At 64.1% G+C, this 57,671-nt stretch carries 42 protein-coding genes and 1 pseudogene (1 of these 43 cut by a window edge); 19 read left to right on the top strand and 24 right to left on the bottom strand.

Annotated features, from left to right (window positions below):
• The first annotated feature begins 693 nt into the window (after window positions 1-693).
• The 5 genes from HQ394_RS12480 (at window position 694) to HQ394_RS12500 (ending at window position 6,149) form a co-directional block, all read left to right on the top strand.
• Entirely contained in the window at window positions 694-1,500 is an 807-nt protein-coding gene (locus HQ394_RS12480; RefSeq protein ID WP_190260536.1) for an RMD1 family protein, read from the top strand.
• 245 nt (window positions 1,501-1,745) lie between these two features.
• Window positions 1,746-2,774, top strand: coding sequence for an amino acid ABC transporter substrate-binding protein (locus HQ394_RS12485; RefSeq protein WP_190260537.1), 1,029 nt, complete (start codon window positions 1,746-1,748; stop codon window positions 2,772-2,774).
• A 121-nt stretch (window positions 2,775-2,895) separates the two neighbouring features.
• Window positions 2,896-4,029 carry an amino acid ABC transporter permease gene (locus HQ394_RS12490; protein WP_317628946.1) on the top strand — a complete coding sequence of 378 codons (1,134 nt, stop codon included), beginning with the start codon at window positions 2,896-2,898 and terminating at the stop codon, window positions 4,027-4,029.
• On the top strand, window positions 4,026-5,273 hold the full coding sequence (locus tag HQ394_RS12495) for an amino acid ABC transporter permease (RefSeq protein WP_223291557.1): 1,248 nt from the start codon (window positions 4,026-4,028) through the stop codon (window positions 5,271-5,273). Before HQ394_RS12490 ends, HQ394_RS12495 begins: the two co-directional genes overlap by 4 nt.
• 87 nt (window positions 5,274-5,360) lie before the next feature.
• Window positions 5,361-6,149, top strand: coding sequence for an amino acid ABC transporter ATP-binding protein (locus tag HQ394_RS12500; RefSeq protein WP_190260538.1), 789 nt, complete (start codon window positions 5,361-5,363; stop codon window positions 6,147-6,149).
• 928 nt (window positions 6,150-7,077) lie between these two features.
• Here the strand turns inward: HQ394_RS12500 and HQ394_RS12505 are convergent.
• From HQ394_RS12505 to HQ394_RS12550, 11 genes and pseudogenes are all read right to left on the bottom strand, one after another.
• Window positions 7,078-7,176 (bottom strand): annotated as a pseudogene (locus tag HQ394_RS12505) (transposase); the annotation flags it as partial.
• A 56-nt stretch (window positions 7,177-7,232) separates the two neighbouring features.
• Window positions 7,233-7,457: a hypothetical protein gene (locus HQ394_RS12510; RefSeq protein WP_190260539.1), complete on the bottom strand. Its 225-nt coding sequence runs from the start codon at window positions 7,455-7,457 to the stop codon at window positions 7,233-7,235.
• Complete coding sequence (locus tag HQ394_RS12515) at window positions 7,454-8,482, bottom strand: D-alanine--D-alanine ligase family protein (protein WP_223291558.1); 1,029 nt, start codon at window positions 8,480-8,482, stop codon at window positions 7,454-7,456. Before HQ394_RS12515 ends, HQ394_RS12510 begins: the two co-directional genes overlap by 4 nt.
• Window positions 8,483-8,819: 337 nt before the next feature.
• A complete protein-coding gene (locus HQ394_RS12520) occupies window positions 8,820-9,119 on the bottom strand; it encodes a hypothetical protein (protein WP_190260540.1) in 300 nt (99 codons plus the stop codon).
• 181 nt (window positions 9,120-9,300) lie between these two features.
• Window positions 9,301-10,293 (bottom strand): urease accessory protein UreD, encoded by a 993-nt coding sequence (locus HQ394_RS12525; RefSeq protein WP_456151423.1) that lies wholly within the window; start codon window positions 10,291-10,293, stop codon window positions 9,301-9,303.
• Entirely contained in the window at window positions 10,199-10,894 is a 696-nt protein-coding gene (gene urtE / locus HQ394_RS12530; RefSeq protein ID WP_190260542.1) for an urea ABC transporter ATP-binding subunit UrtE, read from the bottom strand. Before urtE ends, HQ394_RS12525 begins: the two co-directional genes overlap by 95 nt.
• 3 nt (window positions 10,895-10,897) lie before the next feature.
• Window positions 10,898-12,838, bottom strand: a complete 1,941-nt coding sequence (gene urtC, locus HQ394_RS21570; RefSeq protein ID WP_190260543.1) for an urea ABC transporter permease subunit UrtC — start codon at window positions 12,836-12,838, stop codon at window positions 10,898-10,900.
• The gene (gene urtB, locus HQ394_RS12540; RefSeq protein WP_190263292.1) at window positions 12,835-14,496 is read right to left on the bottom strand and encodes an urea ABC transporter permease subunit UrtB; all 1,662 of its coding nucleotides are present in this window, start codon (window positions 14,494-14,496) and stop codon (window positions 12,835-12,837) included. Before urtB ends, urtC begins: the two co-directional genes overlap by 4 nt.
• A 251-nt stretch (window positions 14,497-14,747) precedes the next feature.
• Window positions 14,748-14,864, bottom strand: a complete 117-nt coding sequence (locus tag HQ394_RS21200; protein ID WP_407644700.1) for a transporter substrate-binding protein — start codon at window positions 14,862-14,864, stop codon at window positions 14,748-14,750.
• Window positions 14,809-15,966, bottom strand: a complete 1,158-nt coding sequence (locus tag HQ394_RS12545) for an ABC transporter substrate-binding protein (protein WP_407644701.1) — start codon at window positions 15,964-15,966, stop codon at window positions 14,809-14,811. The genes HQ394_RS21200 and HQ394_RS12545 overlap by 56 nt, the downstream gene beginning before the upstream one ends.
• A 285-nt stretch (window positions 15,967-16,251) precedes the next feature.
• Window positions 16,252-17,784 (bottom strand): glycosyltransferase family 9 protein, encoded by a 1,533-nt coding sequence (locus HQ394_RS12550; RefSeq protein WP_456151424.1) that lies wholly within the window; start codon window positions 17,782-17,784, stop codon window positions 16,252-16,254.
• A 300-nt stretch (window positions 17,785-18,084) separates the two neighbouring features.
• Here HQ394_RS12550 and HQ394_RS12555 point away from each other — a divergent pair, with 300 nt between their 5' ends.
• Together HQ394_RS12555 and rfaE1 are read left to right on the top strand one after the other, a co-directional pair.
• The gene (locus HQ394_RS12555; RefSeq protein WP_190260545.1) at window positions 18,085-18,663 is read left to right on the top strand and encodes a D-sedoheptulose 7-phosphate isomerase; all 579 of its coding nucleotides are present in this window, start codon (window positions 18,085-18,087) and stop codon (window positions 18,661-18,663) included.
• Complete coding sequence (gene rfaE1 / locus HQ394_RS12560) at window positions 18,660-20,123, top strand: D-glycero-beta-D-manno-heptose-7-phosphate kinase (protein WP_190260546.1); 1,464 nt, start codon at window positions 18,660-18,662, stop codon at window positions 20,121-20,123. The genes HQ394_RS12555 and rfaE1 overlap by 4 nt, the downstream gene beginning before the upstream one ends.
• 44 nt (window positions 20,124-20,167) lie before the next feature.
• On the opposite strand, the gene HQ394_RS12565 is transcribed toward rfaE1, so the two are convergent.
• Both HQ394_RS12565 and putA read right to left on the bottom strand, forming a co-directional pair.
• Window positions 20,168-20,521 (bottom strand): hypothetical protein, encoded by a 354-nt coding sequence (locus tag HQ394_RS12565; RefSeq protein WP_190260547.1) that lies wholly within the window; start codon window positions 20,519-20,521, stop codon window positions 20,168-20,170.
• A gap of 141 nt (window positions 20,522-20,662) precedes the next feature.
• A complete protein-coding gene (gene putA, locus HQ394_RS12570; RefSeq protein ID WP_190260548.1) occupies window positions 20,663-23,809 on the bottom strand; it encodes a bifunctional proline dehydrogenase/L-glutamate gamma-semialdehyde dehydrogenase PutA in 3,147 nt (1,048 codons plus the stop codon).
• A 341-nt stretch (window positions 23,810-24,150) separates the two neighbouring features.
• Here putA and HQ394_RS12575 point away from each other — a divergent pair, with 341 nt between their 5' ends.
• Complete coding sequence (locus HQ394_RS12575; RefSeq protein ID WP_223291560.1) at window positions 24,151-24,582, top strand: hypothetical protein; 432 nt, start codon at window positions 24,151-24,153, stop codon at window positions 24,580-24,582.
• Window positions 24,583-24,639: 57 nt separating this feature from the next.
• Here HQ394_RS12575 and HQ394_RS12580 read toward each other — a convergent pair whose 3' ends face one another.
• From HQ394_RS12580 to HQ394_RS12595, 3 genes are all read right to left on the bottom strand, one after another.
• On the bottom strand, window positions 24,640-25,425 hold the full coding sequence (locus HQ394_RS12580; RefSeq protein WP_190260550.1) for a hypothetical protein: 786 nt from the start codon (window positions 25,423-25,425) through the stop codon (window positions 24,640-24,642).
• 2,750 nt (window positions 25,426-28,175) lie between these two features.
• Window positions 28,176-28,916, bottom strand: coding sequence for a fimbria/pilus periplasmic chaperone (locus HQ394_RS12590; protein ID WP_190260552.1), 741 nt, complete (start codon window positions 28,914-28,916; stop codon window positions 28,176-28,178).
• A gap of 170 nt (window positions 28,917-29,086) precedes the next feature.
• Window positions 29,087-29,461 carry a hypothetical protein gene (locus HQ394_RS12595; protein WP_190260553.1) on the bottom strand — a complete coding sequence of 125 codons (375 nt, stop codon included), beginning with the start codon at window positions 29,459-29,461 and terminating at the stop codon, window positions 29,087-29,089.
• A gap of 92 nt (window positions 29,462-29,553) precedes the next feature.
• Between HQ394_RS12595 and HQ394_RS12600 the strand changes: the two genes are divergently transcribed.
• Complete coding sequence (locus HQ394_RS12600) at window positions 29,554-29,799, top strand: hypothetical protein (protein ID WP_190260554.1); 246 nt, start codon at window positions 29,554-29,556, stop codon at window positions 29,797-29,799.
• Here HQ394_RS12600 and HQ394_RS12605 read toward each other — a convergent pair.
• Window positions 29,789-30,253 carry a hypothetical protein gene (locus tag HQ394_RS12605; protein WP_190260555.1) on the bottom strand — a complete coding sequence of 155 codons (465 nt, stop codon included), beginning with the start codon at window positions 30,251-30,253 and terminating at the stop codon, window positions 29,789-29,791. The genes HQ394_RS12600 and HQ394_RS12605 overlap by 11 nt on opposite strands.
• A gap of 354 nt (window positions 30,254-30,607) precedes the next feature.
• Here HQ394_RS12605 and guaB point away from each other — a divergent pair, with 354 nt between their 5' ends.
• From guaB to HQ394_RS12620, 3 genes are all read left to right on the top strand, one after another.
• Entirely contained in the window at window positions 30,608-32,083 is a 1,476-nt protein-coding gene (guaB, locus tag HQ394_RS12610; protein ID WP_190260556.1) for an IMP dehydrogenase, read from the top strand.
• A gap of 43 nt (window positions 32,084-32,126) precedes the next feature.
• Complete coding sequence (gene guaA / locus HQ394_RS12615; RefSeq protein WP_190260557.1) at window positions 32,127-33,677, top strand: glutamine-hydrolyzing GMP synthase; 1,551 nt, start codon at window positions 32,127-32,129, stop codon at window positions 33,675-33,677.
• 318 nt (window positions 33,678-33,995) lie between these two features.
• Complete coding sequence (locus HQ394_RS12620) at window positions 33,996-35,255, top strand: tyrosine-type recombinase/integrase (RefSeq protein ID WP_190260558.1); 1,260 nt, start codon at window positions 33,996-33,998, stop codon at window positions 35,253-35,255.
• Here HQ394_RS12620 and HQ394_RS12625 read toward each other — a convergent pair.
• Both HQ394_RS12625 and HQ394_RS12630 read right to left on the bottom strand, forming a co-directional pair.
• Window positions 35,233-35,517 (bottom strand): helix-turn-helix transcriptional regulator, encoded by a 285-nt coding sequence (locus HQ394_RS12625; RefSeq protein WP_190260559.1) that lies wholly within the window; start codon window positions 35,515-35,517, stop codon window positions 35,233-35,235. The two genes, HQ394_RS12620 and HQ394_RS12625, sit on opposite strands and share 23 nt — an antisense overlap.
• A 159-nt stretch (window positions 35,518-35,676) precedes the next feature.
• Entirely contained in the window at window positions 35,677-36,306 is a 630-nt protein-coding gene (locus HQ394_RS12630) for a Fic family protein (protein WP_190260560.1), read from the bottom strand.
• Window positions 36,307-36,424: 118 nt separating this feature from the next.
• Here HQ394_RS12630 and HQ394_RS12635 point away from each other — a divergent pair, with 118 nt between their 5' ends.
• The 3 genes from HQ394_RS12635 to HQ394_RS12645 are packed head-to-tail and all read left to right on the top strand — an operon-like array spanning window position 36,425 to window position 39,826.
• Window positions 36,425-37,993, top strand: a complete 1,569-nt coding sequence (locus HQ394_RS12635) for a recombinase family protein (protein ID WP_223291561.1) — start codon at window positions 36,425-36,427, stop codon at window positions 37,991-37,993.
• Window positions 37,993-38,898 (top strand): plasmid partitioning protein RepB C-terminal domain-containing protein, encoded by a 906-nt coding sequence (locus HQ394_RS12640; protein ID WP_190260561.1) that lies wholly within the window; start codon window positions 37,993-37,995, stop codon window positions 38,896-38,898. The genes HQ394_RS12635 and HQ394_RS12640 overlap by 1 nt, the downstream gene beginning before the upstream one ends.
• Entirely contained in the window at window positions 38,891-39,826 is a 936-nt protein-coding gene (locus HQ394_RS12645) for a plasmid partitioning protein RepB C-terminal domain-containing protein (RefSeq protein WP_190260562.1), read from the top strand. Before HQ394_RS12640 ends, HQ394_RS12645 begins: the two co-directional genes overlap by 8 nt.
• A gap of 244 nt (window positions 39,827-40,070) precedes the next feature.
• On the opposite strand, the gene HQ394_RS21205 is transcribed toward HQ394_RS12645, so the two are convergent.
• From HQ394_RS21205 to HQ394_RS12670, 5 genes are all read right to left on the bottom strand, one after another.
• Window positions 40,071-43,232 carry a helicase-related protein gene (locus tag HQ394_RS21205; RefSeq protein ID WP_456151425.1) on the bottom strand — a complete coding sequence of 1,054 codons (3,162 nt, stop codon included), beginning with the start codon at window positions 43,230-43,232 and terminating at the stop codon, window positions 40,071-40,073.
• Complete coding sequence (locus HQ394_RS12655; RefSeq protein ID WP_223291562.1) at window positions 43,213-44,937, bottom strand: phospholipase D family protein; 1,725 nt, start codon at window positions 44,935-44,937, stop codon at window positions 43,213-43,215. Before HQ394_RS12655 ends, HQ394_RS21205 begins: the two co-directional genes overlap by 20 nt.
• A 121-nt stretch (window positions 44,938-45,058) precedes the next feature.
• Window positions 45,059-46,237, bottom strand: coding sequence for a DUF6361 family protein (locus HQ394_RS12660; protein WP_190260565.1), 1,179 nt, complete (start codon window positions 46,235-46,237; stop codon window positions 45,059-45,061).
• A 4-nt stretch (window positions 46,238-46,241) separates the two neighbouring features.
• Window positions 46,242-49,643, bottom strand: coding sequence for a UvrD-helicase domain-containing protein (locus HQ394_RS12665; RefSeq protein ID WP_456151426.1), 3,402 nt, complete (start codon window positions 49,641-49,643; stop codon window positions 46,242-46,244).
• Window positions 49,640-52,294: a PD-(D/E)XK nuclease family protein gene (locus HQ394_RS12670; RefSeq protein WP_190260566.1), complete on the bottom strand. Its 2,655-nt coding sequence runs from the start codon at window positions 52,292-52,294 to the stop codon at window positions 49,640-49,642. Before HQ394_RS12670 ends, HQ394_RS12665 begins: the two co-directional genes overlap by 4 nt.
• A gap of 377 nt (window positions 52,295-52,671) precedes the next feature.
• Here HQ394_RS12670 and HQ394_RS12675 point away from each other — a divergent pair, with 377 nt between their 5' ends.
• The 4 genes from HQ394_RS12675 to HQ394_RS21210 form a co-directional block, all read left to right on the top strand.
• Window positions 52,672-53,379, top strand: coding sequence for a WYL domain-containing protein (locus HQ394_RS12675; RefSeq protein WP_456151604.1), 708 nt, complete (start codon window positions 52,672-52,674; stop codon window positions 53,377-53,379).
• Window positions 53,380-53,401: 22 nt separating this feature from the next.
• Window positions 53,402-56,905 carry a helicase-related protein gene (locus HQ394_RS12680; protein ID WP_190260568.1) on the top strand — a complete coding sequence of 1,168 codons (3,504 nt, stop codon included), beginning with the start codon at window positions 53,402-53,404 and terminating at the stop codon, window positions 56,903-56,905.
• An 8-nt stretch (window positions 56,906-56,913) separates the two neighbouring features.
• Window positions 56,914-57,405, top strand: coding sequence for a hypothetical protein (locus HQ394_RS12685; protein ID WP_012114970.1), 492 nt, complete (start codon window positions 56,914-56,916; stop codon window positions 57,403-57,405).
• Window positions 57,406-57,545: 140 nt separating this feature from the next.
• Window positions 57,546-57,671, top strand: the start of a protein-coding gene (locus tag HQ394_RS21210) for a sacsin N-terminal ATP-binding-like domain-containing protein (RefSeq protein WP_456151605.1). The gene runs 3,954 nt beyond the window's last position; only the first 126 of its 4,080 coding nucleotides appear in the window; the start codon lies at window positions 57,546-57,548; its stop codon lies beyond the right edge, outside the window.

Raw genomic sequence — 57,671 nt, forward strand, 5'->3', positions numbered from 1 at the left:
CTCATCGCGTCCCCCCGTATGCAAAGAAGCCGGCGGAGAAGGTGCGGCAATGCCAAGCGCACCTTGGGCCAGTTTTCGGCCGGTCAACTGATCGCCATCACCGAGCATCACCGTCAGACGCCAAAACAAAACACGGTGAGGCGAAGTTTCGCTTGCGGCCGATTCTTGAGCTCAGCATGCTGCACGGTTGTTTCGACGTTCTGGCTGACACCGCAGGTGAGAAGGGCTTTTGTGTTCGCAGGGCGATTGTCAACCGCCAATATTGCTGGGGCGCTTTGTAGAAACGCCTTTGGTTTCAACCCATTCTCTCATATAATTAGTACATATCAACACTGAGGTGCGCGATGGGACGGTCGGGGCGCGAGTTGGTGAGAATCTGGGCGGCGACCACGCAGCAATGGGTGCGGTGCGCCGTCGTCATCGCCGATTGTTATACGTCGGCCATGGATCCGCGTCCTGATCTCGCGATTCCGGCCAAGACCATCAAGGGCCCTTATTGCTGGTGGTGGTAGGGCAGGTCGTACCATCTGACCACGCCGCCACATTACCGCCGATGCCTGCGGCAGAGTCCAGGGCTGCCGCTGCAGGCGTGCCACCGCAGTTCGCGGTCATCCTTTGAGCTTTTCTTCCGCTTTCCCTCCTGGCGACAACGGTCAGCGTACGCCGTAGGTCGATGGTTCGCTGGTCAGCTCCATGCTCAATGACGTTGATTTCAGCGGGTGGCAGCGCGTTCGCGTCCATGCCCTGCTCGCAGGCAAGCGCATCGACCTAAAAGCGCTCAGCAACGACAGCCGTGCCGCAATGCCGTTGGCGATCCGCGCCGGTGCGGCAGGGATCGCCGTGTTGTTCCGTTACGGTGTCGTCGTCATGTTCAACCTGCAGCAAATCGAGGAGGCGGCGTTTATCAAGAGCCTGCAGGCGGTTGTCGACGAACCTCTGGCCAATCCTGAAACTGAGGAAACGGCGATCAGCGTCGATGCTGCGGCGGAGGAACGGGTCGGTGCCGACGGTATCGTTTACCTGCGGCTGCTGTCGGTTCCTCGCCTTCTCCTGCTCGCCGATGTGCTCGCCAAGAGTGTCATCCTCGCCTTTGACGAGAGCCGGGTGGCGCAAGTCTTCGAGCGCATCGAACCTGTTGCTGAATCGCTGCAGAAGACCGGCGGCCGGCGGCTTCCCGCCCGCCAGTTGCTGGAGCACATCGGCGACGTGCTGATCACCCAGCATCGGATGGTCGGCCGGGTGGAAGTGACGGAGAAGCCGGAACTGCTGTGGGATCGTCCGGAACTGGATCGCCTCTACCGACACCTGCAGAAGGAGTATGAACTGCCGGAGCGACACCGGGCGCTGAACCACAAGCTGGAACTTATTTCCCAGACGGCGACGACGGCTCTGGCACTGTTGGATGCGCGCCGCACGTTGCGGCTCGAGTGGTACGTCATCGGGCTGATCTTCATCGAAATCGTGCTGACGCTTTACCAGATGGCGGTGGGCCGCCACTAGGCGAAGCCCGCGGCCGCGTGGCTCTGCCGGTTGACCGGTCCTGCATCCCCCGGTTGGGAGCCGTCCTGCCCGGAATCCGGCCAAGGTTCGCCTCGGGGCAGTGAACGCAGGAGATGAATTCGCCGCCTCCGCTCGAAAGCCGCTGTGTGATCGTTAATCGCAGGTTATAAATACATCTTGGGGAGGTGCGCGCCACCGGCCGCACGAGCAACGCGAAACGACACCGAACCATCCTAGGAGGTACCATGAAGCACTCCATCCTCGCCTCTGCGGCGGCCCTGGTCGCCTTGGCGGCGGGCGCACCCGCGGCGCACGCAGGTGCCACGTTCGACGCTGTCAAGGCACGTGGCACTCTTGTCTGCGGCGTTCATACCGCCCTCTATGGTTTCGGTGCGCCGGACGACAAGGGCGTCTGGCGCGGTCTCGACGTGGATATGTGCNNCCGTGCCGTCGCCGCTGCCGTGTTCGGCGATGCCAGCAAGGTGAAATACGTTCCGCTGAGTGCCCAGGCGCGGCTGACCGCGCTGCAGTCGGGCGAAATCGACATGCTGTCGCGCAACACCACCTGGACGTTGACGCGGGCGACCGCCAATGGCCTCAGTTTTGCGCCGGTCAACTACTATGACGGTCAGGGCTTCATGGTGGCGAAGAAGCTGGGCGTCAGCAGCGCCAAGCAATTGAACGGTGCCACCATCTGCGTGCAGACGGGAACGACGACCGAACTCAACCTCGCCGACTTCTTCCGCGCGACCAAAATGGAAATGAAGCCGGTCACCATCGAGAAATACGAGGAAGTGACCTCCGCCTTCTTCGCCGGCCGCTGTGACGCGATCACCTCGGATGCTTCACAGCTAGCGGCGGTACGCGCCAACGACGCCCCCAATGCCGATGACTATATCATTCTGCCGGAGATGATCTCGAAGGAGCCGTTGGCTCCGGCGGTGCGCCAAGGCGACGACCAATGGCGCAACCTCGTCACATGGTCGATCTACGCCATGATCGAGGCGGAAGAGAAAGGCATCACCGCGGCCAATGTCGAGGAGATGACGAAAGCCGCCGACCCCAACGTTAAGCGTTTCCTCGGCGTGACGCCCGGCTTCGGCCAGGCCCTCGGCGTTGACGAAAAGTGGGCCTATAACATCATCAAGCAGGTGGGAAACTACGGCGAGAGCTTCGATCGTAACGTTGGCATGGGCTCAAAGCTCAAACTGGCCCGCGGATTGAATGCGCAATGGCTGAACGGTGGCCTGATGTATTCGCCGCCATTCCGTTAAGAGTCTTAAGCAACCCACCCGCTGCCCTTGCATCGGGGCGGCGGGTTTGTCCGGGCAATGTTGGCCATGTCGCAATCCCTGCCCGCCACCCCCGCTGCCGCACGAGTCGCCTGGTGGAACGATGCGCGCATCCGCGCCGTCATTGCCCAGGTGGCCGTCCTCGGCGGGGATCCTGCTTGTTGCCTATCTCGTCTCCAATACCCTCGCCAACCTGGAGACGCGCAACATTGCCACCGGCTTCGGGTTTCTGCAGCGGGAGGCCGGGTTCGGGATCAGTGAATCGGCCATTCCCTACAATCCCGCCAACACCTACTTCCGCGCCCTAGCGGTCGGCGTCTTCAACACGCTGAAGGTCGCTGTTGTCGGCATCATCCTCGCGACATTCATCGGCATTCTCGCCGGCGTTGCCCGGCTGTCGCGCAACTGGCTGGTGGCGCGCCTGGCCACCTGTTACGTGGAGGGACTGCGCAATATCCCGGTGCTGCTGCAGTTGTTCTTCTGGTATGCGCTGATCACCGAAGGCCTGCCCGGGCCGCGGCAGGCGCTTAACCCCCTCCCGGGGATCTTTCTTTCGGCGCGCGGCCTCAAGCTGCCCGAGCCGGTTTGGCAGACTACCCACGCAGTGATGCTGGTCGTCTTCCTCGTTGCCATTGCCGTTGCCTGGGCTATTGGCCGCTGGGCGAAGCTGCGCCAGGATCGCTCCGGACAGGTCTTCCCGACCCTGCCGGTTAGCCTGGGCTTGATTATCGGCCTGCCGTTCCTCGTCTGGCTGCTTGGCGGCGCGCCAATGGCGCTGGACGTACCGGCATTGCAGGGCTTCAATTTTGTCGGCGGGGTGACGATTACCCCCGAGTTTACTGCGCTCCTCGTCGGCCTCGTCCTCTACACCGCCACCTTTATCGCCGAGATCGTTCGTGGCGGCATCCTTGCGGTGGCGCACGGACAGACCGAGGCGGGGTTGGCGCTCGGGCTGTCGCGGGGCCAGGTGCTGCGGCTGGTCACCCTGCCGCAGGCGATGCGGGTGATCATCCCGCCGCTGACCAGTCAGTACCTCAATTTGACCAAGAACTCGTCGCTCGCCGTCGCCATCGGCTTTCCGGATCTGGTCAGCGTCGCCAACACCGCCATCAACCAGACCGGTCAGGCGGTGGAAGGGGTGGCGATCATCATGGCGGTCTACCTCACCGTCAGCCTCTCCATCTCCACTTTCATGAACTGGTACAACCGCCGCATCGCGGTAAAGGGCGGCCGATGAGCGAGCGACCAAAGGACGATCGCCCCAGAAACGACACCCCACCGGAACAGCCGGCACAGCCGATGTCTGGCGACCAGCCACAGCAGGAGCCACCCTTCGAGGAGACGCCGGACGAGATCTTTGCCCGTGAGGAAGAGCCGGTGGAGGCGATCGCCGCCCAGCCTTCCCCGCAGCAGCAAGCACCGGGCCTGCTGCGGGTGCTCACCGGCTGGGCGCGGGAGAACCTGTTCTCCAGCGCCGGCAACACCCTCCTCACCCTGCTGTGCCTGTGGTTGCTGTGGGTGGCGGTGCCGCCCTTCGTCCAGTGGGCGTTCACCGGTGCCATCTGGTCCACCGCCGATCCGGCGCTGTGCCGCACCGCGGAGGGCGCCTGTTGGGCGTTCATCCACGACAAATACCGTTTTATCTTCTTCGGCCTCTATCCCTACACCGAGCAATGGCGGCCGGTGCTGGCGATGGCGCTATTCATCGTGCTCATCGCCATCAGTTGCTATCCGCCCTTCTGGCGCTGGTGGTTGGCCCTCGCTTGGCCGCTGGTGCTGATCAGTTGCGCCGTGCTGATGTGGGGCGGTGTTCTTGGCCTTACCTTTGTCCCCACCGATGCCTGGGGCGGCCTGCCGCTGACGCTGATCCTCGCCGCTGTCGGTATGATCGGCTCGTTTCCGATGGCGATTCTGCTGGCGCTCGGCCGCCGCTCGGAGCTGCCGGCGATCCGCGCCGTCTGCGTCGGCTTCATCGAATTCGTCCGCGGCGTGCCGCTGATCAGCGTGCTGTTCATGGCCTCGGTCATGTTCCCGCTGTTCCTGCCGGAAGGGGTGACGGTCAACAAGCTGCTGCGCGCCCAGGTGGGTATCATCCTGTTTACCGCTGCCTACCTCGCCGAAGCGGTCCGCGGCGGCCTGCAGGCGGTGCCGCGCGGCCAGTACGAAGCGGCGGATGCGCTCGGCCTCGGCTACTGGCAGAAGACGGGCCTGATCGTCCTGCCGCAGGCGCTGAAGGTGGCGATCCCGCCGCTGGTCAACCAGTTCATCAGCATGTTCAAGGACACCTCGCTGGTCATCATCATCGGCCTGTTCGATCTGTTGACGACAGCGAAGACGGCGCTGGCCGACCCGCAGTGGCGGCCGTTTTTCATCGAGAGCTACGCCTTCGTGGCGCTGATCTACTGGTCCTTCTGCTTCTTTATGTCGCGCTACAGCCTGTTTATTGAGCGACGACTGGCCGTCGGCCACAAGCGGGCCTGAGGGCTGCGGATGTGAGGCGGCNNGGTTGAGCGGCTTGAACCTGCCGCGCTACCGGCGGACGCGTGAGACGATCAAGGAGGCAACACCGTGGCTACAGTTCCCAGTTCCCCCGCCGCCGCCCAGCCGCGGCTCGACGAGCCGCCGGTTATCGTCCTCGACGGTGTCCACNNATGGTGGTATGGCGCCTTTCACGTCCTGCAGGACGTGAGCCTGAACGTGGCGCGCGGCGAGCGGGTGGTGGTCTGCGGCCCATCCGGCTCCGGCAAGTCGACGATGATCCGCTGCATCAACGCGCTGGAGCGACACCAGCAGGGGCGCATCGCCGTCGATGGAGTGGAACTCACCAACGACGTCCGCTCGGTGGAGCGCATCCGCCAGGACGTCGGCATGGTTTTCCAGCAGTTCAACCTGTTCCCGCACTTAAGCGTCCTCGACAATCTGATCCTGGCACCGGTCTGGGTAAAGAAAACGCCGAAGAAGGAAGCCATCGCCACCGCCATGGAACTGCTGGCGCGGGTGCGGATCCCCGAGCAGGCGTCGAAGTACCCGGGCCAGCTCTCCGGCGGCCAGCAGCAACGGGTCGCCATCGCCCGGGCGCTATGCCTGAAGCCCTCGATCATGCTGTTCGACGAGCCCACCAGCGCCCTCGATCCGGAGATGATCAAGGANGTCCTCGACGTGATGGTGGAACTGGCCGAGGCGGGGATGACGATGATCTGCGTCACCCACGAAATGGGCTTCGCCCGCACCGTCGGCAACACGATGGTGTTCATGGACGGCGGCCAAATTATAGAGAAGGCGCCGCCAAGCGAATTCTTCACCAATCCAAGATCAGACCGGACGCAGAAGTTCTTGGGGCAGATCTTGAAGCATTAGTGACATCGTAGGCGGTTACTTTAAGCCCATGAGGTGTTTGCTGCTACGTGAGTTCCCGTATTTTACGGTCAACCATTCGTTCAAGGCGAAGTACTTGGCGAACAATGTGCTTTGACCCCAACGCCTTTGAAGAGCGACGTGCGTATGATGAAAAATTGCGCACACCCACCGGGTAGAACCCTCAGGAATCCCCTCATTTTGAGTTTTGATACGGATCAATGGGTTGCTACGGATGAGCTTTGCGGCGGCGGTCGGTTATGCAGGGTGAGAGGAAGGTTTCGAGGGTTGGGGTGGGGAAGTGAACGGGGTAGCGCGTCCTGAGTTTCGTTTGACCGACGTTCGTCGGTTTCTTGATGGGGTTTTCGCGGGGCATGTTCACGCCAAACGGATCGCGTCGCTGGCCAACGGCACGCTGGGGGTGATGACCGGTGCGTCGCTGGCGGTTTCGATGATCGGCCATGCGTTGGCGCAGGCGCGGGGATTGCTGACCAAGCATGCGGTCAAACAGGTCGACAGGCTGCTGAGCAACGCCGGCGTCTCCGTCTGGGAGATGTTCGGGCAATGGGTTCCGGAGGCGGTTGGCGGCCGCAAGGAAATCGTCGTCGCCATGGACTGGACCGATTTCGACGCCGACGGGCAGGCGACGCTGGCGCTCAATCTGGTGACCGGGCACGGCCGGGCGACGCCGCTGTTGTGGCTGACGATGCTGAAGGCGGAACTGGCGGGCCAGCGCAACGCCATCGAGGATGCGTGTCTCGGCCGCCTTGCCGGGGTGTTGCCGGCGGGGACGACGGCGACGATCCTCGCCGACCGCGGCTTCGGCGACCGCAAACTGTTCGATTATCTGACGAAATTGGGCTTCGCCTATGTCATCCGGTTCCGCGGCGACATCCGCGTCGACGCCGCCGACGGAGAAAGCCGGGCGGCGGCCGAGTGGGTCGGAAACCTCAGCTACCGGATACCCACGCTCGGTGATCTGGGCCACCGCATCACGCTTGAACTCATCACTGAAATTGGGCTTCCCCATCGTCGTCTCCTGTCCTCAAAATTAGGATAGAAGGCGTCCAGAAATCTAGGGGCTATTCACTTGAGCGGTGCACCGCCTTCGCCCCGGTAGACGGTCACCAGATCGGCAACTGCGTCGCGGACCCAGTGGCGGAGCGGCACTGGCACCGTTCCCAGCAGATCCCAGCCGCGTGCCCTGCCGCGCTCGATGCTGGCGTCGCCGAACGGCCCCAGGGCCGGCTCGATGCTGGAGGAAGGGGCGACATCGAGGACAAGACTCGAGCCGACGTTCATCACGTTCATTGCATTTCCTCCCGGCAGACGGCGCGTTGGCGGCGAAGGCTGAATTCGATCACGTGGCCGAGAACCTCGGCTTGTTCCAGGCCCCAACGGGAGGCAGCCAGGCAGATGGCGCCGCTGCGGCCGATGTGGCAGCAAAGGTTGAATTCCAGAAACACGCGCTGGCCGCTATTCGGATCGACGCGGTAATCCATGCGGAAATAGTCCATGGGGCCGGTCGCCGCCCACAGCGCGGCCACGTCGTCCTGCATCGCCGCTTCGCCCGGAGCGGCGTCGAGGAGTTCGTAGCCGAGGGGATCATCGCGCTTGAGATGCTCGGTGATGATGCTGCCCGGCTGGTCGGACCGCGGCCGAACCACCCCAAGGACGATCGGTTGCGTTCCCCCCAGTACCGGCACGGTCAGATCGACGCCGGGAGCGAAGGTCTCGACCAGCACCGGCCGGCCGCGCTCAAGCAGACTCGACGCCACTCGGGCACCGCCGCTCCAATCGTCCTGGATCGAGTCGGCGCTGATTCCTTCGGACGCGGCGCCGAACCGGCATTTGACGAAGTAAGGCCCGGGGAAGGAGGGGGGCACCGCCAGGTCATCCAGAACGGCATAGACTGCGCCAGCCGCCACCGGAATTCCGAGCGCCCGCGCCGTCAGCTTGGTCAGCCACTTGTCCTCGGCCAGGGCGCGGATGTTGGGAGGAGCGCCGACGCAAGGAAGACCCAGGAACGTGCACAAGGATGGAATGACGATCTCCGGATGCGCGACCGGCATGCGGTTGTAGAGGGAAAAGACCAGATCGGTTCCCCCGGCCATCCCCAGCAGGGCCAGGGGGTGATTGGCGGTGCGCACGGGATAGCCAAGGCCGGTCAGCACCTGCCACACCCGGTGGTAATAGGCAGGATAGCCGCCGTCGCCGGGAAACGATCGGCACAGATACGCCGGCTCCTCCGGCACATGGCGGGCCATGAACAGGATGCGCGTCGCCGGGCTTGCCGGCGGTCGCATCAGCAGATCGGAAACGGAGGGCGTGTCCATCTCGGGCGCTTTCCTGAACCACAGCCGTTGAACGGTAATGGCTCAGACGCAAGAGCGGTGCCAACCGTTTTGCGGCTTTCCTTTGGGTTTTCCGTCTGTTTTCGTACTGAATAGTACGAAGTACCGCTCTCGGTGATTATTTTGGTCCGATTTAATATCGAAGCCACATCACTTGGCCGTGCGGTAAGATTTCGGCGACGGCGTTTTGCGATGAGCGTGCTACGCAGCCGTTGCCGAACATCGGCCTCTGGAGGGAGCGCGGCGTGCATGACCGGTCGCCTCGCATCCCGGAGCACGCGCCATGGCAAACGGCGGGTCGTTCAATAGATCGCGGCGATCAGCGGAGGCGGGCGATGCGTTCCTCGATCTCGTCCAGCTCGCGCCGGGCAGCGCGGAAGTCGGCCAGGGAGACGCACTCGCCGGAGGCGAGCCGGCAGACCTCGTATAAGGCTTTGCGGCGCCGCTGCATCCGCGCCCGACGGAATTCGATTTCTTCTTCGATCGCGGCGATGTGCGTGCATGCCTGGGTATACCGCTCCTCGCGCCGGTTCATCGTCTCGGCCTGCAGGACGCGGTTCCGCCAGCGCTTCCACTCCGCCAGCGCCATCCGAAGCTCTTCCTCGTCGATCTCGTTCAAGCTCTCAGCCGTCATGTGGCTCGCCTTCCTTCACGCCAGACCCACAAACCGGACGACCCGCGCGCCAATTCGGCGCTCCCTCACATGGGGGTATAATGACCTCGTTGACCCTCTCGAAAAGATAGTCCTCTGTGTGTCGCTGACGCAAGACTTGCGCTGCGGGGAGCCCCGGTGCCGGTGCTTACACCAGCCAGACGCGCGGCAATTGCCGCGGCAGTCCGCCGACGAGCGCCCGCATGGCACTCCAGCAGCCGAGCACGGCCTGGCGCAATAGCCGTGCATCAGTGGCAAGGCCACGGATGACGAGCAGGCCGTTGACGCAGGAGAGACGGCGAGTCGCAATGACGATGCCGCCATCGCCGACGTCGCNCGAATCCTTGGTGTTGTCGGCGAGGTTGGCGACAATCGCTCGCACCGCTTCGAGATGGTTGGCGGCATCATCGGCGACATAAACCAGCGTTGCTGCGGCAACCGCCTTATCGAATGCCGCCGCGCGGTTGCGCAGGGCGGCGATATCGCCTTCGAGCCGAAGCGTGTCAGCCCAGGTCAGGCGCCCAGCGATGCGGATTTGCCAAGCATCGCGAAGATAGCCACGCGTCAGGCCCTCGCCGTGGGCGGTGCGACCGAAGACGACGACCTCGCCACCAAGGAATCGCGCTCCCGCATCGAGATCGACGATGGTACGCCGATCCAGTCGGCTGCCATCGAACAAAATCGTCTCTTGCGGCATCCACTCGAGCCAACCACCGTTGCCCACCCGCAAGACGACCGTGATGCGCGTATCGGCACCGGTGGAGCGATAGACTTTTTCCGCGGCCTGGGTGGTGACCATGGCGCAGGCGGCGTCCGCGGCATCGACCGCCACCTCGTAGACATCGCCGCCCACCATGCCGCCGCCGGTGGTAAGCAGCACCGCCTGCAGCACGCCGCAGGCCGGTTCTCGCGGGAACAGCAGCCGCAGCGGCGCCTTCTGCTCCAGGTCGATGAGACGGGTGGTTGCCCCGTAGCGGCCGGCGTCACCGACCAGGGTGAGCGAGGCGATACCGTGCACGCGCGATCTTTCCTGGTTGTGCCGCCGCTCAGACGGTGAGGTGGCGACGCACCTCTGTCTCGACCATCTCATCGCCGCGCCCGGAGGCGACGACTTCGCCCCGGTCCAGCACCACATACTCATCGGCGAGGTCGCGGGCAAACTCGAAGTACTGCTCAACCAGGAGGATCGCCATCGATCCGCGTTGCGCCAACTGGCGGATCACCCGTTCAATATCCTTAATGATCGACGGCTGAATGCCTTCCGTTGGCTCGTCGAGGACCAGCAGACGCGGCCGCGTTACCAAAGCGCGGGCGATCGCCAGCTGCTGCTGCTGGCCGCCGGAAAGATCGCCGCCGCGCCGGTACAGCATGTCACGCAGCACCGGGAACATCTCGAAGATCTCATCCGGGACGTGGCGGAGACTGCGGGCGACGGCGGCGAAGCCCGTCTGCAGGTTTTCCTCCACCGTCAGTAGTGGGAAGATCTCCCGTCCCTGCGGCACATAAGCGATGCCGCGCATCGCCCGCTTGTAGGGCGGCAGGCCGGTAATGTCTTCATTCTCCCAGCGGATGTGGCCGTTGCGGACTGGATGCTGGCCGACGATGGCGCGCAAGAGGCTGGTCTTGCCGACGCCGTTGCGGCCGAGCACGCAGGTGATCGCGTTGTCTTTCGCAGTAAGGTTTACCCGGCGGAGCGCTTGGCTCGCGCCGTAGTACAGGTCGATACCCTCGACGGTCAGCATGCTTCAGCGCCCCAGGTAGACTTCGATCACTTTTTGATTGGCCTGCACCTTGTCCAGCGAGCCTTCGGCAAGCACCGAGCCTTCGTGCAGGACGGTGACGTGCACGCCGAGGGCGCGGACGAAGACCATGTCGTGCTCGACGACGATGACCGTGTGCTTGCGGTTGATCTCCTTCAGCAGTTCCGCCGTTGCCGCGGTTTCGGCGTCGGTCATGCCTGCCGCCGGCTCGTCCACCAGGAGCACCTCGGGGTCCTGCATCAGCAGCATCCCCAGTTCGAGCCATTGTTTCTGACCGTGGGAGAGCGAGCCCGCCAGCGCCCAACGCTTCTCGAAGAGCGACACGGTCCGCAGCACCGATTCGATTCGGTCGCGCTGCTCGCTCGACAGCCGGAAGAACAAAGATTCGAACACACGGCGCTGGCCGGCAAGTGCCAGTTTGAGATTGTCGAAAACGCTCTGGCTCTCGAACACGGTCGGCTTCTGGAACTTGCGGCCGATGCCGAGGTTGGCGATCCGCGCTTCGTCCAGTTGCGTCAGGTCGATGTCGCCGTTGAAGTAGACATCGCCCGACTGCGGACGGGTCTTGCCGGTGATCACGTCCATCATCGTCGTCTTGCCGGCACCGTTGGGACCGATGATCGCCCGCATTTCGCCGGCGGTGATAAAGAGGCTGAGGCTGTTCAGCGCCTTGAAACCATCGAAGCTGACGGTCACACCGTTCAGGTAGAGCAGGGTGTCGCCGCGTTCCGGTGCCGCGTGCAGCGGCGGAATTGCCATGATCATTCTGCGGGCTCCCGGCTTGCGGTCACCGGCGTCTGCATGCGGCGCAGCCGCACNTTGGTTGCGGCCGATCCAGTCGTTGATGGTGCCGACCACGCCCTTCGGCAGGAACAAGGTGACGAAGATGAACAGTGCGCCCAAGCCAAACAGCCAGATTTCCGGGATCGCCCCGGTCAGGTATGTCTTGGCGTAGTTGACGAAGAAGGCGCCGAGGATCGCGCCATGCAGGGTGCCGCGGCCGCCGACCGCCACCCAGATGACGATTTCGATCGAATTGGCGGGAGCGAATTCGCCGGGGTTGATGATGCCAACCTGCGGGACGTAGAGCGCGCCGGCGATACCGGCGAGAACCGCAGAGACTACGAAAACCAGCAGCTTATAGTATTCCACCCGGTAGCCGAGGAAACGTGCCCGGCTTTCGGCGTCACGAATGGCGATCAGCACGTTGCCCAGACGCGAAGTGACAATCCAACGGCACAGCAGGTAGGCGAGTGCCAGCATCAGCGCCGAGGCGGCGAAAAGGGCGAGGCGGGTGCCGTCCGCCTGAATATCGAAGCCGAGAATATCCTTGAAATCGGTCAGTCCGTTGTTGCCGCCGAAGCCCATGTTGTTGCGGAAGAAGGCGAGCATCAGCGCGAAGGTCAGCGCTTGGCTGATGATGGAGAAATAAACGCCGGTCACGCGGGAGCGGAAGGCGAACCAGCCGAAAGCGAATGCCAGCAGCCCCGGCACCAGAACGACCATCAGGGCGGCAAACGCAAAGGAATCAAAGCCGTGCCAGTACCACGGCAGTTCCTTCCAATTGAGGAAGACCATGAAATCGGGGAGGATGGGATTACCGTAAACGCCCCGGTCGCCGATCTGGCGCATCAGGTACATCCCCATCGCATAGCCACCGAGGGCGAAGAAGGCGCCATGGCCGAGGCTGAGGATGCCGCAGAAGCCCCAGATCAAATCGATGCTGAGCGCCAGCAGCGCATAGCACAGGTACTTGCCCAGGAGAGTGACGAGATAAGTAGGCATATGCAGCGGCGAGTCTACCGGCAGCATGAGATTGAACAGCGGAATGGCGATAGCCGCAGCGAGGAGGAGCCCGACGGTGATGAAGGCTGTCCGTCGGCTGGTGCGAGCGAGCGAAAGACGCGTTGGTGCCGTGGGTTTCATTGTTCCACCGCCCGGCCTTTGGGGGCGAACAAACCCCGCGGGCGCTTCTGAATGAAAAGAATCAACGCCACGAGGACGAAGATCTTGCCGAGCACGGCGCCGGCGTAGGGCTCAAGCAGCTTGTTGACGAGACCGAGGCTGAACGCACCGATCAGCGTTCCCCACAGGTTGCCGACACCGCCGAAGACGACGACCATGAAGCTGTCGATGATGTAGCCCTGCCCCAGGTTGGGGCTGACGTTGTCGATTTGGCTCAGCGCCACCCCGGCGATGCCGGCGATACCGGAGCCGAGGCCGAAGGTCAGCGCATCGACGCGTCCGGTGGCGATACCCATGGAGGCGGCCATCCGCCGGTTCTGGGTGACGGCGCGCATTCTGAGGCCGAAGGAGGTCCCACGGATCAACGCCATCAGCAGACCGAAGACAAGCAGGCTGAAGACGATGATCCAGATACGGTTGTAGGTGAGGGTCAGCCCACCCACCAGTTCCAGATTGCCGCTCATCCACGAGGGATTGGCGACTTCCCGGTTGGTTGGCCCGAAAATCGAGCGCACCGCTTGCTGCAGGATCAGGCTGAGCCCCCAGGTGGCGAGCAGGGTCTCGAGCGGCCGGCCATACAGAAAGCGGATGATGCTGCGCTCGATGGCGATGCCGACGAGGCCGGTGACGACAAAGGCAAGCGGGATGGCAACGGCGATCGACCAGGGCAGCGCGCCCGGTGCATGGCTGCGAAACCACTCCTGGACGACAAAGGTGGTATAGGCGCCGATCATCACCAACTCGCCATGCGCCATGTTGATGACGCCCATGACGCCGAAGGTGATGGCGAGGCCGACCGCGGCCAGCAGCAGGACCGAGCCGAGACTGATGCCCTGGAACAGGTTGCTGACTGCCGACCAGACGGCGAGGCGTCCTTCGACGCTGGCGAGCGCCGTCGTTACCGCGGTTTGCACCGTCGGATCGGTCGTTTTCTCCGCCATGCTGGCGAGCAGTGAGCGCACGTCCGGATCTGCGAAGCCACCCAGCGTCTCGGCCGCGTTCACCCGTTCCGCGACGGGACCGTCGGCGTTGAGGGTGACTGCTGCCAGGGCGCGCTGAATGCGGGCCTTGGTGTCGGCGTTGGGTTCACGCTGCAAGGCCTGATGGAGCAGGGGAGNTTGCTGCGCATCAAGGGACTTGAAGATCGCATCCGCCGCCGCGGCGCGTTTGTCGGCGTCGGCGTTCAGCAGCATCAGTGAACCCAGTGCCGCGCGCAGCATGCCGCGCAGCCGATTATTGAGGATGACGGGATCGACCGATTGCCGCGGAACCTGGGTAATCTCCGCACCGGTGGTGGTGTCGTAGAGGATCAGGACCTGCCCACGCTCCTCGCCGATGGTTACCGTACGGTTATCGCCGTAGAGGTAGAGCCGGCCGTCCACCATCGCCTGCAGCACCGCTTCGGCACGCGGGTTACCGGACGCGGCGAGAACGCCCACCGCGTCGATCTTGTCCTGGAAGCTGCCCACGGCAAGACGCTGTACCTGAGCGGTGAAGTCGGATGATGGCGCCTCGGAGGCGCTGGCGCGCGCGTCGAGGCCGAGGAGCACGAGGCAGCTCACCAGAACGGCAAACGCCAGTCGTACGGTTGCGCGCGCCGTAGAAAGCGGCAGTCGCATCGTCGCACGAACCGGGGAGACTGAAAGGAGCGAGATCACACCCACCTGCCGTTTTGGCTGAACGTGGCTTAAGGGCGGCGCAAGCAGGCGAAAATCGTTCCGCTCACTNNTGCGCCGAATGCGAGGTAAAGATCTTAGGTAGAGATCACAATCCGGCAGGCGGACTGTTGCCAAACCGGGGCTTTTCACAGTTGCCGCAGACCCACGGGAAGGTCCAGTCGCAGGTCAGCTTGGCACTATCGGGAAGAAAATCAGACCAGGCGTCGCCCTTGNACCAGCTCTTTGGTCTTCCAGACCACCTGAAACTGGCCATCAGGAAGGATCTCGCCGATCAACACCGGCTTCGACAGGTGGTGATTGACGTTCATCACCGCGGTGCCGCCAGTGAGGTTGGGGGCTTTCTGGCCGATCATCGCCTGACGAACGGCATCGCTGTCGGTTGTCCCCGCCTGCTCGACTGCTTGCACCCACATGTTGAAGCCAATGAAATGCGCTTCCATGGGNGTCGTTGGTCACCCGCTTCGGGTTCTTGGTGAACTCGCGCCAATTCTTGATGAAAGCTTCATTGTCGGGAGTGTTGACGCTTTGGAAATAATTCCATGCCGCCAACTGGCCAACGAGAGGCTTGGTGTCGATGCCGGCCAACTCTTCTTCACCAACCGAGAAAGCGATGACAGGGATGTCTTCCGCTTTGATGCCCTGGTTGCCGAGTTCTTTATAGAAGGGGACGTTGGCATCACCGTTGATTGTCGAGATGACCGCCGTCTTCTTGCCTTGCGACGCGAACTTTTTCACATCGGCGACGATGGTTTGCCAATCGGACTGTCCGAAGGGCGTATAGTTCTCCATAATATCGGCGTCGGTGATCCCCTTGGTGTGCAAGTAGGAACGCAAAATCTTGTTGGTCGTGCGTGGATAGACATAGTCCGTACCAAGCAGGACAATGCGCTTNNTGCCACCGCCTTCCTCACTCAGCATGTAGTCGACCGCGGGAATCGCCTGCTGGTTCGGTGCCGCTCCGGTGTAAAAAATGTTCCTTGAACACTCTTCACCTTCATACTGAACCGGATAGAAGACGACGCCATTCAATTCTTCGACCACAGGCAGAACCGATTTACGTGAGACCGACGTCCAACAGCAGAAGACGACGTCCACCTTTTCTTTCTGCAACAGGTCACGCATCTTCTCGGCGAATAGCGGCCAGTTGGAGGCCGGATCGACGACCACGGGAACCAATTTCTTCCCAAGCAGGCCGCCCTTCCTGTTTTGTTCTTCAATCAGCATCAGCATCACGTCTTTAAGCGTGCTTTCGCTGATGGCCATGGTTCCCGACAGCGAATGCAGGATACCGACCTTGATCACGTCCTCCTTCTTCGCTTCGCTCTTCGTTTGCGCGTAGCTTGGCGCACCGATCGCCGTCGCAAACGCCAAGACGACGGCGAGTACGGCCGTTCCGAAAAGTCTCCGCATACGCTTCTCCCTCCAATCCGCGACCCGAACGTGTGTCGAGCGCAGTCGAAGCAAGAACAAGGCCAAACAGAGGCGGCGGTTTGCGGGCCCGGTGGCGCTAAATTCTCGCGCCTGGGCAACGATTCACTGGTGCCAGCGTGTGCGCATGATGCTGTCAAGCGATACATGCGCACACGCTAGTATGACTAAAAAATAATCAAGTGCCGCGATAGGCTGCAGCCCTGCCGCCGCTGATTTAGGCAAATGTCGCCTTCGTCTAAATCCTGCCGCGGGGCGCTGCGGCTTTCAGTCGGCGCCGTTGCACACGCTGCCGTGCGCTGGCATCACTTCGAAACCGGCGGTGCGCAGCAACTCCGTCGCCGCGTCGATGACGGCGGAGGCTTCGATTAGCGTCAGGCACTTCACCGCGTAGGGGCACAGTTCGGCGCGCTCCAGCCGGCAAGGGGCACAAGTAACGGGCACCCGCAGGACGGCGACCGCCGGGCCACTGACGTGCCAGATATCCACGTCGCTCACACCGCAGCAGATCTGGACGGTAGGCACGCCGAGGCGGGCGGCGAGATGCGTCGGGCCAGAGTCGTTGCCAATAAAGAGTGTGACCGCCTTCAGAACGTCGGGGAGTCTGAGCAACTCGATCTTGCCGGTGAGGTCGAGGCAGTGGTCGTGTGGCAGGCTCGCCGCGATCTGTTCGGCGTCGTTGCTGTCGCTGGCGCCGCCGATGACAACGATGGCGCAGCCGAGACGGTCAACCAGCGCCGCGCAGACGGCAGCGAGGCGATCGACCGGCCACTTGCGGATCGGCCGCCCGGCGCCCGGCGCAACGGCGACCACAGGGCGGCCGCCTAACTTGAAGTCGAAGGCGGAATCGGTCGCCAATACGTGCGCACTGGCAGTCGGCGGACGGGCAAACACGCCGCCAGCCGCGTCCACCAGGAGCATCAAGCGGCTGATTGCGTCAAGTGNCCGGCCAGACTTGCCCGGAGTCCTTGTTCGNNGTTCGCATGAGGGCAACGCCAGATCGAGGCAGGCGGTTTCGCCGTCGGCGACAAAGCCAATGCGGAAGCGGGTATCGATGAGTGGCAGCAAAAGCCTGGTATCGGGGTCATGGCGTAGATCGATCGCTATATCGAAGGCACCGAGATCGAGACTGAGGAAGTTCGTCATCCCCTGCGAGACGTCGCCGACCCAGTCCGCCGAGGTCGGTGGAAAGAATACGCATGGCACGACCACGTCAAAGTATCCCAGCCGTTCGGCCAGCGGCACGCCCCAAGGGCCGCACACCAATGTGATGTGGGCGGTCGGCCAATAGTGGCGTATTGCAGCAAAAGGCTCGATTGCCAGAATAAAATCGCCGATGTGATCCAGCTTCAGAACGAGAATGCGAGGCGACGCTGGTAGCGTGCTAGCCCGCTGCCGCAAACTATCGTATTTCAGTATCGGTTTGTCAGCACATTCCAGTATCGGTTTGTCAGCACATTCCAGTATTGGTTGGTCAGCAATGCTATTACAAAATTCTGGATTAATATAATTAGATTTACTCTCGATTTCTTTTATCAATTTATTTGCGAACAGGCCTCTGACTGTTCTCTTGCAGAATTTCCAGCCGCGGCGGAAGCGGGTAATCCGTCTCTTGCCACTTTCGCGCTCGCGATACAGTTGAAGCTGGCGTGTGAACAGGCCGGTTTGTTTGCGCAGTGTCGTGATCTCGGCGCAAGCGCGTGCGAGTTCGCTTTTTAGCCGCGCCAGTTCGGCGGGTGCGTTTTGGGGATTTTTTGAGGACCGGCGCAGCCAAGTCACGCAGGCTTCTACGTCAAACATTCCAAGGTCCCAGCGTTGGCCGCTATCCGACGAATGCTGTCGCGCAAGGGCTGATAAGGCCTTTAGGGTTGACCGGGCAGCGGGCAGGTTGTAGGGCTGTCGTATAGCGCTCGATCTAATGGTCGTCTAGACGTCGCGGTAGGGCCCGGAGCCGCGCTTTCGACTGCGGGTGTCTGAGTGCCAAGTGGCCAGCCGCACGCCGTTTGTCCCTGTAATGCCTAAGTTGATTGTGTTCGCAGGCCGAGTTGGTTCACAATTTCCATCTCATTCAGGGCTCATTCGGAGGGTAAATCGGATTTAATGGCCGAGATCGATCTGTTCAATTCAGAGTTTGACGATCACGCGGCCGTTGTGGCCGAGACGAGGCGGGTGCTACGTGACCCCTTCAGCCGCTTGCTGCAGCTCTGTATTCGCGCGGTTCAGGCGGAGGGTAAGATCGTTTTCTTTGGCAACGGTGGCAGCGCCGCCGATGCTCAGCACCTGGCCACCGAACTCTCCGTCCGTTACATCCGCGATCGCGCGCCGATTCCAGCCCTGGCACTGACCACCGATACCTCGGCGTTGACGGCGATCGGCAACGATCTTGGTTTCGATCAGCTGTTTTCGCGCCAGGTGGAGGCGATTTGCCGCGCCGGCGACGTCTGCATCGGCATTTCGACTTCGGGCAACAGCGAGAACGTCCTTGCCGGCTTGCGGGCGGCGCACAAGCGCGGCTGTATTGCCGCCGGGTTTGCCGGCCGGCAGGGAGGGCGCATGGTTGGCCTTGCCGATCCGCTACTTGTCGTGCCGTCCGTCACGACCGCACGCATCCAGGAGATGCATATCCTCCTCGGGCATATGCTGTGTGGCGCGCTTGAGACGGAATTGGGGCTGGTATGAGCGACTATACCCTGTTGGCCAATTACCTCGAATCGATGGACGGGGTAAGCATCACCTGTGTCGGCGATGTGATGCTTGACCGCTTTCTCTATGGCAGCATCGAGCGGATCTCGCCGGAAGCGCCGGTCCCGGTCATTCATGTCCAGCGGGAATCGATGATGCTGGGCGGTGCCGGCAACGTCGTCCGCAATCTCTCCGCCATGGGGGCCCGGGCGCGCTTTGTCGCCGCCGCGGGCGAGGACAGGGCGGCCGCCGAGATTGATCGACTGCTCGCCGCTGAACCGATGGTCCTCTACGACCTGATTATCGAGGCGGAGCGGCAGACCTCGGTCAAGTCGCGCTACATCGCCGGGAGTCAACAGGTGTTGCGCGCTGATCGGGAGACCGTTCGTTCGCTCTCCGCTGCCGGACGTGAAGCATTGCTGCAGGCGGCGCGGGCGGCGATGCGAGAATCGGCGATTCTGGTGTTGTCCGATTACAAGAANGGGGTCCTCGACGAAGGGATCGCCGGGGAACTGATCAGCATGGCCGACGCGGCGGGTAAGCCGGTCGTGGTGGACCCGAAAGGGCGTGACTACGAGCGCTACCGCGGCGCCGACGTGTTGACGCCGAACCGGAACGAGTTGAGCGAGGCCAGCGGCCTGCCGGTGATGTCGGCCGAGGACGCCATCGTCGCCGGGCGACGGCTGATCGAACGCCACGGTGTTGGCGCGGTGGTTGCCACACTGGGCGCCGACGGCATGGCGTACGTCACCAGCAGTGGCGACAGCAACCATCTGCCGGCCGCGGCGCTGGAGGTTTTCGACGTCTCCGGCGCTGGTGATACCGTCGTTGCCACATTGGCGGCGATGCTGGCGGCGGGAGCCGATCTGCCGCAAGCAGTGAAGATCGCCAACACCGCGGCCGGACTCGTCGTCGCCAAGGTCGGCACCGCGGTGACGACGGTGGACGAAATCCTCGAAGCGCTACGGCATTCGGATGTGCAGATCGCCGAGCACAAGGTGCGAACGCTGGAAGCGGCCTGCGCGCAGGTGGCGACCTGGCGACGCAAGGGGCTGAGCGTCGGTTTCACCAACGGCTGCTTCGATCTGGTTCACCCCGGCCACATTTCGCTTCTGCTGCAGGCCCGCCGGCATTGTGACCGGCTGGTGGTCGGGGTTAACAGCGACGATTCCGTTCGCCGGCTGAAAGGGCCCACCCGTCCGGTCCAGGTAGAAGCAGCGCGCGCGGTGGTGCTTGCATCGCTGGCCATGGTGGATCTGGTCCTCATCTTCGACGAAGACACGCCGCTGCGGCTGATCGAGGCACTCCGCCCGGATGTTCTGGTCAAGGGGGCCGATTATCAAATCGATCAGGTGGTTGGTGCCGACGTGGTCCAGACCTACGGCGGCAAGGTGGTGCTGGCCAAGCTTGAGGCCGGTTTCAGCACCACGTCGACGATCATGCAGATGTCGACTTAGCCGGCCCGCGGCGGTAAAATCGCTGGCTTCGCCGTCGCTGCGACTCAGTTGACGGGGACGTCGTCGCAGCGGTAGAGGGCTTCCTTCGGCGTCAGCAGCGGACAGCGCCCGAACTCACTGCCCACGGCGGTGGCGGTGCGGCCGATCTCCGCACACCTGGCGTTGGCGACCTGTTGGAGGTCCGCCTCGCTGGTGCCGCTTGCATAGCAAACCGAGACCACTTCACCTTCCTGCAGTGGCTTACCGAACCGCGGCGACTCACGATTGTTCTCATCGCTGCGCCAAGCGTAGGGTTGCGAGCAGGCGCCAATGCCTGAGGCAAGGGCAACCACGATGCCGATCGCATGAAGCGACGGTCGTCGCCGCTGGTTTACCAAGCCTCGTTTTGCCTTGCTCATCCGCAGCACAATTCTGATACCCGCTGGCCTGATACCTGTTGGCCCGATTACGGCATGCCGGGTACGGCAACCGCGGTCGACACGCCGAGACGACTAACAGCTTGCGGCGACTATCTCAACAGCGCTGCGTCGGTCTTCTGGTTAATCAGGCTCCCCATCGTCAAGAGCGAGCAGGTCGGCGTTGCCGCCGGCCGCCGTGGTGTTGACCGAGGTCACCCGTTCGGTCAGGAAGCGGTGCAGATACCAGGGCCCGCCTGCCTTTGGCCCGGTCCCCGACAGTCCTTCGCCACCAAAGGGCTGCGCCCCTACCACCGCGCCGATGATGCTGCGATTGACGTAAACATTGCCGACGCGCAGGCGGTGGCGGACGCGCTCAGTGAAGCTGTCAATCCTGCTATGGATACCCAGCGTCAAGCCGCAACCTGTGGCGTCGATGGCCGTGAAAACATCCTCGAGGCGGTCTTGTTCATAGGCAATCAAGTGCAGGATTGGCCCGAAGACCTCTTCGGTGAGTTGGTCCAGGCGGTCGATGGCGAAGGCGGCGGGGGCGACAAAGGTGCCATCGGTGCAGGCGGCGGGGAGGATGCAGCGATGGATCAGCCGCGCTTCCGCCGNCAGGCGGGCGTCGTGCGACCTCAGTACCGCGGCGGCTGCCTCGCTGATGACCGGGCCGACGTCCGTCGCGAGCAGGCGTGGATCGCCGATCACCAGTTCATCCATGGCACCTGCGAGGCTGCGTTCGATACGGGCGGCGATCTCCCGTTGTACGAATAGCACCCGCAGCGCCGAGCAGCGCTGGCCGGCACTACGAAAGGCAGAGGTGACCACGTCGGCGACGACCTGCTCGGTCAGGGCGGAGGAGTCGACGATCATCGCGTTCTGCCCACCGGTCTCGGCGACGAGCGGCACGATCGGCCCGGCGCGCGCGGCTAGGTGTGCGTTNNCGATCGCCTTCGCCGTGGCGAAGGAGCCGGTAAACGCCACCCCGGCGGTGGCGTCGGCAGCGACCAACCGCTCGCCGATGCTCCCGTCGCCCGGCAACAGCTGCAGGGCTGCCACCGGGACGCCGGCTTGGTGCAACAGCCGGGTGCAGCGTTCGGCGATCAGGCAGGTCTGCTCCGCCGGCTTGGCGATCACCGCATTACCGGTGACCAGCGCCGCGGCAACCTGGCCAAGGAAGATCGCCAAGGGAAAGTTCCAGGGGCTGATGCAGACGAAGACGCCGCGACCGCAGCGCGACAGGGTGTTCCGCTCGCCGGTTGGCCCCGGCAGCAGGATCGGTTGCGCCAGCTCACGGCGGGCGCTGGCGGCGTAGTAGCGGCAGAAGTCTACCGCCTCGCGCACTTCCGCCGCCGCGTCGGCGATCGTTTTGCCTGCTTCGAGCACACAGAGCGCCATGAACTCTGCTGTCCGGTCCTCGAGCAGATCGGCGGCGCGATCGAGACAGTGGGCGCGGGCATCAACTGCCGTGGCCTGCCACATGGGCACCGCGCGGGCAGCCGCCTGCATCGCCTGCTCCAGCTGCGCCGGTGTGGCATCAATCACCCAACCCACACTCTGGCGCCTGTCTCCGGGGAAGGTGACAGGCCGCCGGTTGCCGCTAGGATCGCTCGCGCCGGCTATCAACGGCGCCGCTGTCCAGGGGCCGGCGGCAGCAAGGGCTGCGGCCAGCTGCGCCAGGGTCGGTGGGTCGCTTAGATCGAGGCCGCGGGCATTGCGTCGCTCGCAGCCGAACAGATCGACCGGGCGGGGGATGTGCGGATGTCGTTTCGTCGGGTGAGCTGCGGCGCGCTGCAGCGGATCGGCGACGATCGAGGCGACCGGGCGGGCGGCATCGACGATGCGGTTGACGAAAGACGTGTTCGAGCCGTTCTCGAGCAGGCGGCGAACCAGGTAGGCAAGCAGCTCCTCGTGGCCGCCCACCGGCGCATAGATGCGACAGGCGAGGCCAGGGCAGTCAGCCAGCAGCTGATCGTAGAGCGGCTCACCCATGCCATGCAGACGCTGGAATTCGTAGTCGCTGCCCGGGGGTGAGAAGGCACGGATGGCGGCCAGGGTATGGGCGTTGTGGGTGGCGAAGGCGGGTCGGAAGGCATCGGGGGCGGCGAGGATCGCCCGGGCGCAGGCGAGGAAGGAGACATCCGTGTTCACCTTGCGGCTGAACACGGGATAGTCGTCCAGCCCCAGTTCCTGGGCGCGCTTGATTTCGGCGTCCCAGTAGGCGCCCTTCACCAGGCGGATCGCCAGCCGCCGTCGCCGGCCGCGTGCCAGCGCCGCCAGCCAGTCGAGCACCGGTCGTGCCCGCTTCTGGTAGGCCTGCACCGCGCAGCCTAATCCCTCCCAGCCGGCGAGGCCGTCGTCGGCAAACACCCGTTCGACGACATCGAGCGTCAGTTCCAGCCGGTCGGCTTCCTCGGCATCGATGCACAGGCCGATGTCGGCGGCGCGCGCCAGTCGCGCCAGCTCGCTGANCGCGGGGACCAGTTCGCGCAGAATCCGCTCCCGCTGCGCGTGGACGAAGCGCGGATGCAGCGCCGAAAGCTTGATCGACAGGCCGGGGCCAAGCCATGGTCCGCGGTGCCTGGCCGCCGTCCCCACCGCCTCGATTGCCCNCGCATAGGCATCGAAGTGGCGTCTGGCATCGCTGGCGTCGCAAGCGGCCTCACCCAGCATGTCGTAGGAATGGGAATAGCCGCGCGCTTCCGTTTCGCGGCCGCGGTCGATTGCTTCGCTTATCGTTCGTCCGAGAACGAACTGCCGGCCGATGATCCGCATCGCCTGGATCATCGCCTGGCGGATCATCGCCTCGCCGCTGCGCGCCACCAGTCGCTTCAGCAGCGACCGCGGCGCGCCATCGCCCTCATCGCCGAAGCGGACGACGCGACCGGTCAACATCAAGGCCCAGGTGGAGGCGTTGACGAAGACCGAACCTCGGCCGAGGCGGCGATCCCAGCTGGCACCACCAATCTTCTCGGCGATCAGCCGATCGGCAGTGGCGGCATCGGGAATGCGCAGCAGCGCCTCGGCGAGGCACATCAACAGCACGCCCTCGCGACTGGACAGGTCGTAGACGCTGAGAAAGGCGTCGAGGCCGCTGCCACTGGCGCTGCGCCGGCGAACCGCCTCCACCAGCTGCGCGGCTTCGGTTTCGATCTGCGACCGCGTCGTCGCGTCGACCTGGAGTTCATCCAGCAGCGCTTCGACGCAGGTGGCCTCGTCGGCAGCGACGAAGGATTGAATGGTGCTGCGGAGCGGATCCGACGGGGCGATAGGGCCGATAAAGGTCATCTTGCAGGCTCATGCTCGCGGCGGCGGCGCGAAAGGACTTTCCCCTTGCACATGGCTTGCCGCGCCCGGGTCACAAGTGAGGCCAAAGCGGCAAGATGGCGATGGAGGTGGCTTCGGGCGCCAACAGCAGTGGACGGCAATACTAATATAAGGCCTAAAATCTGCAGAAGTAGCTCATATGGGGAAAAGAAAAATAAATTATACTAAATTAATTTGGGAATATGTGTTAGTAATATATAAGCTTATATAAACACTGTATTAACAGGAACCAGCGGCGTTAACCATCTGTTAAGCTATATTGCTGTATTAACCTTCTGTTCATTGTCGTGCGGAAGGTCGATATGGATGCAAAAACCGGGATTTTTGCCCTTTTCGGCACGCTTATCGGCCTTGCGGCACTAATTGCGTCCGGCCATGCGAGTGCCAGAGGCGACCATGTGTTAACGTTCCGGCTTGGTCTTAACGTACCGACAATCTGTCGGATCGACCTCGACAACGCCTTGCCGGCATCGGCGAACGCAGCGGTAACGGCGGAGGAGTTCTGCAATGCCCCCGCCGGCTACCGGGTGATCGCTCTCCATCCGGCGCCATCTGCCGGCACTTCGCTCTGGTTCGAGTATGGCGGTCGCCGGGTGCAGGCGAGTGCCAGCGGCATGACCACCCTCGCCGAGGAGCCGACGGCGGCGCATCGCTTCCGGCCGTTGGCGATCATCACCCCGCAGCAGGGCCAACTCGCGGTGTCAAACATCACGCTGCAGATCGTGCCGCGGTAACGGGTAATCTGGCGCGATGGTGGAGGATGCCGCGGACTTGGGACCTGCCGCCGCGCGTCAGGCAGCTGGCGCAATGGTGATGGTGATCTCGTCGCGATAGACGCCCGCCCGCTTATTGCTGACGTCGCCGATGGTGACACGGAACGGCATCGACAGGCCGTTGACGGTGGTCGAATCGAAGGGGCCGATGCTGTCGGGAAAGTGCAGGGTCCGTTCGCCGAGGCTGGCCGTGTAGTCCACCCACCAGGAGTCGAAGGGAGGTGCCTGGCGCATTCTGCCGCCATGGGTCGACACCACATCAAGGCGAAAGCGCTGGTTGCTGCGCACCTGCACCTGCACCGACTTCGATTCACCGGTTTCGAGCGTACCGAAATTCATCGTGTGGGTGTGCGGGGAGGACACTTCGGCGCCGGCCAGATTGATGCTGACATTGGCGATGACGTTGGCGGTCAGGCGGAGCGCGCGCGTATCGAGCAACGTATTGGTGCCGGCTTCAAACAGTCGCAGATCGATGGTATCCGCCGGGGCTCCGGCCGCAACCACCTGGCCGCGGAGGATCGTCCACTGGTATTCTACCCGATCACTCTGCCCGCCGCGCACCTTGCCGGTGGCGAGAAAGCGTTCGGGGGCGACGGTCGGTGGCCGGTCGCTGAGAAGCGTGCCGCCACCCGCGTCGCGCACCTCGTAGACGATGCGATCGGCCAGCCGGGCCGGTGCGGCTGGATTGCGATAGAAGGCGAGCCAGTAGGCGCAGTCGTCGCTGCCGGTGTTGTCGATGCGGATATCCTTGATCGCGGAGGCATCGAGCGGCGCGAAACCGTCATAGGCAAGGGTGGCAGCCAAATCTGTGCTGCGGATCCGCCCCGAGCAAGCGGCGCCTGGCGCGACCCGGCGCTGCCAGCATCAGCAACCCCAGCGTGAGCAATGTCGGCATGACCGACGCCGGCATGACCAACAGCGGCGCATGGAGCCAGCAAAGCTCGCCGGGGAATCGTCGCTTCATTGATCGCCTCCGTTGCCGCGGCTCGATCCTGTTGCTCCCATCGGTCGCAACTCGCCGGCGCGGAAGAGTCCGACACTGTCCATCGAGATGACCATCTCGAATTCGAGTGGCGGCGTCGTGTCCAGGCGCAGGCGCCAGCGGCCAGGACCAACGCCCTGGGCGACAAAGCGACCGCTCCGGTTGGTGAAGACGCTGACCGTGTGCTTGCCGGTGCCACCTACCTCGTCCGCTTCGCCGACGCTGAGCGCCACGGCTTCGCCGCGCACGTCGAGTAGTGTCCCCACCACGGTGATGTTATAGGTGGAGCCGACGGTGAGATCATAGCCGGACTTGTACGGCGGGTTGAGTTCGAACGCCCCGGCACCGAGGTCGTAGCCCACCGGCAACTGATCGACATCGAAGTTAAGACGGCGCGGTGAGTAGGGCGACAGGTCCCAGACCGTGGCCGGCATCAGCCAGTCCGACCGCGCGTCCTCCTCCTGTCGGCTGGCGCCGACGGTTACGATGCGGCCGTCCAGGTTCGCCGCCGTCCCCACAAGGGCAAAGGAATTGAGGATCGGCCGCCCCATGGCCACCCGTCCGCCGGCGTAGGCCAAGCTCAGCGCCGGCCGCAACGAAGTCCGGTTCTCCATCGTGTCGCCGTCCAGGTTGGTGGCATTGGCAACGTGCGCCAGGCCGATTTCGCCTCGGTTGCCGTAGTAGGTGACGTTGCCGTTCAGCGACGCGTCTTCGTTGGTGCGCTCCAGTTGCGCATCGACGCTGTAGCTGTTGTTGCTCTGCCCGCCATAGCGGGAATAGCTGAGCGACGTTCGATTGTCGCNGGTGTCGTAGGTGGCACGCGCCCGGCTGCGCAGATCGATGGCGTAGGACACACTGACAAAGGCGCTGACGCCGTTGCCGAGGAAGCTGCTGTCGCTGCTGACGCTGTTGCCGCTGTGATTGTAGCCGAGGGTGGCGCTCAGCACCCATTCAGGTCCGAACTGCTGCGACAAGGTCAGGTCGGCGCCGTAACTGTCGCCGCTGTCGCCACGGGCGAGGGCATAGCGGGTACTGACGCTGCCAGACGTGCTAGGTCCCAGTTCGCGGCTGTAGCTCAGCGTCGTATCGACGATGAAGGGATTGGCCACGGCACCGGCTTCGTCGCTGCTGATGGCGGCAAAGTTGCCGCTGCGCGTCTCGACGGCAGCGCGCAGCGAGTTCTGTCCCGGTGGTCCCAGTTCGAAGTCGAGCAGCTCCCATTGCAGGGCCAAGGCCACGCCAAGGCCGTCACCATCGCGTTCACTGCCGGCCAGATCGGCATCGAAGCTGCCGACCGGCGTCGCCCATAGGCCGCTCAGGCCGAGCATCCGGGTGCTGCGGTCACTCTGGGCGTTCATCCCGGCGGTCAGGGTCTCACTCAGGCCGCGACGGTAGAAACCGCTGGCGATCGGCTTGTCGCGGCGGTAGTCGGGCTCATTGTCGTTCAACGGCGCTTCGATGCCGGCGAACAGGGCGAATTCGTCCAAGCCCGGCTCGAGAAGGTCGCGGCTGAAGAATAAGGAGTAATCGATCACGTCGCGCCGGCCCGTATCGTCCTCGACGATGATCTGGATCGTATTGTTGCCGGAGAAGAAGGTGAAGTCCTGGATGTCATAGGTTCCCGGCTGCAATCGCAACCGTCGCATCGGCCGATTGTTGACCAGGATTTCCACGTCGGATGGCCGCTCGATGCGCAGGGAGCGGCGTCCGGTGGGGCGGACATTACGGCCGGGAGCGAGTTCGCTGTACAGCCGGGCAATGGAAATGCCGGCCATGTCTTCGGCGTTCTGAAAGCCGGTGCGATCGAGGAACAGATCGCCGGCCCGCAAGCGGATTACCTCTTCCGGCAGATCGACGACCGCCCGGGTGCCACGCCGGTACCAGTTTGCGCCATTGAAGCTGGATTCCCCCTCCACCACCGGGCCGAACAGCCGCATGGCGCCATCAAGCGTTCCCGCTGGCGCGATCAGGCCGGTTTCCTGGTCGGCGGGGGCTTGGCTGATGTAATCGAGGTTGCTGCGCAGGTTGGCGAAGGCGCTCACTGGTGCCGGTTGGGCGAAATCGCGGTTTTGCACGCCGTCAGGCGAACCGATGGCCGAGATCCGTCGTGGCGCCCGGGCGTCCGGCTCCGCCTCGAAGCGAAGCTCGCTGGCGATGGGATCGAAGCTGAGGGTCACTCCCTTGCCGTTCAGCGCGTCGAGGGGGATGAAGGTGCGCCCGGCGATCGCCCGCTCGATGGCGGCCTGCACGTCAGTCTTCAGCATCGGCCGGATGGCCTGCAGCAGCCGTTCGGCTTCCACCTGCATCTCGTCTGCGCCGCCGCTCGATCGGACGCGCAGCTCGGCTAGAACGAACGGCCCATCGCGCAAAGGCAGGACGATCTCCACCGCTCGGCCGGATTGCCCGGATGCCGGTTTGGCGGCACCGCTGCGGGGCAGAGGCGTCAGCAGCGGCAGTGCCAACAGCAGCGACGCCAGCAATCGGCTGGCCACTGGGCGGCAGGCCACTAGGCGGAAGATCTGGGGGAGGGGACGCTCGCGCCGGCGCTGGTCGCCCCCTCCCGGCATGGATGTCAGCGTTCTTCGTCGACGCTTACCTCGGCGTTAACAGCGGTCAGTCCGGCCGGAGGCTCGACGGGCAGGAGGAAGCGGCGAGTCTTACCCGGTTGTACGAGGCCGATCCCCACCGCCGAGGCAAACTCGCTGGCGCGAATTTCTCGCCTCCAGCCGCCACCCGCAGCCTGCAGCAGGATGCGGTCGCGGCTGAGATAGTCGTGACGACTGCCGCGATTCTCCACCACCAGTTCGATCTTGCGTCCGCCCTGACCGTCGTTGACCGGGCCGGCACGGACCAGGGTCAGGTCGGACTCGCCTTGCAGCGGGCCGACGTTGACGTAGACGACGACGCTGTAGACCAGTTCCAGCACCGTCCCGTCAGACTCGGATGTCACCGGGATCTGATTGATCATGAAGGCGTAGCTGCGGCTGCGCTCGATGTCAGGCTCGCCTGCCCACTGCAGACGGAACACCTGCGAAGCGCCGGCGGGAATCATTGCCTGCGGCGGGAAAATAAGAAAATCATCGTCGCGCGGCGTCAGCGTTCGTTCGCCGTTCTCACCCAGATCGAGCTGATTGACCGCCACCTCCACCGGAAGCGTGGTCGCACCGGTGTTGACGACGGTAATCGCGCTGCGACTTTCCCGGCCGACCGGGGCGAGGTCGGTCAGGATCGGGCTGACGCTCATCGCCTGCACGGATTGGGTGGCGAACTGAGAGAAGATGACAAGCCCGATAAGCGAGAGGAGGCGGCGCATGCGGCTGACTCCTATGAGTTGGCGGTGAACGCGGAGCCGATGCACGAGCAAACCCCATTCGTTAGGAGGTGACCGGGGCGGTGCCGAATTCGGGACTAGGCCCATTCTCGGATCCCGCATCGGCACAGTCAGGGCCGCCCGAGGGGTGCCGCGTGCATGGCGTGGTGCATTCAGGGGTTGGTGAACAATGTCAGGGTCATAACATCGGTGTAGTTGCCGGCGACAAGCGGCAGCCCGCTTGCCGGTACCGCGAACGTCAATTGCAACGGGCCATTAATCGCCCCGCCGATGGGTGTCGACGCCTGGGTCGGCGTGTTCGGTGGCTGATTGGCGAGCAAGGGGACGAGGACGACGGACGCCCAATTGCCGGTGACGTTGTAGTCGACCTTGCTGAGGAACGCGCCGGCGACAATGGTCGGCAACGCGGCGTTGAACATGGTGCCGGATTGGGAGGCAAGCGTCGCCTGGGTGGCGAAATTGTTGCACATCGCATCGGCCGCCCAGACGGCGTTGGCTGCGTTGAGCAGCGCCGTGGTGGGGTTCACCGGGGCTGAAATTGATCGTCGTCGGACTGGCGCCGGGGGCGCCGACGATGGCGTTATTGGCGCTGACCGTGTGGCCGTTTTGAATCGAACAGGTGCCCGGCACCGTCGTCCGCAAATTGAACAGCCAGGAGGTGGTACCGGCCGCCATCGCCGCGCCGCCGGCGGCGACGACCATCAAGAGCGAAATCGGACCTGCAAGCAGCTTCCGCATGGGGAATCCTCAGATGAAGGGGAAGGGAACAGCCGCATCGGCGCGAACGGCTGCAGCGGGGATGGCGACGCGTGAAGTGTCGGGGGCGGTGACTGAACGTGGCACGACACGCCGGGTCACGGCTTGACACTGAAGCTGATCGTCAACGCGTCTTCGAAGCGGCCAGCGAGCAACGGCAGTGGTGGGGCTTGCCAGGACAAGGAGAGCGCCGCGGTCTGACCGAGAGCGATTCCCCCTCCTGAGTCGGCCGGCGCGCACCGTCCGGCCTCAACGGTCATCTGGTCGCTTGCGCAGCTGAAGGCGGCACTGCCGGTATCGGTGGGGACGAGGACGTTGACGCGATAGGGGAGAAGATCGGTAAAGCCGCCGATCCGTTTCAGGCCGCCGTTGTGGCGAAGGCCGCCGTTGGCCGAGACGAGGGTGTACTGAAACGGGGTGTTACACGAGACGCCAAGGGACAGATCGCGCCGGCTGCCGCGCGTCACATCGCCGAGATCGACGGCATTGACCCCCGCGGATACCGAACACGTTCGTTCGATTTCGCCAATAAGAGCGATCTGGACCTGATCCCATGCGACCACGGACGAAGCAGAGAGGATGAGTGCGCCAGCGGCAATGCCGAGAAGCGGGCGGCTATGGGGATAAAATGGTAAGCACAAGATCATGGCAATCGGCCGAAAACGGGTAAACTCGCGCAGAAGGACATCTTCTCGTCGCGTATACACCCCAAAAGGACTATATACCTTTAGCCCATTCGAGCTATTTTGTCCAGACATAACCATGATTGCGTGCAGCATTTGCTCGCGGCTACGCCAGACAATCGCCCTGCGGCACAGCGCCCGCCGCCTTCAAATGCGGCGTTATCCCACCGGCCGGCGCTTGGCATCGATCAGCCTTGGTGTATGATCCCGCGCCATCCAGACAGCGGAGATGGCATGGAAATTCAACAGGCGCTGGCATTCGACGATGTGCTGCTCGTCCCGGCCGCGTCAGACGTGCTGCCGTCCGATGCAGATACGCGCACCCGGCTGACGCGGCGGGTCAACTTGGCGATCCCCCTGGTTTCGGCGGCCATGGACACGGTGACCGAGAGTTCGCTTGCCATCGCCATGGCGGAAGCGGGCGGACTGGGCATCGTCCATAAGAACATGTCGCCCGAGCAGCAGGCTGCCGAAGTCCGGCGGGTGAAGAAGTACGAATCCGGCATGGTGGTCGATCCGATGACCATCGGTCCGGACGCGTCGCTCGCCGATGCCCTGGCGTTGATGAGCGCGCACAAGTTTTCCGGCGTACCGGTGGTGGAGGACGGCAGCGGTCGGCTGCTCGGCATCCTCACCAATCGCGATGTCCGCTTTGCCGACAACGTGTTGCAGCCGGTGAGCGAGCTGATGACCCGCGATACCAGCGACAAGCCGCTGGTCACAGCTCGCCTCGGCGTCGATCGCGGCGAGGCGAAGCGCCTCCTGCACAAGCACCGGATCGAGAAGCTGCTGGTGGTCGATGACGACTACCGCTGCATCGGCCTCATTACGGTTAAGGATATCGAGAAGGCAGAGCGCACGCCGAATGCCTGCAAGGACGAGCATGGCCGGCTGCGGGTCGGTGCGGCGACCGGAGTGGGCGAAGCTGGCTTCACCCGGGCTGAGTTGCTGCTCGAAGCCGACGTGGACGTGGTGGTCGTCGATACCGCGCATGGCCATTCCCAAGGCGTCATCGAGTCGGTGCGGCGGATCAAGCAGCTCAGCAACTACGCGCAGGTGATCGCCGGCAATATTGCCACCCCCGAAGGCGCCGAAGCGCTGATCGCTGCCGGTGCCGACGCGATCAAGGTTGGCATCGGTCCGGGTTCGATCTGCACCACCCGGATGGTGGCTGGTGTGGGCGTGCCGCAGTTCAGTGCCATCGTCGAGGTTGCCGAAGTCTGTCGTCGCCATGATGTGCCGCTGATCGCCGATGGCGGCATGCGCTACTCGGGCGACCTGGCGAAGGCGATCGCCGCCGGTGCCGACTGTGCGATGGTCGGATCGCTCTTTGCCGGCACCGACGAAAGCCCGGGCGAAGTGTTTCTCTACCAGGGCCGCTCCTACAAGCTCTATCGCGGCATGGGCTCGCTAGGGGCGATGGCGCGCGGTTCTGCCGACCGCTACTTCCAACAGGAGATGACGAATACGCTGAAAATGGTGCCGGAGGGAATCGAGGGGCGGGTGCCGTACAAGGGGCCGCTCGGCGCGGTCATTCACCAGTTGGTGGGCGGCCTGCGGGCGGCCATGGGCTACACCGGCAACCGCGATATCAAGGCGATGCAGACCGGCTGCCGGTTCCGACAGACGACGACCGCCGGCTTGCGCGAGAGTCACGTGCACGATGTGACGATCACCCGCGAGGCTCCCAACTATCAGGTGACCGAATGAGCCGCCGTGCCGACAGGGCGCCACAACCAGGCGGGTGGACGGTATGACCGAGCGAGTGCTGATCGTCGATTTCGGTAGCCAAGTAACGCAGCTCATTGCGCGCCGCGTACGCGAACGGGGTGTCTACAGCGAGATTCATCCCTTTCATAAGGTGAACCAGGCCTTCATCGCTGCCTACCAGCCGCGGGCGATCATTCTCTCCGGTGGTCCGGCCTCGGTAACCGAAGCGGGGGCGCCGCGTGCCGACGCGGCCATTTTCACCGCCGGCGTCCCGGTCCTCGGCATCTGCTACGGTCAGCAGGTGATGGTTGAACAGCTGGGCGGGAGGGTCGAAAGCGGCCACGCCCGGGAGTTCGGTCGCGCCGACGTCGACGTGGTCGATGCTTGCCCGCTGTTCGAAGGCGTCTGNGGGGAGGGGGCTCGCGAGCAGGTGTGGATGAGCCATGGCGACCGGGTAACGACGCTGCCGCCCGGTTTCCGTTCCGTCGCCGTTTCCTCAGGCGCGCCTTACGCTGCCATTGCCGATGACGTTCGCCACTTCTACGGCGTCCAGTTTCATCCCGAGGTCATTCACACTCCGCATGGCGCCGAGCTGCTGGCCAATTTTACCCGCCGGGTCGCTGGATGCGTCGGCGACTGGACGATGGCGGCCTTCCGCGAGCAGGCGATCGCCCGGGTGCGGGCTAAGGTGGGGAGTGGCCGGGTTGTTTGCGGTCTCTCCGGCGGCGTCGATTCGGCGGTGACCGCGGTGCTGCTGCACGAGGCGATCGGCGATCAGCTCACCTGCGTGTTCGTCGATACCGGGCTGTTGCGCCAGGGCGAGGCGGACGAGGTGGTGGGGTTGTTCCGTGGCCACTACAACATCCCGCTCATTCATCGCGATGCCTCGGCGCTGTTTCTCGGCGAACTAGCTGGCGTCATTGATCCGGAGGCGAAGCGGAAAGTCATCGGCAAGGCGTTCATCGACGTCTTCGAGGCCGAGGCACGCCAGCTTGGCGATGCGCGCTTCCTCGCCCAGGGGACGCTTTATCCGGACGTGGTCGAATCGGTCACCGTCCATGGCGGCCCGTCGGTGACGATCAAGTCGCACCACAACGTCGGAGGCCTGCCGGAACGAATGAACCTGGCGCTGGTAGAGCCGCTGCGCGAGCTGTTCAAGGACGAGGTGCGGCTGCTGGGCCGCGAACTGGGCCTGCCGGCGGTGTTCGTCGACCGGCATCCCTTCCCCGGTCCGGGCCTAGCGGTGCGCATCCTTGGCGAGGTGACCGCCGATCGGGCCGATCTGCTGCGACGCGCCGATGCGATCTTCATCGATGAGCTGCGCCAGGGCGGCCTCTACAACGCCATCTGGCAGGCGTTTGCCGTCCTGCTGCCGGTACGCACCGTCGGGGTGATGGGTGACGACCGTACCTACGATCATGTGGTGGCACTGCGCGCGGTTACCTCCACCGACGGCATGACTGCCGACAGCTACGCCTTCGACCATGCCTTCCTCGCCCGCGTTGCTATTCGCATCGTCAACGAAGTCCGCGGCATCAACCGCGTCGTCTACGACGTAACCTCCAAACCNCCCGCCACCATCGAGTGGGAATGATTTTTGCCCCTCCGGGCGTATCCGATAACACGCCACAATGCGACATAAAACATTGAAGTAAATGAGAAAAATCCTCTATACGTTTCGCGGTCTATCGCCGGGTTAGCCTCAAAAATGACGGTATGGCTGACGGTATAGCGAATCTTGTCTCAGCTCCAAATCACATATACCGTCAGAGGCAAGAGAGCTTATGACGGTATATTTTCTGGCCTAATTTGCTGTAAAATAAGGGAAAATATACAATAGGAACGGTCATTTTCGGCCTGACGGTATAATCGGGCGCTCTCCGGTATGTTTGGACCAGTCTGGAGGGTGCTGATGTTGACCGACGCAGCCATTAAGGCGCTGAAACCACAAAGTAAATTATACAAGGTCGTGGACCGTGACGGTATGTACGTCGTGGTCCAGCCGTCAGGCACGATCGTGTTCCGCATGGACTACCGGCTGAACGGCCGCCGGGAGACTTTGACATTGGGCCGGTACGGCCCGGCTGGTCTGTCTCTGGCGCGCGCGCGAGAGAAGGTGGTCGATGCCCGGCGGGCCATTTCGGAAGGTCGCTCGCCTGCGCAGGAGAAGCAGCGCGAGAAGCGTCGCCTCCTAGAGGCGAAGAGTTTCGGCCAGTTCGGTGAGCGCTGGCTTCAGGAAGCGCGAATGGCGGACAGCACGCGCGCCATGCGCCGATCGATCTTCGAGCGCGACATTCTTCCGGCGTTTCGCAACCGGTTGCTGCCCGAGGTTCTACCGGAGGATTTGCGCGGGCTGTGCGCGAAGGTGAAGGAGCGNCGCGGAGCGCCAGCAACGGCGGTCCACGTTAGAGACATCGTGAAGCTGGTCTTCGCCTTCGCGATCCTGCATGGCGAGAAGGTCGCCAACCCGGCCGATGAGGTTGGTCCGGCGTCGATCGCGACCTTCGTGCCGAAGGACAGATCGCTGTCTCCCGCCGAAATCCGCATCATGTTCGGCCAACTTGAGCATGTCCCCACGCTGCCGACGATCCGGCTCGGGATGAAGTTGTTCCTGCTGACGATGGTGCGAAAGAGCGAATTGCAGGATGCGGTCTGGGATGAAGTCGATTTCGAGAACGCCGTCTGGTCGATCCCGAAGGAACGGATGAAGCGCTCGAAGGCGCACAACGTCTATCTGTCGCAGCAGATGCTGGACATCTTCGTCGCTCTCAAGACTTGCGCCGGCAACTCGAAATACGTCCTCCCGTCGCGCTACGACGCCGACGCCCCGATGTCGCGCGCGACCTTCAACCGGATTACGACGGCGGTCGTGGCACGGGCCAAGAAGGAGGGACTGCCGCTTGGGGCGTTCACGGTCCACGACCTGCGCCGGACGGGCTCAACCCTGCTGAACGAGCTGGGCTTCAACAGCGACTGGATTGAAAAGTGCCTGGCGCATGAGGACGGACGATCCTCGCGGGGCATCTACAACAAGGCCGAGTACGAACATCAGCGTCGGCACATGATGCAGGAATGGTCCAATCTGGTGGATGCCTGGGTAGCGGGTCAGAAATATACCCCGACGCTTTATCCGCCGACGATGGACCTGCTCACGCCCGAACCGAATGTTTGATGGGGCGGGTCTTGCGTAGATGGACATCGGGAATAGGCGCGCGCTTCACAGCCTTGGCGCGTGAGGCGCGGCGCCGTTCCTCTAGCCAAGCCTCGACTTCGGCAAGATCCCAGACCACGCAGCGGGACGTGAGATAGAAGCGCCGCGGAAATTCGCCGCGCTGCTCCATGTCGTAGATGGTGGTGTCGGCCAGCGGGACTATTTCCCGAAGTTCTTGCCGCCGGATGGTCCGTGTGATGGCGGGCTGTGCTTGTGGTTTCATCTGAAGACGCCTTCTACTCATCTGCCGAGATGGATAGAAGGCGATAGACGACGCTAAATGAAAGCTCGAATTGACGGGCGTAGAAGCGTGTCGCGCTCTGGCGTGCATATCGGACAGGGCGTGGAAGCCGCGCTGCGTCACCTTGGCTTTCGGTCCTGATTATCCGGCTGTCTTGCGATACCGCCCTTTCCGGCGTGATCCAACGTAACTAATGAGACCTGCCTCTTTGAGCGTGGCGATATCCCGGCGTGCGGTTTTCAGGCTCACCGTCCATGCTGCCGCAATCCCCCTGGCGTCGCACCGGCCTTGCGCGACTCGATCCAGGAACCAGCGCTGCCGCTCATTGAGCCCGGCCTGATCAGGGACATTAATAGGGTCACGTTCAGGGACATGATTAGGGTCATTTTTCGGCCCGTGTGCCGCCGCTCTCCCGCCAGCGGCTTCGCCGTCCGCATACGCTTCGCGGGCTCGTGCGAGCGAAATGCGATCCACGGGCTCGGTCAGCGGTATCGCTGCTGGGCTTTCGATCAGGCCGAGAAAGAAGGCTCTGATAACCGGCGACGTGACCACGAGGCGCAAGAAATACACGGTGTCCGGCCCATGCTGTCCCGATAGCCAATGCTTGACGGTCCTTTCGCTCGCGTCGGTTTGGCGCATGAGCTGTTTGATCACGCGATGGCTGTCGCCAAGCTCCTTGCGCAGCAGCTCGGCGATGGTCCGCGCGTAGATTTCGCGCCTCTCGAGAACGCCTTTCCATAGGGGTAATTTCCTGCCCGTTTTCGGCAACATCTTCCGTTTTCTCCGCAGTTAAACTGGCTTTCGAGCGGAGAGGCGGCAGAGGCCCGCCATGTGCTGCGGCGGTAGGTCGCCCGGACCGCCGCAGTCATGTTTAGGAGGGCGCGATGAGATGAACCGGAGGCTTTACGATGATGATCGGTCAGGGCAGCCGGAGCGTCCCCTTCGAGCTGCCGAATACGTCCGCATGTCGACGGACCATCAAAAGTATTCGACCGAAAACCAATCCGACGCGATCAAGCAATATGCGGAAGCTCGTGGAATCGAGATCGTCAAAACCTATGCCGATGCCGGGAAGAGCGGACTCAAGATAGAAGGGCGCGATGCGCTCCAGCAGCTCATCGAGGATGTGAAATCCGGGATCGCCGATTTCACGCTGGTGCTCGTCTATGACGTCAGCCGTTGGGGGCGATTCCAGGATGCCGACGAGAGCGCCTATTATGAATATCTCTGCCGACGCGCCGGCATCGCCGTGGAGTATTGCGCAGAACAGTTCGACAACGATGGCAGTCCGATCTCCACCATCGTCAAGGGCGTCAAGCGCGCGATGGCGGGCGAATACAGCCGCGAACTTTCAACCAAGGTGTTCGCGGGTCAGGGCCGGCTGATCGAGAAGGGCTATCGTCAGGGTGGGCCAGCAGGCTTCGGCCTGCGGCGGACCCTGATCGACGAGCATGGAACCACCAAGGGGTTCCTTGAGCGGGGCGAGCATAAGAGCATCCAGACTGATCGAGTGATCCTGACACTCGGCCCTGCCGAAGAGGTCGATCTAGTCCGTGAAATCTACCGGGCGTTCGTCCATCAGGGATACAGCGAGAGCGAGATTGCGGCCGATCTCAACATACGAGGTATTTCCACCGACCTTGGGCGACCCTGGACTAGGGGAACCGTCCACCAAATTCTGATCAACGAGAAATACGTCGGCGACAATGTATGGAATCGCCGCTCCTTCAAGCTGAAGAAAAAGCGCGTCCAGAACGATCCCGAGATGTGGATCAGGGCGCAGGATGCGTTCGCGGCCGTTGTCGAGCGCGAGCTGTTCGAGGCGGCCCGGACCATAATCGGTGCGCGCTCCTTCCGCCTGAGCGACGAGGAGATGTTGAAGTCTCTGAGGAAGCTCTACCAGCAACAGGGTTTGCTCTCCGGCATCGTCATCGATGAATGCGACGGGATGCCATCCAGCAGCGCCTACAGCTCGCGCTTTGGCAGCCTGCTTCGCGCCTACGGCCTCGTGGGCTTCACGCCGGAACGCGATTACCGCTACGTCGAAATCAACCGTGAACTGCGGAAGCTCCATCCCGACATTCTCCGTGAGGTGCTCGACGGATTGCGGGCCACGGGCAGCGATGCCTGGCAGGACCTTCAGACCGACCGGGTGATCGTGAACAACGAGTTCAGTCTCTCCGTGGTGGTGGCCCGCTGCATGGAGACGCCGACCGGGCTGCTTCGGTGGAACCTGCGCTTCGATACTTCGCTCGCGCCCGACATCACGGTCGTCGTGCGGATGGACAGCGCCAATCGCGCGCCGCTCGACTACTACCTGTTCCCGCGCATCGACATGCTCTCCGAGAAGCTGCGGTTGGGAGAGGATAATGCGCTCGGGCTCGACGCCTATCGGTTCGACGGCCTCGACCTTCTCTACGACATCGCCACGCCCATTCCTCTCGCGGAGGCTACCTGATGCCTGCCGTTCGCCCGAACCGTATCGAAATGATCCCCATCTCCCGGATCACGGTTCTGAACCCCCGTGCGCGCAACAAGCGCCAGCATCGGGAGATCGTGAACAACATCGAGGCCATCGGTCTGAAGCGGCCGATCACGGTGAGTCGCCGCGATGGGGCAGGCGGGCCGAGATACGATCTCGTCTGCGGTGAAGGTCGGCTGGAAGCCTTCCAGATGCTGGGCCAGACCGAGATTCCAGCCGTGGTGATCGAGGCCAGCGAGAGCGAATGCCTCGTGATGAGTCTGGTCGAGAACATCGCCCGGCGCACGCCGCGCCCCATCGATCTTATGAAGGAGATCGGTGCGCTGCGGTCTCGCGGCTTCAACGATACGGCCATCGCGGAAAAGATTGGCGTAGGGGCATCCTGGGTGAACATGATCGCCTCGCTACTCGAGCGTGGCGAGGAACGGCTAGTGTCCGCCGTCGAAACGGGGCTCATTCCGATCACCCTGGCGATGGAGATTTCCAAGGCCGAGACGGAAGAGGCGCAAAACCTGCTCCTCGACGCCTATGAGACCGGCAAGCTTAGAGGCAAGAAGCTCGCCGCGGTTCGCCGTCTGCTCGAAATGCGGATGCGGAGCCAGCGCAAGGGCGGATTGCCTGCTGGGCGGTTAGGCCGGAAGGGCACCGGCGTCCGCCGGATGACGGCCTCCGATCTCATGCAGGTCTATCAGCGTGAGGCCGAAAAGCAGCGCCTGCTCGTGAAGAAGTCGGACTTCACCCAGACACGGCTGCTGTTCGTCGTCGAGGCGCTGAAGGATCTGCTCGTCAACGACGGCTTCATCAACCTGCTGAGGGCGGAAGGGCTGGCGACCATGCCTCGCGCGCTCAAGGCCCGCGTGTCGGGAGGCGACTATGACTGAAGGACAGAAGGACCAGGATGACGGCCGCATCCACCTCGGCTTCGACCGCGATTTTCTGACGATCCCCGTCGCGGCGATCGTTCCGCTAAAGACGTTGCCGCCCGGCGCCAGGGAGAGCCGGTCCTACTCGCAGGTTCTGAGTTCGATCAAGGCGATCGGCCTGATCGAAGCCCCCGTCGTCATGGCCGACAAAAAGAGCGCCGGAACCTGGTTTCTCCTCGACGGCCACCTTCGGCTGGAGGCGCTGAAGGAACTTGGTATCGCCGAGGTCGAGTGCCTGATCGCTGCTGACGACGATACCTATACCTATAACAAGCGCGTCAATCGCATCCCGCCCATCCAGGAGCATCGGATGATTGCGCGCGCGATGGACCGGGGCGTGTCATCGGCCGACATCGCCGCCGCTCTGAACCTTCAAGTCGAGTCCGTGCTACGGCGTTTCAAGCTGCTCGAAGGGATCAGCCCCGAGGCGGCCGAGATGCTGAAGGACACACCTTGCTCGATGAAGGTGTTCGACATTCTGCGTCAGATGACGTCTGTGAGGCAGATTGAGGCCGCCGATCTGATGATCGGCCAGAACAATTTCACCGTCATGTTCGCCCGAGCCTTGCGCGCGGCCACATCCGAAAACCAACTAGTGGCTGCCAAGCAGGGAAAGGGGCGAGGGAAGACGACCCCCTCCAGCCAACAGATCGCCCGCATGGAGCGGGAGCTGGCGGCGCTCCAGACTCAAGTGAAGTCGGTCGAGGAAACCTACGGCATCGACAATCTGCATCTGACCGTCGCGCGCGGATACATCGCCAAGCTCCTTGCGAACAATCGGGTGGTTCGCTGGTTGGCAGTCCACCAGCAGGACTATCTCGCCGAGTTTCAGAAGATCGCCGAGATCGACACACTCGGCCCGATGGCAGAACCGCCTACAGCCTGAACTGAGAATGGGGACCCGGACCCGATAAGCGCGGGGACCATGGGAGAAGCCGCACTTTAGGGCGGATCAAGCATGGCGGTGGGAATGGCGGCGAACCCGCATGAAGCCCACCAGGCTGGCCGACATATAGCCAGCCGCATGAGGGGTAATTTGCCTCTCATGAACGAGACGGCGGGCGTGTCGGGAGCGCCGACCGGCACGCCCGCCATTTCTGGTGAGCGAATCCGGGCCAAGGTGAACGAAATCATCGTGCCGGCCAGTTGGAAGCCTCTGGCTCGAGCCGGATTTGCAGATCGCCAAGCAAGCTCGGTTCCATGCCGTTGCCGGCCAGAGTTTGCAGGTAGTCGAGCAGGTCGTCCTGCCGCGGTTGGCCAAAGGCTAGACGATAGACCGTGAGGCTGCGCTTGAGCCAGGCTAGCCGCGTGACTTCCCGACTGAACGGCAGCATCGGCACGCGCCGCTCGACACGCACGGAACCTTCATAGATCCAATAGGGAATGAGATCGGTGTCAACCGCCGCCTCGGATCGCGCGCGCTCGAACATCAACTTCCACGGATCGCTAGGCGCTTGGCCACGCCCCCTGACGACGCCGGCCTGGCGCTCGGCCAGGTTGAGGCGCACGGCATGGCCCTTGAAGCGGTGGACCCGGCCTTCGCGCTGCTCGAGATCCACCGGGTTGCCCGGCAAGTTCCAGTGATAGACGCGATAGCAATAGGGATGGAAGTCCAGCCCTTCTTGGCCGACCGACGTGGTGGCGAGAACGAACGGCCGGAACGGTGAGTTGAAGGCGTCACGCACGCCTCCGAGCCGCGCGACGGCGCCGTCTTCGTCTTTGTAGTCGGCAAGCCGCATGGCGAAGCGGCCGCGCATCTGGAACTTGCTGATAGCAAGGGACTCTTCCTTGACCTGCACGTCATCGACGTCGATCTGCGACGGGCGGATGGCTAGGGCTTGGGCCATGGCGCGAGCGACACCGACTGCGCGATCCTCGGCTGGCCGGGCGCCGAGACCTTCGGCATCGACGAGGTAGTGTGCGTATTCATCCAGAACCGCCTGTAGGTTTTGCTGGGCGCAATAGACCAGCACGCGGCGCCAGTAATGATCGTCGGTATCCCGTCGTAGCAAGGCGACCGCGTCATGCTGATTGAACAGCGCCCGGAACGACCAGGCGACTTCAGCGGCAGCGCTGAGCAAGCGCGGGTCATCCCACGCCAGCTCGGGTGCGATCCGCTTGAGGGCGCGAAGAGCGCAGACAGCCGGACTGCCGAGCGCGACGTCAACCAGCAGGTCCAAAAGATCGTCCGACAAAGCGCCGATGTCGCGCGTCTTCACCGCTGCCGCCAGTTCGGCGACATGATCGTGGAAGGCGTCTTCGCTCGCCAGGGCGCGCATGCCGTGGGGCGTCTCCAGCCAAGCGCGGGATCGCGCGCCTAACAGATCATCGATCACGGCTGGGGCGGCCCACTCGGCGCTGTGCGCGTCCTGATGCGACACCGCGCCTTCCTTCAAGGCACCGAGGACGGGCTTGAGGCGGTCGCCCACAGCGGAGCGCATTCCCTCCAGCGACAAGGCGGCTCCCGTTTCACTGAACACCGCCAGCGGGTCGGCCAGCTCGGCCAGCGCCGGCGAGGGATAGATCAGCAGCAGCGCGCGCAGACCAGCGAGCCGGCCGTGATCCTGCCGAAACTGCAAGGGGCGCAGGCGATGCTGCTCGAAATAGCGCCGGCCGGATTCGCCGACGCCCATGCGCCGTTCGGCTTCGTAGGACAGCAGAGCTGCGATTGCATCGGGCACCATGGACCAGGACGAAAATATCAGCGCCTTGGTCAGGGGCGCCCCGGCTCGCGCCTCGCCGTAATAGGGCATGGCGGCGGGTATCCAGAGATTCTGTTCCAGGTGCTGGCCGAAGATGTCGTCCATGATCGCGCGCATGCGGCCGTTGGCCGGGTCCAGCGGCGCATAGGCGTCGATGGCGTCGTGATCGAGCATGGCCGGTCGAGCCGCCTGGATTGCAGTGCGGAGCACGGCCGAAGGCGCGTCGACCTGGTCTTCCAGCAGCCGCTTCAGGCTGTAGTGGCGCATGAAGTTGAGCAGATAGGGCGAAGACTTCCAGTATTCGATGATCTCCGGCGCATCGAGCGTGCGCGCCACCTGAGAAACGGCGGATGCCTGCGCGAGGTCGGCGGGCGCGATCGAGACCGTGATGGGAGGCTCGCTCATCATGGAGTTGCGCTCGACCGTGGATGCGACCCGCTCGGTTCGGGCGATCACACGGCGCAGGCGCCGTTCGATGGTCTGGCGGGTCTCGACCGCTGAGGCATGTGACTGTGGCAGGGCATGCAGGAGGCGGCGGAAGGCGCGCATTTCACGCGCCAGCGTGGCTGCCACCTCCGGCCCCTTTTCCCGGCCGTAGAGGAAACTCAAGGTCTCAAGGAAGTCCTGATAGTGGTCGCCTTCGTCGGGCTCGTCGCCGGCGAGCGTGAGCATCCGGTAGGGTGTGGCTGAGAGCAGCAAGGTGCGGGCAGCGTGCCCGTCGCCTCCCGAGTAGTCGAACAGTTCGCGCGCGAGGATCGCCGCGTCGCTGTCGCCATGCAGCAGATCCCGGAATCGTTGGAACTCGTCCATGATGATGAGGTCGGGTTGCAGCGCATCCACGCAGGCGTGGGACAGCTTGGCGCGGAGCCGGGCGACCAGGCTGTTGCGGGGCTGTGTCATTTCTGCGGGATAGGTGTCCCGACGGCGCGGGAAGAGTTCGCAAACCCGTTCGAGTTCCTCGAAGAGGTCGCGATCCGCCTGCACGTCGCGGCGGAAACGCTCGATGATGCGCTTGTCGACGCCTTCGAGGGTGAGGTTGTCCACGGCGCGGTTCCAACCCTCGACGCCGGCCGTGACCTGCAAAAGGTTGTGCAGGCCACGCGGGCGCGTAACGAGGTCGCGCAGGAGATGGAGCAGCAAGGCGCGTTCCTGTGTCACGCCCGTCGCGGAGCGCAGATCGAAGGTCGTGCCCGGCGTCAGGCTGATGAAGTTCACCCTGTTGGCGTCGAGGCCCGCCTGATCGCGCAGTTGCAGGGGAACGAGCGTCATGCGGGTCGGCAGGGCCAGCTCGCGCCGCCCGAGGACGTTCAGCCGGTTGANGTTCTGGGCGGCGATCGCCTGGTTCGAGCAGATGTAGAGGATGTCGATTCGCTTGGTGTTGTCCCACAGGTGTTCGATCATGCGGGCGATGACCCCGCGCGCCACCATCGTTTTGCCGAGGCCGACTTCGTCGGCGACCAGGAACTGGCGGACAGGATCGTCCTCGCCGTAGAGCCGATCGAAGACGTAGTCGACGGTGCGCCGCTGAAAGACCTTGAGGGGAGCGAGCGCCGCGTCGGCGCGAAACCGTTCATTCGGCATGCGCAGCATCCTGCGTGGCGAGCGCAATTCGGAATGTGTTCCAGAGTGTGCGGAACTCAGCCGGAATCGGATCGGTATCGTCACCGTCGCCGGTTTCCAGGCGTGCGATCAGCCGTTCGATGGCGCGAAGCTGGTCGCCGCCCCGGCAGAAGGCCCGAACCATCTCCTCGAGGATGGGCGCGTCGTCGCTTGCCGCGCGCCAAGCGCCCTGACCTGACCCGTCCTGCGCCGCGAGGGCGGCGGCGAAGGGATCGCCTAATTCGGAGAGGAGCAGGCGGAGATAGCGGAAGAAGGCGTCCTTGCTGTCGATCACCCAGCGCAGGATGGCGGCGTGGCGCTCTGCGGGCAGCCCCTCCATCATGAGCCCGGTGCTGAACAGGATCGAGACGTCTTCCGTCTCGTCCGTCAGGTGACAGGCAAGGAACCGGGTAAGGTCGACCAAGGGCATTGCGCCAAGGTCGGCGGGCTGTCCCTGTCGGAGCGGCTCCAGCACATCGCGCGCATGTCCTTCGCCCCGCGTGATCGGCCAAACTCGCAGCGTACCGAGCCCGGTAAGGTGCAGCGGTTCGGACGGGATCAGCCAGACCCGCCAGACCGGCGCGCCATCGGCGGCGTGCTCGCCGCGCTCGCAACGGAGCGTGAGGCCGCTGCGGCAAATCTCGCGCCGGGCCTGATCCAAACGAGCCTCGGCGGCTCGTTGCGCGGCATCGGCGGCTCCCGTCTCGTCGCGGACGAACGGTCGCGTCAGCCGGCCAAACCCCTTGTCGCCGAGGATTTCCTCGACGCTGCCGACCCGCGACCGCTTCCCGGTCAGGGTGGTGAAGATCTCGACATTGCTGCCGGTCAGCAGCGCCGGCCGCGTGGCGTTTCCCGAGCCGACCGTGATCGCGGTGTCCCAGCCGCGTTCGGCGATGAACGCCTTGGCATGGAGCCCTTGCAGGGCGGCTGCGTCCTCTTCCTCGCCATCTTCCGTGGCCGCCATTTCGTCGAGCACGGCCACGCGGGCAAAGCCATCGAGCGTGGCGCCGGGCACCTGGGCGAGTTCGTCGGATCGCCCGATGAAGATGGGCTTTTCGGCGCTGGCCAGACCGGCGAGCATCGACAAGGTTTGATCGTCGCAGAAGGGCGAGACGACGCCCAGCCGAACGCAGGGTTCCGGGCGCCATGGCTTTCCGCCGAGGCCGTTGACGGCGAAGGAGACGCTCTGGAACGGTTCGGGCAGGCTCCATTCGGCGCGGCGCATGTCTTCGGCCAGGTCATCGACAAGCGTCTTCGTTCCGTCGGGAACGCCCACGGTCGCGAGGTCGGGGAGCTGGCGAAGGAAGTCGGCGACCGGGCGATTGACCGCCTTGGGCTGCTTGGTGATCACGCCGTCGAGGGTGGCGGCAATGTCCCATGAGCGGTCGCGCGTCAGGTTTCGGGAGAGAATGAGCAGACGCAGGCGGGCGGGGTCTTCGGGCCGCAACGGCGTGAAGCGCAGCGCCCACATCTTGGGGTGGAAGGCTCCGCCTTGAGGGGCGGCGACCTCGACGATGATGCGTTCGAGCAGCGAGCAAAGGCGGGAATGTGGCCGGGCGCTCGCCTGGATATGGCCGGCGTCGGTGAAGACGACGAGGCGGCCGGCGATGCGCTCGGCGCCTTCCAGCAGCGCCAGAGGATGAGAGAGAATGTCGTCGCGGTTCTCGGCGGCGAAGAGCGCCAGACTGACCGGCACGGCGAGCGCCGTCTCGAAGTCGAGCGAGAAGGTCGTGGCGACCGCCGCGTCAAAGACATAGCCCGCCGGCGGCTGAAGATTCGCACCGTAGAGCGTTCGCTGTTCGGGATCGAGGCTGCGCCTATTCAGCATGGGCGAGATCCCGCAGGTGGGATTTGGCCTGCGCCCAGCGGTAGCTGAGGCGGTCTGCGCCCGATGCGCCGGTCCAGCGGTCACGGACAGCGTGATTGGCGTAGCGGGACTGGCCGGTCTTGAGCCGGCGTTCGCGCTCCTCGACGAGCCGCCGCGCCGCGGGCGCCGAGATTATCTGCTCCGTCCCGGCCAGAACCAAATCGCGCCACTCGCTCACGAACCGCTTGGCGGCCGGTCGGACGGCGTGCGCCGGATGCTCCACGACATTCCAGAAATCATCGAGCGACCACGCGCGGACGGCGCTGGTATCGAGTTGGTCGCTCCAGGCTTCAAGCCGAGCGCGATAGTCCTCGATCCAGTCGTTGCGCTGGCGCAGCTCGCTGAGGGCGAGGTTATAGAGCAGCGCGGCGCCCTGCATCACATGGGAGAAGATTTCCCCATGCTGGACGAGGCGGCGCGCTGCGGATGGAAACGCCGACAGATGGGGGTGCGTCCAGATATAGTCGCAGTCTGCGTCGATGCCTTCGCGTGCCAGCATCGTGAGCAGTGCGGTGGGCTGGCTGGCGATCAGGCGGTCGATGATGAATTGCGCCTCGTCGGTGGTCAGGCGGAAGACGGCGTGCTCAAGCAGGTCGCCGGGCATCTGGGGCAAGGCCGGATTCCAGACGGCGGGCGTCTGGGCGCCGGCCAGAGCGTCTTCGCCGCTGGATGCGCCGCGCGACCGGCTACGGCCACGCAAGGCGACGAACAGACTGTCGAGCGAGCCCGGAAAGACCCGGATGCCCCACGCGCCCAGACCAGCCCAATAGACGGAACTCGGCAACCGCTGGAGCCGTGGTCCTGCATCCCGGCCGATGATGCCGTTGGACTCACCGCCGGCTTTCAGGGCGTCGGCAAGTCGGATTTCGGTGTCGCGCGCCTCGGTGCGGAGCTGCGCTTCAGGGACTTCGCGCTTTTCCAGCGCCCGATAGAGCCAGGGAATGAACAGCATGTATCGCAGGCGCGTCTGGATCGTGCTCGTGCCCGGAAAGAGGTGATCGGCGATGGAATCCCGGATCGCCCCCAGCCCCAACTCGTCGCGGGTCTCGCGCTCCTGAAAGAGCGCCATGATGCGCTGCGCGCGCTGCCGCTCGGCTTCATCGAAATCGATCCAAGCAAGAGACGACATGGGCTCAGGCCGCCTCGCTCTCGGTCGGCTTCGTCGGCAGGACGGGAATGACGGTGCAGGAGGTCATCAGCACGATCAGTCCGCGCTCGGCTCCGGTCATGTCGAGATAGGCCCGCACCTGCGCGCGATAGTGATCGAGCGTTCCCGGCGCCGGCGTCACATCGCTTTTCCAGTCCACGATGACGGCGGGGCGGCCCTCGGCCGTCAGGGTCAGGGCATCGGCGATCCCTGCCGTTGCGGTTTCCACACCGTCGGCCGCCTGAGCGGCATAGACAGGAAATTCGGCCAGAAGACCCGGCCGCAGGGCCGCGATGTCAGGTAGAGCCAGGGTCCGGGCGACACAGGCCGCTAGTTCCTGCGCCGACAGCCCCGTCGCCGGGTCGGCGACCGGAGACTGGCCGAGGGCGCGGATGAGGTGGCCAGCCCGTTCGGTCAGGGCGGCTTCCGCTTCTGGGATTTCGCTGGTCAGCACCTCTTCCATGAGCTTGTGGAGGATCAGCCCACGCTCGCGGCCGCCCTGCACGAGGACGGCTGCTTCCAGCTCGGNGGGCTGATCGTCGGCCGATCCCGTCCAGAGCGCGGCTTCCTCTTCCCGCAGCACGGTCCCGGCGGCGTTTTCGTCACGGCTGGGCGCGAGCCAGGTCAACCGCGTCTGCGCGACCGCGATGGCTTCGGCTTCGGTGGCGAAGCTCACGCGCGTCTGGGTGTTGCCTGCGCCCGCACCTGCGGCCGCGAGACCGGCAGGCAGGTGAGAGACGTCCAGGCCGGGCAAGTCGGCGAGCGACAGATCGACGAGACCGATCCAGGCCAATTTCGACGGCGTGGCGTCGAGCCGGGGCAAGACGAGGAGTTCGCGGGCGCGGGTGGCCGCGACATACCAGAGCCGGATGCGTTCGCGGTCGAGCTCCTCCTTCTCCGCCTGGCGCGCGGTTTCGTAGCCCTCGGGCACGACGCCCAGGACCGGGCAATAGAAGGTCTCGGTCTGGCGGTCGATCACGGCGCTGTCGGGCGCCATGACGCCGGTCATGGTGTTGACCGGAATGACGATCGGCCATTCCAGCCCCTTGGCCGCGTGCATGGTGAAGAGCGCGACCGCTTCCTCCTGGGCGTCGGGCCGTCCCTCGACGGCGCGGGCCTCGTCGAACCACGCCGCTGTCATCGCCTCGGCGAAGGCGCGCAAGCCGCGCACTGCGTAGCCGGTCGACAGGCTGAGATAGAGATCGACATTGGCGAGCGCGCGCTCGGCCTGGCCGCGATGGCGCTCGAGGAGGAGCGGACGGACGCGCAACACGTCCACGGCCTGCGAGAGCAGCTCGTGCGGGGTCGTGCTGTTGCCGCGCCGGGAGAGCGATTGCAGCCGCTCGATGACTTCGCGCGCGAGCGGGTGCGCGATGACGGCAGGATCGATGCTGAGATCCAGGCGCGGAATCCGATCCGGCTGTTCCTCCGAGCGCGGAAGTCCCCAGATGATGTCCAGCAGGTCTTCTTCGGTGAGGCCGACCAGAGGCCCGCGCAGCAGCGCGCCGAGCGCCAGGGTGTCGCGGCGGTCGGCCAGAACGCGGGTCAGCGCGATCAGATCCTGGACCTCCTGGCGACGGAAGAGCCCCTTGCCGGCTTGGGTCGCGACAGGGATACCGCGGCGTTCCAGGGCTTCCTCATAGCGCCACAGCTCTGCGCCGGTTGGCGCCAGCAAGGCGATGTCGCCCGGCTGGCAGGGGCGCTCGGTGCCGCTGCGACGGTCGATGATGGTGTGGCTTTCGATCAGCCGGGCGCACAACTCGGCGATGGCGTCAGCTTCGGCGTCGCGCTGCTGTTCGGCGCTGGCCTTGCCGTTTTCGTCGGCCACGGCGATGTCGAGAGCCGCCACGCACAGGCCGCTCCGATCGTCATGGAACGGGTCGAGAGCGGTGAAGCCCGGCTGGCCGTCGGCCGAGAGCGCGGCCTCGAAGCGCTCGTTGACGAAGGTGAGGATCGAGGCGCAGGAGCGGAAGTTGGTGGAGATCGACAGAAGGCTGCCGGAGTCCTGGGCGCGGAAGGCGTCGCGCGCCTGCACATAGGCGCCGACATCGGCGCCCCGGAAGCGATAGATCGCCTGCTTCGGGTCGCCGACCAGGAAGAGCGCGCCCGGCCGGATTTGGAACTGGGTCCAGTCGTCATCGCCATCGACCGGCTCGCCACACAGCCGCCAGAAGATTTCGGTTTGCAGGGGATCGGTGTCCTGAAACTCGTCGACGAGGACATGGGCGAAACGCTGTCCCAGCGCCTGGCGCACGGCGTCGTGGTCGCGCAGCAAGTCGCGCGCGGCGAAAATCAGATCGTCGAAATCGAGCAGGGCGCTGGCGCGCTTGTGATCGCGATAGCGTTGCAGGATCGGGCGCGCTTCGTCGATCAGCGCCGTCAGGGCATGACCGGCGGCGGCCTGCGCCAGCGTGGCCCAAGCGTCGCAGCAGGCGGTGTAGTGGGTCTCGGCGGCGTCGTTCAGCCGGTCGCCATCGGCCTTGGAGAGACCGGCCTGCTTGGCTGCGGCGGCCCATTTGCCCTTCTTGCGATAGGAGGCAAAGACCCCGGCCTTGGTGCAAAGGTCCGGGTGGGGCCGGGAGGTCAGGAGTCGGACGAGGCCCGCAGGCGTCGCGGGATCGGGACCGTTCGCCAAGGCGGTCGCCATTTCGGCCAGCCGCTCGACGATCGTCACCGTTTCCGGTTCGGCTGTCGCCACGCCATCCATGAAGCCCGCGAAATCCGCAGCGGCCTGTCGGAAGGCCGTCAGATGGCTGTCCAGCGGAGAGACGGGCGGGGCCGAGAGCGTGCGGCGGCGGCGCAGATTTTCGGCAATCTTGTGGATGAGCGCCACGGTCTCACCGGGGCTGTGCAGCACCATCTCGGCCAGGATGCCGCCCTGGCCGCCAGACAGGCGTTCGCGCAGCCAGCCATCGACAATCTCGAGGAAGGTGAGATCGGCCTGGTTGCGATCCATGACGCCGGCGCCGGGATCGATGTCGGCCTCCGCTGGATAGGGCTTGATGAGACGCTGGCAGAAGCCGTGGATGGTCGAGCAAGTGATTTCGTCAATCGCCGCGCTGGCGGCCGCGAGATTGTCGCGCTGGGCCTGGGACAGACCATTGGGCAGCGCCACACGCAGTTCGGGCGCGATCTTGCCGGCCGTGAGGTCGGCGACAAACTCCCGGACGCGCGACAGCAGCTCGCTCGCGGCGAGTTCGGTGAAGGTGACGGCGGCGATGGCGCGCGGGGAGACGCCTTCGGCGAGCATAACGGCGATGCGGCCGGCCATGACGGCGGTCTTGCCCGAACCCGCGCCGGCCTCGACCAGGATCGACCGATCATGGAGGTTGATCGCATCGCGGCGCGCGCCGTCGTCCTTCAGCACCTTGGATACGCTGCTCATCATTCCGCCTCCCAGACCTGAGCGACTTCGCCAAGCCGCTCCGTCGCGGCTGACATTTTGCGTTTGCAATAGGTGGCGCTGGCGTTGGCCGGCAGGGCGAAGGCCAGGTCGTCGTAGTCGCCGCCAGTATCCGGGCCAGGCAGGGCTGCGCCGCCGGCGAGACTTGCCCGTGCGGCGCGCAGATAGCCGGTGATCTCCGCCAGCACCGCTTCGGGATCTTCGAGCTGAAGATCGACAGGCTCGCGCGGATAGAGCAGCGAGGCGCTGATGGCGACGTCGCTGCCGAGAAGCGCCTTCACCGCGAAGGCATAGAGGCAGCGTTGAAGCTCGCGTCCGCCATTGAGGCGGATCTCGCTGCGCGGTGGACGGCCGGTCTTGTAGTCGCGCACCAGCGCGCGCTTGCCGTCGCCCGAGATGTCGAGCCGGTCGATATAGCCAGCGATGTTGAAGCCCGCGTCGGGAATCGTGACCGGCTTGGTCGTGTCCCAAGGCGTTTCCGCGTCGGACTTCGGTTCCGAGCCGCCGAAGGGAACTTCACCATAGGAGCGTGCGCCCGGCAGGACATCATCGCCATAGGACAGGGCGCGGCCCGCCATCACGCTAGCGTCGTCGAGGGTGCGCCCCCAGATGACGGCTGGCGGAACCGGACGCTCGCTCTCCCAATCGGCGGCGACGGCCTGCGCAGCCTGCGCCACCGCCGCGTCGATGGTGCCCGTGTCGGCGGAGGCAAGGCCACCTCCGGTTTCGAGATCGCGCAGGGCGCGGTCGAGAACCATGTGGACGAGATCACCGATCCCCAGTGCATCGAGCACGAGAGGTTCGGCGCTGCTCTGCGGTTCGCGCCATCCGAACGCATAGACCCACACGAAGCTGAGTGGATTGCGCAGCAGGCGGCGCAGCGAGCTGGCCGACTGGGTGCGGTCAAGGATGGCGAGAACGAGCGGATGGTCCGCCCGCACGAGCCCATCATGGGNGGTGATCTCCGCCTGCCGCCAGTCGCGCCAGCAGCCCTGCGCGCTGACCGCTTGCGGATCTGCGGCGAACTCCTGGGGCCGGGCCATGAGACGGTCGGTTTCGCTGAAGGCGTGCGCTGGCGTCGCGTTGCGGCGCAGATAGGTTTCGTCGCCGCGTCCGGCGAGCAGAGGGCTACGCCCCAGCAGACGCCCGTCGCTATCGCGCCGGGCGCGCGACAGAACGACGGTATCGACCGTCGTGGCGAGGATTGTCTCGAAGTCGCGGCGGTCGGCGAGATTGACCGGCAGCGGATCGAGCACCGGGGTCGAGATGATGTGATCCGGGATCAGGCGGTCCTCGGCGATCCCGCGTGGCCAACGCGAGGAATTGAGGCCGAGGAGCCGCACGAAGCGGCGGGGCGACGCGGCGAGCGCGCTGGCGGGCATCCAAGCGACGCAGACGCACGCCTCCAGCCCGTCGTCCTGCTTCAGGGTTTCCAGTGTCGCGTCGATCGAGACCGCGGGGCCGGCGAGCAGCGCCTTGCGCCAGATCGCGAGCGCTCGGCCCTTGAGGAAGGCTTCTCCGATTTCGCCGGCGCCGTCCGGCCCTTTCGCTAGGGTTTCGACCGCTGCGCGCAGCGCCGGAGCATGGTCGGCGCCGTCGGGCCAGTCTTCCGGCGTCAACCGGGTCAGCAGGCGGTTCCAGGCGCCCTGCGTCGAGAGCGGCGCATCGGTCGGCAGGACCCGCAGCCAGCCTTCGGGCAGGGACTCGAAGGGCTCGCTGTCCCGGCAGAGCGCCGCGAGGCGGCGTAGCCGCGACTGCGATAGGCCGCGGATCACGATGTCGGCGAGTGCTGCGGCCGCCTGGCCCTCGCGGGTGGTGACGGTGCGGACGCCGTGGACGAAGTGAAGATCGATGTTTGCGTCGGCGCGCAGGGCCAGGAAGTGATCGTCGTAATCGGCGGGCGATGCCGTTGCGATGGCGATCTCCGAGGGCGAGACGCCAGTTGCGAGCAGGCTGCGCGCCCAGCGCATCGCCTCGATGGTCTCATGATAGGCCGTCGCCGCGCTGATGGCGCTGATCCCTGGCGTTTGCGCCGGTGCGCGCGTGATCGTGACGCCGGCGCCGTCCAGCCATGCGGGAACGCTCCTCGGGCCGGCCGTCCACTGCACGGGGATATGCACGGTGAGGGCCTGGAGCAGCGGCCGCCAGCAGGGCGAAAGTTCGGTAAGGCCGACGATCTCCATCGGGCCGAGGACCGCTGGCGCATGAGCAATGCGGGCGGTCGCGGCTGCAACGATGTCGAGAGGCCGCATCATGCCGGGCGGAAGCTGGTCGAGGACGGTCGTTTCCAGGCGCGCGATAGCGGCGAGACGCGGATGGTCGCCCGCGCGTGCGGCAAGATCGATGCCCGCACGCCAGGCTTTGTGCAGGGTGTCGGCCGCTGCGTCGATCATGCCGGGAAGATCCTTAATGCTCTCAAGTTCGCCCATCGGCGTGGCGGGTAGGACCGCCTGGATGGCCCCGCGTAGGCTCTCGTCATCGATAGGACGGACAAAGCCGCCGGCCAGCCGGACGGCGGCCTGCTCGAACGACATGATCTGGAGGCCGTGACGACCGTCACGGCTCGCCGCCAGCCGGCTCTCCCGCATGGCGAGGCGGCCGTGAACGACCAGAGTGGAACGGTGCGCGATGGTCATGGCCGCCCTCCTTCCGGGTTCTGCTCAAGGCTTGGCGCAGGAGTGGCGGTCTGACACTTGAAGCTGTGCTGGTGCATTGTCTGGCCCCTTGCCCGTGTCCAATCGCCCATTGACGAAAGCCCTTAATGGGAATAATAATTACACGGACTATGATGGATTGTCCATATAGTTTTTATGCTCACTTATGCGAGGCGGAAGCAATGGCAGAGGCCGCGACGGCGTTGAAATGNGGGGTAGGGCGCCGACTCGAGTTCATCGAGTTCCGGCTGTTCTGGGAAGGCTCGATCAACCGGGCCGACCTCGTTGAGGCGTTCGACGTGTCGGTGCCGCAGGCGTCCAAGGATTTGACGCTCTATCAGGAGCGTGCGCCGGGAAACATGGAGTATGACACCCGCGCGAAGCGGTATGTCGCCGCCGAAAAGTTCGTTCTGCGCTTCCTTGAGCCGGACCCTTACATTTATCTCTCGCAGCTTCGCTCGGTCGCCGAAGGCGCCGTGCCCGCGAGCGATTCGTGGATTGCGGCGCTTCCCAGCGCCGATGTCGCACTGACCCCCAGGCGAGACATCGACATCGGGGTTCTGCGCAAGATTCTCGACGCCAACCGCGAGGGCGTCTCTGTCGACGTCTTCTACCAGTCGATGAACAAGGTGCGGCCCGATCCAATCTGGCGGCGGATCACGCCGCACGCCTTCGGCTATGACGGCTTCCGCTGGCACACGCGCGCCTATTGCCATCTTGAGCACAAGTTCAAGGATTTCCTGCTGCCGCGCATCCTCGACGTTGGCGCGAAGGGCGAACCGGGCGTTCCGGGCGAGCAGGACTGGCTCTGGAACAACTATTTCGATGTCATCATAGGCCCGCATCCAGGGCTTACGGCGAGCCAGAAGAAGGTCGTCGCAAAAGATTATGGGTTGGATCAGGGAAACGGTGTGCTCTCGGTCCGCTACGCGATGCTCTTTTATGTTTTGAAGCGGCTCGGTTTGCTTGGTGACGCCGCGAAACAGAGTGCCCATACACAGCATATCGTGACAATAAATCGCAAAGAAACTGAAGCCGCGCTTGAGAAGGCGGAGCTTCAGCTATGAGAATATCGGGAGGCGCCGACTGATGGCGGCAAGGCTTGAGGAAATAAAGAACGGCGCATCCGTGCGGGGCATTGCTTCGGCGCAGGCCGTGCATGTGATCTCGGTGGACTGGATCGGCGATCAGGCGATCAACGTCGTTTACCGCGATCACAACGGTGCGGTGGCCGAGGCCGTTCTGTACCGGGACGACGAGCACCGTCTTGAAGTCGAGCAGAACGGACGAGCCTGGTCGTTCGACGCCGACGGCGCCTTGCTGCGTTTGGTGACGGAAGCCAACCGCATCAAGCTGGCGCACTATTTCGACCCGTATTTGGCGATCCACACAAGTCTAGTCGATCCGCTGCCGCATCAGATTTCGGCGGTCTATGGCGAGATGCTGCCGCGGCAGCCGCTTCGTTTCCTCCTCGCCGACGATCCCGGCGCAGGCAAGACGATCATGGCCGGGTTGCTGATGAAGGAGTTGATCGCCCGCAGCGATCTCGAACGCTGCCTCGTCGTTGCGCCGGGCAGCCTGGTCGAGCAATGGCAGGACGAACTCGGCCAGAAATTCAACCTCGAGTTCGACATCCTTTCCCGCGACATGATCGAGAATTCGCGGTCGGGCAACCCGTTCAGCGACCGGGATCGGCTGATCGTCCGCCTCGACGTGCTGGCGCGCAACGAGGAGCTTCAGGAAAAGCTCATGAGCGCGCGCGAATGGGATCTGATCATCTGCGATGAAGCCCACCGCATGTCGGCCACCTATTTCGGCGGCGAGGTAAAATATACGCGGCGCTATCAGGTCGGCCAGAAGCTCGGCCAAGTCTGCCGGCATCTGTTGCTCATGTCGGCGACGCCGCACAACGGCAAGGAAGAGGATTTCCAGCTCTTCATGGCCCTGCTCGACGGCGATCGGTTCGAGGGCCGGTTCCGCGATGGTGTCCACTATGCTGACACCGAAGACATGATGCGGCGGCTGACGAAGGAGGAATTGCTCAAGTTCGATGGCCGTCCGCTCTTTCCCGAGCGGCGAGCGCGGACAGTCAAATACCAGCTCTCGGAAGGGGAGGCCGCGCTTTACACGGCCGTCACCGAATATGTTCGCACCGAGATGAACCGCGTGCAGCGCTTCGCTGAGGGCGACGGGAAGAAGCGCAACAACGTCGGCTTCGCCTTGCAGATTCTTCAGCGGCGCCTCGCCTCGTCGCCGGCCGCCATCTACCAGTCCCTCAAGCGGCGCCGGGAACGGCTGGAAAACGAGCTGGGCGAAGCGCGCCTTGCCGCCAAGGGCCGCCGGTCCGACGCAACCGAGCCGGCGATCAACGCCGACATGCTGTGGAACATCGAGGAGTATGGCCAGGAGGAGATCGATGAGCTTGAGGATCTGATCTCGACGGGCGCGACGACCGCCGAGACGGTCGAGCAACTCGCCCTGGAGGTCGAGACCCTGAAGGGGCTGGAGACGATGGCGCTTGGCGTTCTGCGCTCGGGCGTGGACACGAAATGGAGCCAGCTCAATCGGATTCTCGACGACGATTTGATGGTCGACGCGGCTGGCAATCGCCGCAAGCTGATCATCTTCACAGAGCCCAAGGACACGCTGCATTACCTGCTCGACAAGGTGCGCGCGCGGCTCGGCAACCCCGAGGCCGTGGAGGTGATCCACGGCGGCGTTTCGCGTGAAGAGCGGCGTAAGGTCGTCGAGCGCTTCATGCAGGACAAGGACATGCTGGTCCTGATCGCCAACGACGCGGCTGGCGAAGGCGTGAACCTTCAGCGCGGCCACCTCATGGTCAATTACGACCTGCCGTGGAACCCGAATAAGATCGAGCAGCGGTTCGGCCGTATCCATCGCATCGGCCAGACCGAGGTCTGTCACCTATGGAATCTCGTCGCGGCCGATACCCGCGAGGGCGAGGTTTACGCGCGGCTGCTGGAGAAACTGGAAGCTGCGCGCGAGGCGCTCGGCGGCCGTGTCTATGATGTGCTCGGCGAATTGTTCGACGGCGTGGCGCTCAAGGATTTGCTGTTCGAGGCGATCCAGTATGGCGAGCAGGAGGACGTCAAGGCGCGCCTCTTCCAGCAGGTCGATGGCGCAGTCGACCAGGCGCATCTGCTCGAACTGCTGCGTCGCCGCGCTCTGACCAACGACACTATGCCGGAGGCGAGGGTCGAGGAACTGCGGCTTGAAATGGAACGGGCGGAAGCGCTGCGCCTACAGCCGCATCACATCCAGAGCTTCTTCGTCGAGGCGTTCCAGCATCTGGGCGGTCGGATCAAGCGCCGCGAGGAAGGGCGCTGGGAGATCACAAATGTCCCGGTGCGTATCCGCGAGCGCGATCGCCAGATCGGGACCGGCGCGCCGCTTCAAACACAATATGAGCGGATCTGCTTCGAGAAGGACAAGATCAATCAGCAGCCGGTCGCCGCCTTCGTCTGTCCCGGCCATCCGCTGCTGGAAGCGGTGATCAGCCTGATCCGTGAACAGTATGAGCAGATCATGCGGCAGGGCGCGATCCTGGTGGACGACACCGATACCGGCGACGCGCTGTCGGCGATTTTCCTGCTGGAGCATACGGTCCAGGACGGTCGAGTCACCAGCGCCGGCAAGCCGCATGTGATTTCGCAGCGGCTCCAGTTTGCTGCCATCGACAAGGCCGGAAACACCGTCAACGCCGGCATCGCACCGCATTTGAATCTGCGCCCCGCCAGGCCGGAAGAGGTCGCCAGCGTTCGCGATCTTCTGGACGAGAGCTGGCTGACTACCGATCTGGAGAGGGCCGCAATCCGGTTTGCGACGGTCGAGCTGGCGCAGGGCCATGTCGCCGAGGTCAAGGCGCGGCGCCTACCCGAGATCGAAAAGGTTGAGCAGGAGGTTCGCGCCCGGCTCAAGAAGGAGATCAATTATTGGGACTCGCGTGCCTTCGAGCTGAAGGAGGAGGAGCGCGCTGGCAAGAAGACGCGGGTGAATTGGCAGAACGCGCAACGACGGGCTGAAGATCTGGCAGATCGGCAGAAGCGCCGCATGGATCAGCTTGAGCGGGAGCGGTTCATCTCATCGCAGCCGCCNCGCGTGCGGGGTGGCATGGTGGTCATTCCGCGGGGCTTGTTGGAAGCACGCCAGTCGCCAAGCGTCCCGGACCATTTCGCAGAAGACCCGGCCGCTCGCCGGGTTATCGAGCTTGCGGCGATGGAGGCGGTCATGGCGGCCGAGCGGGCGCTGGGCAACGAGCCGGCCGACGTCTCCGCCCAGAAGATCGGCTACGACATAGCTTCCCACGATCCGAGGGCGGGGCATCTGCGTTTCATCGAGGTCAAGGGACGCATCGATGGCGCCGACAGCGTGATGGTCACGCGGCAGGAGGTCATCACCTCGCTGCACGAGCCGGAGAAGTTCATTCTCGCCATCGTGCCGGTCGCCGCCGGCTTCGCCCATGCACCGCGTTATGTGCGCGGCCCGCTCGTCGAACGGGAGCCGTCGTTCCTCGAAACTGCAATCCAGTTTGACCTCCGGCGCCTGCTGGAGCGGGCGCAAGAGCCGGCATAGGGGGCGACATGACCGGCATTTCGGATTTTTCCATCCTGGCCCCCGTGCCGTTGGAGCACCTGCAATCGGGGCGCACGATCGCCAGCGCCACGGGTTTTGTCGCTTTTGGATCGCGGAAGTGGGAGCTGTTTCGCAAGGTGGATGAACTGCGCGGCGGTGCGCGCGTGCCAGTCTTGATCTATCCGTCGCACGAGGATGTGGCCGCCAAGCTTAGTTTTGTCGTGTCCTGGCTCGGTTGGTATGTCGGCTGCGAGGAAAGCGGAAACGGCAAACACTCAAAGGCAATGTCGCATCGCCCGCCGACGACCGGCCAATATACGGCCGATAATCAGGGCCACTGGGCGGTGTTCTGGCACGTTTGCGATCTGCAAGAGTTGCCAGCCGGGCAGCGGATGCCGATCTCCGCCATCCAGTCCGTCAAGGGCGGCTGGCGCAAGACGGCCCCGCCGCGCGGACCTGAGCTGGTCGCCACGCCATCGACGCTGGAGGTTCCGTTGTGAGCGCGGGCCGCCAGATCGAAACCATCCTCGCCGACCCTCCTGGCTATTTTCGGTCGATTCAGGAGCGCGCCACCAAGCGCTGGGATCAGCTCGATGCCGACCCGGAACTTGCCGGACCTTGGCACCAGCTCTTCAAGCAGGTGCAGAGCCCGCGCCATATTCTGTCCGAGCTACTCCAGAACGCTGACGACGCCGGGGCCAGCGAAGCGCGGGTGTCGATCGAGAACGATCGCTTTGTGTTCGAGCACAATGGCGAGGACTTCATC

It is taken from the genome of Defluviicoccus vanus (assembly GCF_014672695.1).
Taxonomy (GTDB): domain Bacteria; phylum Pseudomonadota; class Alphaproteobacteria; order Rhodospirillales; family Defluviicoccaceae; genus Defluviicoccus; species Defluviicoccus vanus.

What these genes read in the sequence shown, in the direction of transcription:
- HQ394_RS12480 (WP_190260536.1), top strand. Translation starts at nt 694, where the DNA reads ATGCTCAATGACGTTGATTTCAGCGGGTGGCAGCGCGTTCGCGTCCAT.
- HQ394_RS12490 (WP_317628946.1), top strand. Translation starts at nt 2,896, where the DNA reads ATGCGCGCATCCGCGCCGTCATTGCCCAGGTGGCCGTCCTCGGCGGGG.
- HQ394_RS12495 (WP_223291557.1), top strand. Translation starts at nt 4,026, where the DNA reads ATGAGCGAGCGACCAAAGGACGATCGCCCCAGAAACGACACCCCACCG.
- HQ394_RS12510 (WP_190260539.1), bottom strand. Translation starts at nt 7,457, where the DNA reads ATGAACGTGATGAACGTCGGCTCGAGTCTTGTCCTCGATGTCGCCCCT.
- HQ394_RS12515 (WP_223291558.1), bottom strand. Translation starts at nt 8,482, where the DNA reads ATGGACACGCCCTCCGTTTCCGATCTGCTGATGCGACCGCCGGCAAGC.
- urtE (WP_190260542.1), bottom strand. Translation starts at nt 10,894, where the DNA reads ATGCTGACCGTCGAGGGTATCGACCTGTACTACGGCGCGAGCCAAGCG.
- HQ394_RS12555 (WP_190260545.1), top strand. Translation starts at nt 18,085, where the DNA reads ATGGCCGAGATCGATCTGTTCAATTCAGAGTTTGACGATCACGCGGCC.
- HQ394_RS12565 (WP_190260547.1), bottom strand. Translation starts at nt 20,521, where the DNA reads ATGAGCAAGGCAAAACGAGGCTTGGTAAACCAGCGGCGACGACCGTCG.
- HQ394_RS12575 (WP_223291560.1), top strand. Translation starts at nt 24,151, where the DNA reads ATGGATGCAAAAACCGGGATTTTTGCCCTTTTCGGCACGCTTATCGGC.
- HQ394_RS12590 (WP_190260552.1), bottom strand. Translation starts at nt 28,916, where the DNA reads ATGCGCCGCCTCCTCTCGCTTATCGGGCTTGTCATCTTCTCTCAGTTC.
- guaB (WP_190260556.1), top strand. Translation starts at nt 30,608, where the DNA reads ATGGAAATTCAACAGGCGCTGGCATTCGACGATGTGCTGCTCGTCCCG.
- HQ394_RS12625 (WP_190260559.1), bottom strand. Translation starts at nt 35,517, where the DNA reads ATGAAACCACAAGCACAGCCCGCCATCACACGGACCATCCGGCGGCAA.
- HQ394_RS12630 (WP_190260560.1), bottom strand. Translation starts at nt 36,306, where the DNA reads ATGTTGCCGAAAACGGGCAGGAAATTACCCCTATGGAAAGGCGTTCTC.
- HQ394_RS12635 (WP_223291561.1), top strand. Translation starts at nt 36,425, where the DNA reads ATGAACCGGAGGCTTTACGATGATGATCGGTCAGGGCAGCCGGAGCGT.
- HQ394_RS12640 (WP_190260561.1), top strand. Translation starts at nt 37,993, where the DNA reads ATGCCTGCCGTTCGCCCGAACCGTATCGAAATGATCCCCATCTCCCGG.
- HQ394_RS12645 (WP_190260562.1), top strand. Translation starts at nt 38,891, where the DNA reads ATGACTGAAGGACAGAAGGACCAGGATGACGGCCGCATCCACCTCGGC.
- HQ394_RS12660 (WP_190260565.1), bottom strand. Translation starts at nt 46,237, where the DNA reads ATGTCGTCTCTTGCTTGGATCGATTTCGATGAAGCCGAGCGGCAGCGC.
- HQ394_RS12675 (WP_456151604.1), top strand. Translation starts at nt 52,672, where the DNA reads ATGGAGTATGACACCCGCGCGAAGCGGTATGTCGCCGCCGAAAAGTTC.
- HQ394_RS12685 (WP_012114970.1), top strand. Translation starts at nt 56,914, where the DNA reads ATGACCGGCATTTCGGATTTTTCCATCCTGGCCCCCGTGCCGTTGGAG.